Genomic DNA, 57,671 nt, shown 5'->3' with positions numbered 1-57,671 from the left:
TTGATAGTTGTGTCCACCAAGCAGTGATTTGATCAGTGTCGATTTCCCTGCGCCATTATGGCCCAGCAGTCCAAGCACTTGCCCCGGTTTTAACTCAAAGCTGATGTTCTCGACACCCACTTGATTTGAATAGGTTTTGGTTACGTTTTTCACGGAAAGTAAAGTACTCATGACTTGTCCTTTATATGTTGTGCTAGCTGTTTCACGAGTTCTTCGACACTCATATCAATGATGCCTAGCGTCTCAGCGATGGCTGGGATCTGTGTGTTGATGAATGATTGGTGTGCAGACTCTTTCAATTTTTGAAGTGCCCCTTCGGCCACATACATGCCTTGGCCGCGTTTTTTCTCTACCAAGTCTTCATCCACCAGTAACTGATAGCTTTTCATGACAGTAAGGTGGTTGATCTTGAGATCGGCAGCAACCGCACGCACAGAGGGTAATGCTTGTTGCTCTAACCAAACACCTTGAAGAATTTGGTCACTGATCTTTGAGGCAAGCTGCCTAAAAATCGGTTGGTCGTCTTTCCATTCGGTCATAATTAAAACTGCATGGTGATATACATGTGTATAACACTAACCTATTTATTCGAGTTGGCAAGGATTTTATGAAAGTGCATCGGGTATTTTTATGTTTAGATAAAGCACGTTTGGTGGGGAGGGCACTTGAAGCCTACATCCTTGTGGGCTCTCAAGCAGCTGTATAAGCGATGATTATTTGAATAGGGAATGGTTGCTGATCAAGATTTCTATTAGGCTGGGCCTATTGCTCCTTTGAGTCATTAGGCCGGCTATATAGGTAACCTTGATGTAAGTTGTAGCCTAACTGACACAAGATATATTGCTGCCTACGCGTCTCGACACCTTCATAAATCATTGTGATATTTGATAGGCGTCCAATCTCCGAGATATTGAGCAATACACCCTGATGATGCTCTCCTGACTCGATATCCTTAACAAAGCAACGATCCAGTTTTAGATAGGCCGGAGAGATAACATTGATGATTTCGATGTTGTTATTGCCCGTACCAAAGTCATCCAGAGCGATAGTGATACCAAGCTTTTTGATATCCTTAATGTTATCGATAACCTCACACCCATAGCCAATGTTCGAATATTCAGTAATCTCTACGACAAACTCATTCGCTTCCATCGCGGCTAAATGCTCTCTGAGCCTTGCGAAGTTCGACCCTACCAAAGCACTCGGACACACGTTGACACCATAGATCTCATGGCTGTTGTTTAACTTCGCTTTTCTGACTGTCTCGATGAGTAAAATAGTATGAAAGGTGAGTAAATTGGTGCGTCTCATGGTGTTGATGAAGCTTAAAACGCCAACGTTACGCACACGAGATAACAACTCGTAGTAGAGAACGCAGTTGTCTTCGGTGTTGATGATCGGCTCTTCTTCAAAGGAGATGTGTTTCCAACGAAACAGGTAGATCACGAAACCCAGAATATAGGAGCGATAAAGCAGGGTGGCGAGTATCAGAGAAAGCGCAATCCATAGTGCAACAATGTCGTCACTGTAGAAGGTGATGGTTGCACCCGTTGGTAGGGAGGTTTGATAGATAGATTTACTCTCTTCGCCAAGGTTTAAGATGTGGTAACCATTCTTCTGGATGGAAATCGAATCGACTAATAGAGGCAATAGTGAGTTCTTGTATCGAGCTTCGATAGATCGTTTAGATATTCGAGCAACCATCTCAATGTCGTGCTCGGTATCCATGAAGCGTGAATAGGCAAAGTCAGCACTATCGTAGAAGTCGTCTAATTGATTGAGCTCTATCATCTTAGAACGTGTTTTAGAGATATAGCAGGAGTCATAAGGTGTGGTCATGACGACAGAATCAAGGTTGAGCGAGTGCCTTAGCGAGTGCACAGCCCCGTGGCTATCGCAACCGTAGTCCATGACTTCTGCGGCAATGTGTTTGGTGTTCTCACTGTATTCATTCGCAATCTTCGTCGTATAAAGGATTTGGGAAAAGTAGACAACGAATAGGAAAAAGGAAGAGATGGTGAACACGGCTATCAGAGCCTTAATCAGCTCTCGATGATAGGTGTTGAACATCAGTTTCAACATCTCGAACTGGCTGGGCTTGAACTGGTTGATGTCGTACTTAGGTGCGATACGGTTGGTTGAGCTTTTATCGAGATCGATAAAGTAACCTACCTTATAAAGGTTAGAGATAAGTTCGCTATTATTATCTACCTTCGCTTTCTTACATAAGCTTCGATATTTCTTTCTTATAGAAGCAATAATATTTTTTAACGCGTATAAGCTAAACTCTTCGTCAAAGTGTAATTTAAAAGATTCTTCAACATCTCGTGCAGATTGAGGGTTTGATATTGACGAGTGTTCAATAAGGTATTTGAAAACAAAACTCTCTTTACTATTAAGAGTTTCCTCTGATATCTTATTACTGTCTCTTTTTATGTATATTTTTTCTTCATTGTAGATTAGTTGCAAGCTCTCATTATTGTTATTTATATTGAAAGAACAGTGCATAGCTTAACTCCTAAGCGATAGTTATTATATTTGTGTGATGGATATGTGATGGCTGGGATTTTCATTCAACACAAGAGTTCGATCTAAATAATATCACCAAAATGTCACCATTTTATCTCAAGATGTTGATACTAATCGCAGAATTTGGGCTTTAATGAAAGGTTATGGAGATGTTCACCCAAAAGTTGAATTTATAAATGAAAGCCAATGATTTACAAGGGGTAAGGGGGATTTATCCATTTGTTTTGGTATTTATCCATTTCACAGCTTCTACGCGGTAGGTTTAGCGACTGGATTTAGAGGTTTCTAATGTAGCTTCTGATGGTATTCATTCGGTTTATCGATGTGTGAGATTTATCAGAATTTTTCATGATAAAATTAAATTATGTCATTTTATGTGATATTAATATAATTTATGTGGCGTATTGTTTTGGTGATTTAATTAAAGTAATCAATGATAGAATTAATTATATTTGTTGAATGATTGACTTTAATTTATTCTGTTACGAAATTTAAATAATTAAACTTTAAGGTGGGATATTTAAAATAGGGAAAGGATGATTTTTATCATGATGTGTTGATTAAAGAATTTTAATGGAATTATTATTGACATATGTATCAAATATGTGTCTATGTAAATATTAATCGGCTAGTGATGAAAATAAGATATGAATGAGGTTGCTGTTATACCGTGAGCACTGCCTAAAAGTATAAGCAGCAACAAGTTAGATCAATTAGTGTTATTTTTGAGCAAATGTTAGCGTAACCACATGATATTCAAAGATCTGTTGCGGTGGCTTTGTGTTAACTATGGAAGCGTGCAATCGTTGAGTATTTAACATGCACCATCAAGCACCACGATCTGTGGTTCTTTTTCTGGCTGATAAAGCACCTGACAAAAGTCTCCTTCTGGCGAATAGGTGTAGTTTTCGGTGTCGAAAGAGATGGCGGCTACTCTTTCTGCATTGCTGCCAGAGTCTACTTCTTTGTTGATGACATGAAGCTCTGTTGCGTCGATATTGAGCAGTCTTCTTAGTGAGTCAACATAGGCGATTGGGTAACCATGACAAACGTAGTAGGTCTCAATCTCCGTCTTTTCAACATAGTTGCACTCATCCTCAACGCCAGCAATCGCTGACTTCGCGTAGATCATATCGATACCCGTGCGAAGGTTACCAGCCACATCATGTATTTTACTCGCCCGAGCACTTCCTTGAACGTCTAAGAACTTGACCATAGCTGTCGCCGAAACGATCGCTAAAATTAATACAGAGATGATGAGTTCTAAAAGAGTGAAGCCGTTTTGTCTGTTCATGGTTACCGATTATTTGCTCTGCTAAAGGGACGGAATGAGGGTAATCTAAATACCAAAGTCATTACAGTTAGTGGGTATAATGGTTTGGTGTTTTATTGTGTGAATTTCTAAGTAATTTTCTTTATAAACAATAGCTTAATTATTTCCTCTTACTGTTAAACGCTATGTAAGCATACGTAAGCGTACACACCCACAGCAGCCGATTGTTTAGGAAGCATTCAAACGACTTAATTTATTGATAAATAAGTCTTTAATTGTAGGATTGTCGACCATTCAAAAACTGACTTTCGACTTCATTTGAGGGAATTGGTTTACTAAATAAAAATCCCTGAAGATACTGGTATCCACAATCGATTAAGAACGCTTTTTGCGTTTCGGTTTCGACACCTTCAGCAACCACTTTTAGCCCCAATTTTTCACAGATAGCATGGGTGGCTTGGACAATCGCTTTGCTCCCTTTGTGTGAACCGTGGACGAAGCTTTTATCGAGTTTCACGGTGCTAATCGGTAAGTCATGCAACATCGACAGTGACGAGTAGCCTGTGCCAAAGTCATCAAGGTGAAGCTCTACGCCCAATTTAGAAATATCGCTTAACGCTTGCCTGACTTCACCATGCTTGAAGATCATGGAAGATTCGGTGATCTCAAGGGCGATGCTTTGAGGTTGGATATTGTAGAAGTTCAACATTGCTAATAGCTGCTCGGCAAAGGTCGCGTGCATCTGAATACTCGAAATATTGATACTCGTCATCAACTCACTATCAAACTCACGTTGCCATATCGATAGCTGTTTGAGTGCAGAGTTCAGAACCCATTTCCCGAGCGGTACAATCTGCCCCGTCTCCTCCGCTAAGCTAATAAAGTCATCAGGGCCTATGTTACCTAGCTCTTTGTCTGACCATCGAAGCAAGGCTTCAAACCCTTTCACCTTGTCGCTGTTGGTGTTCATGATCGGTTGATAGTGAAGGTTGAGATCGTCGTTTTCTATGGCGCGTGCCAGTCGATGGCGGATCTCTACTTTGCGATGCAGGGTTTGTGCTAAGTCTGGGGTAAACGTTTGGAAGCGGTTTCGACCATTCGCTTTTGCAAGATGCATCGCCATACCCGCTTGCTTTAGCAATGTTTCTTGGTCAACCGCGTTATCAGGGAAATGCGCGGTACCTATGCTGCAACCGACAGATAAACTGCCGATGCCTCTGATATGGAAACTTCGGTTTAAGGCATCAATGATGCGAGAGCAAAGTAGTGGGATATTTTGATTTCGGCAGGTGTGGGCAATCACAATGAATTCGTCGCCACCAAATCGCCCTATCATGCACTTCTCATCAACCAACTGTTTAAGGCGTTCACCAACCTGTTTGAGTCGTTGGTCTCCGACAGTGTGCCCATAAGTGTCATTAACTAATTTGAAGCCATCAAGGTCGACAAACATCAATTCAAACGGTGAGCGATAGGCAATGCTGGTTTCTAGAAGGTTGCTGATCCCACGGCGATTATAAAGCTCCGTTAAACAGTCGTGTTCTGCGTTGTATCTGGCTTTTATCAGCTTCTCTTTTTGCTTTGTTGTACAGGTTAGGTTTAGCAGCAGTTCGCTTTTATCAAAGAGCCACTTTCCTTGCACATCAAAATGGTGTGCTCTGAAGGAGGAAACCTTGATAAACCAAGGCGCACCGGTTGTTGGTTCTCTATTCTGTAAACGTGTATGTACAAAAGTGATTACTATGTTTTGCGTACGGTAAATGTAGGGCTCTGATTCCAATATTGATGATCTATGGCCAGTATATATACTGCCTTCGCTTTTAATAAATACTGGTGATAGGAATGTCGAAAACCAAAGTGCTCATTGTTGAAGATGACCAAGAGATAGCTCGTCTAACGACGCTTTACCTCGAAGCTGAAGGTTACAATGTTAGCGTTGTTCATGAAGGGAACTTGGCACTTGAAGCGATCCGTAGTATTGAACCTGATTTAGTGCTGTTGGACTTGATGCTTCCAGGGATGAGCGGCGCGCAAATTTGCCGTCAAGCCCGTGAGTTTTACAATGGAATGATTTTAGTGCTAACGGCTTCCGCCGATGAAATGAGCGAGGTCAGCTTGTTTAAATTTGGTGCGGACGATTACGTTGCCAAACCGATTCGTGGCCATGCCTTGTTAGCGCGAATTGAAGCGTTATTGCGTCGAGCGACTCCCGTAAAAACTGCGCAAGAAACTACGGCTGAAAAACAGTGCGATATTGTAATCAACAGCTCTGCTCAAAGTGCCACGCTCTACGGCCAAAACCTCAAGCTTACTTCTGCTGAATTTGAAATCTTAAACCTTCTCGTTAATAACATCTGTCAGGTCGTGACTCGAGACCAGTGCTGTCAGTTATTTAGAGGGATAGATTACGCGTTCAACGACCGCTCGATTGATATGCGCGTGTCTGGGTTACGCCGAAAGCTGCGCATTCACGCAAAAGACAAACAGTTGATTCGTACGGTTCGCAACAAGGGGTACATGCTGGTTGCGTAAGTTCATTGCTACGAAGCTTCGCTCGGTTTCGATGTTTGCTCGCTTATACCTTGGGATTGTGACTGGGATGTCGGCAACGATATTTTTGTTCTTGAACCTTGGTGAGGGGTACATGCGACGCACCGAGATCGAAACCTTCCTCAATGATGGCATCTACTTTGCGGAGCAGTATGTTCGTCAACACAATCAAGAAAACTCACTCTATAAAGAGCTCGATAGAACAGGCTACCAACAATTTTATATCTTCAATTTACGCCTGTTGGAGAATTGGTCGGGCGAGGCGCCTTGCCAACAATGTGAGTTATACACAACCTTAAACGGTGTGCCGATATATCTAAGTGATGACAACCTCTATTCGACCGTGTTTCAGCTACCAAACTCTAAATTCAGTTTTGGGTTCAGTGAGGTAGGGGACTTTTTCTCTCCTGACATTGAATGGTACGAAGACTCAGAACGACACTTTTTGTTAGGGCTGTTGTTGGCTGTGATTGTGGCGATTGGAGCAAGTGTTTACTTACCTGTGAGGCGTTTTCAAGAAAGAATAGAGTTGCTCGTCGAGAAGCAGAAACAGTTTGGTAAGGGCAAGCTTAGTACTCGATCTGACATGGACGACATCCATCCTGTTTCTGATTTGGCCAGCAGTTTTAACTTCATGGCTGAAGAGATCGAAAGCAAAGTAAAACAAAGTCATATTTTCGCTCAAGCTATCCCACACGAAGTACGAACTCCGCTAAGTCGTATTCAACTGGCGACCGATATCCTAAGAAGGGGAGCCCCCGATAATCATCAGGTTCTTTTCGATGACATTGATACCTACATTGAGGATATCAACGAGCTCACGTCAGAAATTATCATGCTGTCGAAGTTGAATGTCATGGATAACTCTTTCTTTGAGCTCGTTAAAGTGACCTCCGATCTTCGTGAGTATTGCCTAGACCGAATTCGTTACTCGAAACTAGACAATGCCACCTTTGAATCTAAGGTACAGCTAGAGTGCAAGATTAAGTGTGATTGCTCAATGGCACGCTTGGTGTTCGATAACGTTCTCAAGAATGCGGGTAATTACACACAAGACAAAGTGTGGATGACGCTGGATGAGAACTCAGAAAACTGGCTGGTGGTGATTGAAGACAATGGTTCTGGAATACCAGAGAATAGGCGTGATGAGGTATTCCTTCCGTTCTCTCGACTAGACTCAAGCAGAACGTCGACCAACGGTGGATTGGGGTTGGGCCTCGCGATTGCTCTATCGGCGGCTAAAAAGCTTTCTTGGGATATCAAAATCGACGACAGCAACTATGGTGGCGCCAAGTTCAGTATCGTGATTCCTAAGATCGCATAAGCTGCAGCTTTAAGAACTCTTCAGGCTCGTCAAATAACAAAGCCACCGACTAATACCGTGGCTTTGTTATATTCCGATTTACAAGCGAGTGACTTCTTAGTTACTACTGCCTAGAGCCTAGAGCCTAGAGCCTAGAGCCTAGAGCCTAGAGCTTAGAGCTTAGAGCGATGAAGTCCATAAATAGCGTGGTCTACGATGCGGCCATTCAAGTTCTCGTTACGAGTTATAATACCTTCTAACGTGAAATGTAAGCGCTCACAAACTTTACGGCTGCTCATGTTCTCAGTGGCAGCTGATATTTCAATCTTTTCCATATCTAACTCATTGAAAGCAATATCAATCAGTTTTTCGACCACACGGGTGACTATCCCTTTACCTTGGTATGATTCAGACAGCCAGTAGCCTATCGTGACTTTCTGTTTGTTGTGGTCAATGGTGTTGAAGCTACAGTTACCGACGATATTACCTTTATACACAATCGCACATGTCATGCTTTGGCCTTCCGCATAATCGTGTAGCGAGCGCTGGATGAAGATCCTAAAGTCTTGCTCGGTTTTACAATGTGGTGGCCACACAAGCCATTGGCTTAGATACTCATTCTGACTTTGTGAGATTTCCGCATAGTGAGAAGCGAAACTCTCTTCAACCAATGCGATGGATAGTTCGTTATCGATAATCGTTTTAAACATGTCTTTCCTTTTCTTTTGGCTGATGATTTAGTGATTTTTGGTCGGCAGACTATAATGTCGCATGATTTTCAATATGCAACCACTTGTAGCACGGATTTTTCGTGATACGTTAGTTCTATCACGAAACTCATTAAACCTTACAATAGTTGTGTATATAATCATTAGCTATGCATTAGTATTAGCAGCCTAAATATATAAAAACTATAAAAATGCTAGGCTTAAATAATGATTCAACATTGCCAAGAGGTAACCGTAGACCTGAGAAAGGCTCTATTTGGTATTGCTAAGGCGCTTGATAACGTCGGTTTCGAAAGCAAAAACCATGGACAGAGGGTCGGTTATATCGCGTATCGATGTGCACTGAGTGTCGGATGGGAAGAAGAGCAGGCGCAACTTGCGTTTTCATTGGGGTTAATTCACGACTGTGGCGTATCGCAAATTGATGAGCAGCTCAGCTTAACTTCTGGGTTTGTACCTGACTCAAGCTATCACCATTGTCAAAAGGGCTACCAAATCTTAAAAGAGTGCCCAGTTCTTTCTATATTTGCTAAGCCGGTTCTTTATCACCATACTCCGTGGTCTGAGCTAAGGGCTATTCATATCAGCGAGTTAGAAAGAGAACTAGCTGCCATCGTGATGCTTGCCGATAGAGTCGATTATCTATACGGCATAACCTCTTCTGATCGTTATGGAAACCTAACACCAGATGGCAAAGCGAGCATCATTGAACGTTTGACTGAACAAGCGGATGAGATGTTCGAAACCAACCTTGTGCAACACATGTGCGAGTTGGTTGATTTGGATGACTTCTGGTTTTCTATGGAGATTCCATACATCGAGAACATGAGGGATAACTTTGAACCTGTGCCATTTTTCTCCCAGCAAATGTCGCTGGATGAGACGGTGGCCTTTGCCGAGTTTATCGCCAATGTTGTTGATACCAAAAGTTCGTTTACCTTTAAGCACTCTTTAAAGGTTGGGCAGCTTTCAGAATACCTCGCCAAACAGCTGGGTTATTCCTACACCACTCAGCGCAAACTCTATCTGGCTGGGTTAGTCCATGATATCGGTAAACTGCAAACCCCTAATGACATTCTGCATAAGCCGGATTTACTCACTGAAGAAGAGTATTGCTGTATTAAACGCCATGCAACGGACACTCGATTCGCATTGCAGGAGTTGTTCAGTTCACCTCAGGTTTGTCAGTGGGCATCTAATCACCATGAAAGGTTAGATGGTTCGGGTTACCCAATGGGAAAAACGGCGGAAGAGTTGGATCAACCCAGTCGAATTGTTGCTGTGGTGGATGTGTTTCAAGCGCTAACTCAGTCTCGACCTTATCGTGGAGGCATGACGTTAGAAGAGACTCTCGCTATTTTGAGGGACCACGTTGATAACTTTAAGTTGGATCGAGAAGTGTTTGAGTGCCTTAATAAACACGCGCAATATTGCTTTGAATTATCGACAGACAAACGAATGTACGCGTTTTAACGCCACTGAATGCTTTCGAGGTGTGACGCCTAAACTCATACTCGGTCGAAATGACTAAACACCAGAAACAGAAAAGCGATAGCCGAGGCTATCGCTTTTTTTAATGGGGGCTTATCAGGATTTTTAGATCGAGATTAGTATCGCTTTAAGATCTCGATGATCGCTTGCTCAGTTTCCGCTGCGATGATGGCATCAATGTCATTATCATTTTGGAACAACTCTGATAGCGCCATAATCGTATGGATGTGGCTATCTGAGTCCATCGCCGCCAGAGTAATCGAAAGGTAAACGTCACCGTTGTCTTCTGACTCTAAATCAACACCCTTTTTGAATACCGTTACTTGCAGTGATGCTTCGTTCACACCATCTTCAGGGCGAGCATGAGGCATCGCAATTTTTGGTGCCAGAACATAGTACGCGCCGATGTCCTTGTGCTTTTGCTTGATAGCTTCAACATAGCTTGCTTCGATTTTGTTGCTTGCTAGCAGTGTTGAACAGGTCACATCAATCGCTGCATCAACCGTTAGGTTTTCTTCAGAGTTGATGATAACGCCTTGGTTACCAATTAAATCGAATAAGCTCATGAAACAATCCACCCTAGGATAAGACCAACAACACCGAAGTCGAAGTCAGCAAACGTTGTCGCTTCAAGACCAAGGCCACCCAGTACTGGAAGCAGTAGCATTGGTAGGAAAGAGATACACAGACCTTGCGAGAACGAACCTAGAATTGCACCGCGTAGACCGCCTGTCGCATTACCGTAAACGCCTGCTGCACCACCTACGAAGAAGTGTGGAACGACGCCAGCTACAATGATTGTCCAGCCAAGCGCGCCTTGAACTGCCATTGCTAGTAGGCCAGCAGCGAAAGAACAAAGGAAACCGATAAGTACCGCGTTTGGTGCTACAGGGAATACCATAGGGCAGTCTAGAGCAGGTTTTGCGCCCGGTACTAGTTTGTCAGAGATACCTTTGAATGCAGGAACGATTTCAGCAATCAGCATCTTCACACCTTGCAGTACGATGTAAACACCACCGGCAAACACAAGAGATTGCATGAAGGTGAATACTACCCAGTTTTGACCGCCTGATACTGTTTCAACAAAGTCACCGCCAGCAACAATTGAGGCAAACATAAAGAAGATAGCCATTGTTGTTGCTACAGCAACTGGCGTATCACGCAGGAACATTAGGCTTTTAGGTACGTTGATGTCTTCTGTTGATTTTGAAGTGTCGCCAAACTTGCTACCAATGTAACCCGATACTAAGTATGAGAACGTTGAGAAGTGACCCATCGCCAACTGATCAGTACCCATCACTTTCTCTGTGTATTTTTGAGCAAGTGCAGGCATGATAACCATCAGTGAACCCACAATGATCGAGCCGATTGCAACGAGAGCAGTGCCTTCGATGTTAGCTGTAGACAGGATTACCGCTACCAGCATAGACATGAACATTGTGTGGTGACCCGTTAAGAAAATATATTTTAAAGGTGTTAAACGAGCCAATAAAATATTCACAACGAATGCGAAGAACATAATTAGAGCCATTTCATAACCGAATGCTTCTTGTGCTAATGCAACAATTGCTTCGTTATTTGGAATAACACCACTTACGCCGAATGCTTCAGTAAATACAACAGAGAAGTTATTTAGTGCGCCAACAAGAGCGCCAGCACCAAAACCTAAAATTAGGAAACCCATTACGGTTTTAATTGTGCCTTTTAGAATGGTAGAAACATCTGCTTTTTGTGCAACCAGGCCAATAAAAGCAATTAAACCTACCATGATCGCCGGCTCTTTTAATAAGCCGAGCATGAACTCGAAAAAGTTTTGCATAATTTTGACCTTACATGAAAGTTTTTAGTTGTTCTTCAATAGATGCTTTGTCAAAAATATTTTTAAGGCTGATGATGTTCTCTTTACCAGCGTCTTTTAGTTGGTTTGCAACGTCTGTTGCGGCAACCCAAATATCCGCGTTGCTTGATGCTGCAGATGATAGATCTTCGTGATCAACTTCTGCTTCGAAACCGATTTTTTTAGCGACTTCTTTTACTGCCATTTCCATCATTAGAGAAGTACCAAGGCCGTTACCGCAAACTACAAGAATCTTTTTCATAATATTTGTCTCAATTGGATTTTAGGGGTTGAGAAACTTCGTTCTCTTATTGTGTGAGAGCATAGTAATGGAAGTATTCAGATTTCAATAAGATCCCCATCACAAAACTAAAATGAGATTGTGATGGGGATCTCGTTAATTTGTAGTGAAGATCCAGAGTGAGACTTTGATCAAATTTAACTTTTCACTCGAATATGCAACGTATTTTATTGAGAAAGGCAGGCTTAACTAGTTTTTATATTAGAATATAAATCTATAGAGGCTTTATTGTTGAAAACAGAGAATTAATCGTATCGGCCGTAATCGGTAAGCATTTTCTTAAGCATGCTATTAACGTCTTTAGTCTTTTTACTTCTTTTAGTTAGCTGGCTTAGAGAGGTTGGTTTTGATGCTTCAAGTTTATCTTCATCAATATCTTCAACTTTGTCTTTCATTTTTTGTACTGCTGGCAATAGCATTCTAATTTCTTCATTATCAGCATTTGTTAACACGACAATATTTTCAGACTCAACTTGAGTAATGGTTAATATTCCGTGTTTAACCGATTCAACCTGTTCGCCAATCATAATTGACTCAGGAGCAACCGAACGATCGGTGAGTTGACCTGTACGTAATTTAGCCGCACTGATAGCTCGAATATTTCCGGTGTTTTCAAACGCGACGATAACAGTATGAGTATTATAATATTCAACTACTGTCACATAACCGTGTCTATTTGTTTTGAATTTAGCTCCAATGTTCATATCGTGCGGAGCTTCCATTTTCTTCACGTGTTTCCTCTCTTAGTCTCAAAGGCTGTTATATCTGATCAGCTCTATTGGTATTTTATAGATAATTATTTGGTGAGGTCATACAAAGTATATACGCATCTAAACTTAAGATGAATCTTGAAGTCTCGGGAAATGAGGCAGAGCACAGAAAAGTAGTAAGAATCACACAGAATTAACCGAGTGATTACGCTCACACACTTAAAGACTTAACATTACAAATTCAACTCCCTACAGATTGTTTACAGTTTTGAAGCTCGAAAACGACGACAAACAATACATTTTGCTTAATCCTTGATCGCGCGATCGTTTGCGTTAAAAAATGTGATGAAAGTCTCACTTAACTGTTTATACTTCTCTTCCGGTTTTAAGCCGGTGCTTAGCCAATACAAGCCGTCACATGGATATGTGAATGACCCCACGGACCGGACCAGCTACGTTCCACTGCTTGTATAAGGTGATTTTTTACATGAACAACTCGTTGTTACATTCGCTAACCCTGTTAGCTCCTTCATCGCGTAGCGTTTTGCTTGCGGTTCTTTGTCCTGTTCCTTTGATGTCATTTGCTTGGCTCATGTTCACTCTTTAAGGATTACTAGGACACATTATGAATATTCTATTTGGTTTTGTCGGTGTTCTTGCACTGATTGCTTGCGCGTACCTGTTATCTGAAAGTCGTTCTTCAATTAACTGGAAAACGGTCTCTCGTGCACTATTACTTCAAATCGGTTTTGCAGCCTTAGTATTGTATTTCCCTTGGGGACAACTGGCGTTAACAAGCCTAAGCAATGGCGTTTCGAGTTTGCTTGGTTTTGCAGACGTTGGTATCGCTTTCCTATTTGGTGATCTGGCTACTGAAGGTTTCATTTTCGCGATTCGCGTACTTCCAATCATTATCTTCTTCAGTGCTTTGATCTCTGCGCTCTATTATTTAGGCGTTATGCAGAAAGTGATTCAAATCTTGGGCGGAGCGGTGCAAAAACTGCTGGGTACAAGTAAAGCTGAATCTCTGGTTGCTACAGGTAATATCTTCCTTTCTCAGGGTGAGTCTCCTCTTCTTATTCGTCCCTTTTTAAAGTCTATGACTCGTTCGGAACTGTTTGCTGTAATGGCAGGTGGTATGGCGTCGGTAGCGGGTAGTGTACTTGGTGGTTATGCTGGCCTTGGTGTTGAGCTTAAATACCTTATCGCTGCAAGCTTTATGGCGGCTCCGGGCAGTCTGTTAATGGCGAAGATCATTGTTCCTGAGCGCAGCACACCAAGTGATTACGACGATATCGAACTAGATAAAGCTGACCAAAGCAACGTGATTGATGCATTGGCAAGCGGTGCGATGAACGGTATGAAGGTTGCGGTAGCGGTTGGTACTATGTTGGTTGCCTTCGTGAGTGTGATTGCGATGGTCAATACTGGCCTAGAAAGCCTAGGTGAAACGTTTGGTTTTGCGGGCATTACGCTGCAAGCTATCTTTGGTTACCTGTTCTCGCCTCTTGCATGGCTGATCGGTATCCCAAGTGACGAAGTATTGATGGCGGGTTCTTACATCGGTCAGAAGATCGTTATGAACGAGTTTGTTGCTTTCATCGACTTCGTTGAGAACAAAGCTCTGTTATCTGAACACAGCCAAGTGATCGTGACTTTTGCTCTATGTGGCTTTGCTAACATTGGTTCTATCGCGATTCAGTTAGGTTCAATCGGTGTTATGGCACCAGAGCGCCGTGCTGAAGTTGCAAACTTAGGTTTGAAAGCTGTAGCTGCTGGTACGCTAGCAAACCTAATGAGTGCATGCTTAGCGGGTATTTTCATCCTGCTTTAAGCTATATTCAGTTAAAGCGGACACTTTACTTACGGAGTTAACGTAAGGAGGGTGTCCGCTTTTTTGTGCCTGTTAATCAGGCGAAATCAGGTTTTGGCCGTCGACTGTGATTTGTCTATCGTGAGTAAAAGCTCACTCGGAAGAGTAATAGAGCCAGTTCCTTTTATCCGATATACTTGAATATCATCAGGTTGCGATTAATAACATTCGGCTTCGATTAAGAACATTCGATTTCGATTGAGAATATTCGGTTCCGACTAAGCATATCCGCTTTCGATTAGGAACAATGGCAACCAAGCTAAATTAATCAAGGGTCTCTCCATGAACATTCGCGTTCTCATCGGTCTTATTGTTACCTTCATTGGCTTGTTTGCGATGGTTTACCTAATTGCTGGCGGCGCTCAGTTTCCTATCTACCAGTGGCCAAAAGAGGCTTATCTCGGTTTGGTGTTCAGCGTGGTGTGGGGGGCTGGTGTCGCAGCGTCTGTAGCGTATTTCTTCTCGGCATTGGTGTTTGTTACTGTCGCCGTGGTTTGCTATGCGATCGGTTATAAAATCGGTGGGCTCTTTTCTTCAAGTTCTAAAGCTTAATCTTATCAAGGTGTGCTGATGTTCATTGAAGTAGGGCTGATTTGAATGCACTGGCTCGATCGTTGGAAGGTGTATCGCTATCATCGGAAACAAACTAACCGCTCGAATGGCGACAAGGCTAAAGCTTTAGGTTGGACTAGCGAAGAGAGTCAATTGTGTCGCTTTGAAGTAATCGCTCGTGCGGCGGACTTCGAAAAGAAGAGTGTTTTAGATTTGGGTTGCGGCTATGGCGAGCTGTTTGAACTGCTCGACAGCATCTATCGTATTCAATCTTATACCGGCGTTGACCAACACGCAGGCTTTCTTAAGAAGGCGAAGCAAAACTACACAGAAGATCGTTGTCAGTTTTTGGCGGGTGATATGAGCAAAATGAACCTTGAGACGCACGACATTGTCATCGCTAGTGGTTCACTGAACTACATCTCTCGTGATTCTGATTATCTGACAAACATGATTACTCGCATGTATGAACTGGCGAATCAGACGGTGATTTTTAATCTTCTCAACTCAAGCCAGTATCCTTCGCGTAATACCTTGATGAGTTATCACCCTCAAGGTGTCTATCGTTTCTGTAAAACGCTCTGCGATGATGTCTCTTTAACGGAGGGCTACGCAGAAGGGGATTTTACGATAGTGATGAACAAAGCCGTGTCAGGAGCTTGATGTCGTCTTTGTTTTTATCTTTACGCAGGTTTTGATATTAACAACTTTTGATACGAGTACTGACGTAGTAAACAGCAAAAAGCCGCAGCCTTGAAAGGTATGAGGCTTTTTGGGTTCTATGATGAACCTAGGCTAGGTATGTTGCTAGTTCTTCGGTGGTTGGTTTTTAATGAGTCCGTAAGGGATGTTAGTAAACACCTTAGGGTTGCCTTCATAAGTCGGCGCTTCATTCACTTGCTGCCAATCGAGTAGCATGATTGCTAATACGTTGCGGTGTTCACCGTACTCAAGGTCAAAATCGCCAGTAATTGAAGGGATCATGCCTTGTTTCTCATCGATTGAAGCTTGAATCGCGAGTCGAGTTTTCTCTAGAACTGGGTCATCTTCTAAACCTGCCAATAAGAAGGTTAATCCAACCTCAGCAATCACATCTTCTTTCGCACGCAGCAGAATCGTATCGATGTTTTCTCTAAAGTAATCGTAGATCCATTGATGGTCTTGTTCGCTTACTTGATGTTGGTAATATTCTGAGTCGCCGAAGATGACGTGTGTCATACCATAGATCTTATTGCCGAATTGCTGGCTTGAGAGTTTTTTGTCTTTATCGTCTGGATACGCTTTTTTGAAGGTATCGACAAACTCATCAACGATATCCTGCTCACCCAGTTGGCGCAACCAGTAAACCTGATTCGCTAATTGAGCGGCCCACGCTTTCACCATGTCTTCATTGGTCACGTATCGTGAGAAGTCATAGCGACGAATGATTTCGCGTAGCTTGGCATCGTTCTTGTGTTCTAAACCGTATTCGTTAGCACGAGCCATAGAGCCTAGAAGGTCAACACCAAGGTAAAGGTATTCAGGCATGTGCTTGGTGATGTTGTAGCGTCGAATACTGCGCTCATCGTTATCACCAATATAAGATGCAACTCGCTTCTCTGAGTAGAGTACGATTTGTTCCATGGTTTGAACGTCATTCGACAGGGTGCTGAGCTTGCTTGCCACTCGAGCCATGTCGCTCCACACCGCCGCTGAATACTTATCGTCTAATGTTTGACGATACATGCGCAGCCCGTAGTGACCTTCTTTGAATGCAGGCAGGGTGTAAAGCTGGCTTTCGTAGGTGGTGCGAATTAGGTCTGCAGATTGCTTGAAAGATTGTTCTTGAGAATTGAGCGAATCTGCTTGGGATTGAACGTTCACTGCGGTTGGCGCTTGAACGTTTTCTTGTGCGTGAACGGCAACCGAGGCTGATAGCAATGTACACAGTGTGATAGTTTTTAACTTCATGTCGTGAGGTACCAAGCTGATTATTAGTCTATGTAAAATAACATTGATGAATCCTTCAATGTAAGCGTTGAGTCAATACAATGTAAGCTTTATAAGGTTCACTAACCCTTTTTGATTAAACCATTCGTTTAGTAAAGAAGTTTGAAGTGATGGATCACTCAATATTTGATAGATAGTCGACGTCAGTATGGATTTTTAATGACTTAGCGGCATACTGGGGCAATAAGTCAGAAATGAGCCGTTATAAGGCAGTATATAGAACAATAGTGTTAGAGGTTCGTAAATGCCAAGTGGTTCTAGCAAGCAGTGGTCTGCCAGAGTAGTATCTTTTCTTTTTTTCCTTGCGATAGTAAGCGCAATTGAGTTCTTTCATGTCAAGCAATTAACTTTTCTTAAAAACGAATCGTATTCAGAGGCAAAAAAGCAACTATCCATTATTCGTTCTCGGATTGAAGCCGCGATCGTGTCAGATATGTATATCCTCAATAATTTCTCGACCTTAGTGACCATCAACCCCGATGGAGAGGTAAAAAATTGGGATAAGATTGCAGAGAATATCATTCAAGATGGCTTCCATATTCGACTTATCGGACTCGCCAAAGACGACATTCTAAATTTTGTTTACCCGATGGAAGGTAATGAGCAGATTCTCGGTATTAATTATCGTGATCACCCAAATCAATGGGAGTCTGTTGAGATAGCCCGTAATTTTGGCAACACCTTTATTGCTGGTCCTTTTGAGCTGTTTCAAGGTGGGCAAGCCCTTATTACACGTACTCCGATCTTCCGAGATCCGCCTTTTAATCAAGATTATTGGGGTGTCTCCAGTGCTGTTATCGGTTTAGATGAGCTGTTTGAAGATGTTGGAATCGGCAAGATAGAGAACAAGTATGAATTAGCAATTCGTGGTGCAAACAGTTCAGGGAAAGATGGCGCTGTCTTTTATGGTACTCAGGATGTGTTCGATAATGCGTTTGCCACTGAACAGGTGAGTTTTCCATACGGGGGTTGGTACCTTGCTCTCTCCGGTAACGAACATGTATTGATGGATGAGCCTTGGTATCGCATCCAAGCGGTAAGGCTGGTGGGCTACTCCATAATATTAGTGCTGGCGTTTGCTTTCTTTACTATTTATCGCCTTTACCGCATTGCAGATAGCCGCTCTATGCATGATGAGTTAACGATGTTGCCGAATCGTCGATACTTCATGTATAGCCTCAAGCAGGCCTTCAAAACCACTCAAAAACAGAGAGCGAGAACCTTTGCTGTTGTAAATATCGACCTCGATGGGTTTAAAGCAATCAACGACACTTATGGTCACGCGGCAGGCGATCAGGTATTGATCGAGTGTGCTAACCGCATAAGAAGTGAGCTGCGTGTTTCAGATATCGTTGCAAGGATTGGCGGTGATGAGTTCTTGGTCTTGTTGCCACGCATCATCGATGATCAACACGTATCTTCAATCGTGACTAAACTACGAAAGGCGATATGCTCGGCGCCAGTTGTGTACGAAGCGCACTCTATTTATCTCAGAATCAGTGTGGGTTGGGTTATTCACAATAGTAACTACAATGATGTCGATGCGCTCTTGAAAGCCGCTGATGAAAAAATGTACGAACAGAAGCGACAAGTTATCTAGGTTGAATTTTAGCTGCGATTAGAATTTAGTTGCTGAATGGGGGGAAAAGCCTCAGAATACCGCGCTTTGCTCCGTATCAATGTATTTGATGAGCAAAAGCTGAAGCAACGCACTTTTTAACGTGTTGCTCATACTAAATGTTATTCAACTGAGAAAATAATCTATGAGTTTTACCTCCCTTGGCCTTTCTGAACCGATCCTTAAAGCTATTGAAGCACAAGGTTACGATAAGCCATCACCAATACAAGAGAAAGCCGTGCCAGCTGTCCTAACGGGCAAAGATGTTATGGCCGCTGCTCAAACAGGTACAGGTAAAACTGCAGGCTTCACGCTACCTATTCTTGAAATGTTATCGAAAGGTACTCGCGTACGTCAGAACCAAGTTCGTGCGCTCGTGCTAACGCCAACTCGTGAGCTTGCTGCGCAAGTGAATGGCAGCGTAGTGAAGTACGGTATTAACTTACCGCTGACTTCGACGGTAGTGTTTGGTGGTGTGAAGATTAACCCTCAGATGCAAAAACTGCGTAAAGGTAGTGACGTGTTGGTGGCAACACCTGGTCGTCTACTTGACCTATACAACCAAAATGCAGTGCGTTTTGACCAACTAGAAATCCTAGTGCTAGATGAAGCGGACCGCATGCTAGACATGGGTTTCATCCGCGATATTCGTAAGATCTTAGCTTTCTTGCCTAAGAAGCGTCAGAACCTACTGTTCTCAGCGACGTTCTCTGATGATATCCGCAGCTTAGCGAAAGGCTTAGTGAACAATCCTGTTGAGATTTCAGTAAGCCCTGCAAACTCGACGGCAAAAACGGTTGAGCAAAGCATCTACCCAGTAGACAAAAAGAAAAAGAGCGCAATGCTAGCGAAGCTAATCAAAGATAACGATTGGCAACAAGTGTTGGTGTTCAGCAAGACGAAACACGGTGCGAACAAGCTTGCTCGCTTCCTTGAAGAGCAAGACATCACTGCTGCACCTATCCATGGTAACAAGAGCCAAGGTGCACGTACTAAAGCCTTAGAGAACTTCAAAACAGGTAAGGTACGAGTACTTGTTGCAACTGATATCGCCGCTCGTGGTATCGATATCCCGCAACTGCCTCAAGTAGTTAACTTCGATCTTCCTCATGTATCAGAAGACTATGTACACCGTATCGGTCGTACTGGCCGTGCAGGTGAAGTAGGTAAAGCGATTTCATTGGTTTGTGCTGATGAAGTGGGTGAGCTGTTCGGTATTGAACGCCTGATTCAACAAGTGCTAGAGCGTCGTGAACTGGAAGGTTTCTCTCCAGTAAATAAGTTACCTGAGTCTCGGTTGGATTCACGTCCAATCAAGCCTAAGAAACCGAAGAAAGCAAAACAGCCACGTGAACATGCTGATGGTCAACGCTCTGGTGATAACGCTCGCGGGCACAAGCCAGCAGGTAAGAACAAGCGTCATGTAGCTGGTAATGGTTCGGCTCCAAAGCGTAAGCCGACATCTGGTAAGAAACCTGCTGAAAACAACTCAGCTGCGACAACTGAAGATAAATCAGTAAGAAACAACGGCAGCAACTTTAAACGCGGTAGTGCGGGCAATAAACCTGCTGCAAATAACGCAGGTGCTCAGAACACTCTGAGCAAACCAAGCGGTGCGGGTAAATCTAACGGTACTGGTAAGCCAAACAACGCGGGTAAACCTGCAGGCAAACCTAAGAAGTCTGGTTACGGCGGCAGCTACGGCCCAAGCAAGTCGTCAAATAAGCCGACAAGCAACAAACCTTCGACAAACAAACCGTCTCGAAGCCGTTCTAAGCCAGCTCCTCAGAAGTAATCTTTTCTGAGATATTGAAAGAGCAATGAACAGGAGTCGCTTTATAAAAAGGCGTCTGGTGGGTTAAGTTCTTTCTGTCATAGAAATCGAATAAGCGCGAATATTGAATCTCAATGTTCGCGTTTTTTTATGGGCGTTGTTTAGGGTGTTGTTTATGTTGAGTAACCGTATAGCTTGAGTAAGCTAGGGGAGGTTTATTGCTGTTTAAAGTGATTGAATCTAAGGGAAATATGACATTTTTGGGAAGGGTAATGAATCTTTAATTATTCATTAATAATAACATAATCACTAGCGTTTTTGTTGGATTTTGCAATTTGCAATTCCAGTTTGCAAAACAAACAAGGATATACGGCCAATACGTGTCCAGATGCGTAGTAAATACGTGTTTTAAAAGTTGGCACGCATGCTGCATTAGTAATAGTGACCCTTCTTAAGCCGAGGGTCACCTAGCCAACTGACGTTGTTAGTGAACCTTTCTTGTTCACACAAAATATATGACCAATCACCCTTATTGTGATTGGTTTTTTTTTGCCTGAATTTTAGGTTCTATTTTTTGTTATTACTTTTTTACTCACCACACTTCGAGTAACAGCTTGGTTGGCGTGGGCATTCTCCACCTCTGGAGCAGATAAGCCTCGCCTCTGTCTCAATCCCACGTTCAATCCAATTTATATTTAGAATCTTGGCTATTGTCGTGAGATCTTTTTTGATGTTACGCGGAATTGCCACAGAGCCACCATTGTTAACGCATGACGCTTTAAGCTGCTCTGCTATGTCTCTTGAATTACCGCCTTGAGCATCAATTGCAGGGTTGAGATCTATACCAGCACACAACACACGATTGTTACCCGCAGGATCCGTCATATTGATGGATTCACAGCAGTAGATCCTTGGCTCATCACCCACGTTCAAAATGGATATTTGAGCCGAGCTTCCCGCTCGAGGTTCTGATAATCGACGGAACACAGCCCAATGTTGACATGGGTCAGCGACCGTTCTCATATTTCCCCAAGGCAGTGGAATCCCGTTTCCGCGATATACCGCCTTGAGTTTCCCCGGCCCATAAGCATCAAAGTAGTGCCAGTGAGGGTAGGGCGATACTACAGTCATTCGACGCATCGCAACAGAGGGGGAAACCCCTGCTCTTTTGTGAACGTCGATTTCGTAACCAGTGCGGTCGAGTAGCTGTCTAAACGGAACTTTCGGACACAGAAGTGCACCAGCAAAGAAGCTAGATTCAAAGTCTCGCCATGCTTGAAGAATATCTTGGGAGTTGAGCTGTGAAGATCCCGATATCTGGTTGTCGTCCCACGTGTTGTTGTTACCGACCGACAACACACTCTTTAGGCCCTCTTTGCTGTGCAGAATGCAATGACCGATATAAACCGAAAGGTCGTATTTCAGACGGGTTGGGTACTCTTTAAGGATCTCGTTTAAGAAGATAGTACCGGGAGGCTCAAAGAAGGAGGTCACCAACTGCTTAGCGTTAATTCCGAGCTCATCGACTACGTCTTGCGGCGTTCGCGTTACCCAGCGGATGTTGATTCCTAGGCTTCTAGCGATGTCTATCAGGTCTTCTACGCTGAGGTTAAGACGTTTTAAGCCTACTTCTTCCGCAGCGCGCTCAAGGTCAGGGAAGTGGTTCTGGTTGCTCTCTTGGTGTGCTCGAATCAAGAGGTGCGCAAACTGGCGGCCTGAAATGCCCGTTTGTGACAGCATCTCAGGAATCGCAATTTGCAGGATGTCGTTTGAGAATAGGAAGCTCGGCTCGAGCGCCATGCCACTTATCCCACCACGATTCCCCTTATCAGGAGCAATGGCTTGTTGTTCAGATTCGTCGTCGAGGAACCACGCCGGATTCTTCTGAAAGACCTGTGCAATCACTTCCAGCATATCGATGCTCGGAACCCGCTTTCCACGTTCAATCATTGAAAGGTAAGAAACGGAAGGAGCACATTCTGGGTCGATTCTAATACAACGCGCAGACAGGTCTTCCATCGTTAAATGGTTACGTTTTCTTAGGTTACGTATTTTCGTACCTAGGAAATGTGACTGACGAACTAAACTTTTTGACAAGGCCATATTTGTAAAATTCACATTGTAAAATTTTTGTTGTGAAATTGTATGTAAAAAAGCGCTAATCTACAAACTAAGCAATTCACAAAATGACAAATAAATTAAACGTTAGTTTGGAATAATTGCTCTAGGACACATTTTTGCTGTAGAAATCGGTGGTTATCACCGGACTGGTCAAGAGGGAAAGACTATGAATATGCTTACATTCGATAAAACAGAAATCCAAAAACAATCAAAGCCATTTATCGCTGAAGCTGTCTTTGCCGTGGAGACAATCAATGCTAATCAGCAAACTGAAAAGCAAGTGAAAGCAAAGCAGCTGCTTGATCGACTATTCCCACTAGAGAATGGCTCACATCAAGACGTAACCAGCTACGTAGTCGATTACCGCCATATTATGGCTTACTTTAAAGACGGTCAGCACAGCGGTCTGAAGCACCCTAAGCAGTTTGTAGCGTACATGGGTGAGAAGAACGACCCAGACTCTATCTTGTTTCGAGATGGCAGTGGCAGCCACCTAGAGGTGATGTTTGGTTGCCACAAAGGGACAGGTTGTATTGAGCTAGTAGAAATTGATGATATTCAGTTGGAATCATGCACCACGTTTGGCCAATCACCAATGGAAGCAACAACCACAATGCGTGAAGAGACCATTGCAGCGATGCGCCACTGGATCAGTTTGATTCAAGGTGACGCAAAGGGTAAACCAAAGGCATGCAGTGAAGATAAAGAGTTCAGAGCAAAGAGTGGTGAAGACTACTGCTTGAATTATTGCTTCCAGATCTAACGGTGAATCCTAGTTAGCTAAAGTAATTTATACAACTAAAGAAAAAGCCCCGAAGATAATGTCTTTGGGGCTTTCTAGTCTCAATACGAGCCGACTAATATGTCGATAAGAGCATTGTTGGTGTGTTTTACAAAGGCATGACTCGGTTACGGCCAAGTGATTTCGCTTCATAAAGTAGCTTATCAGCACGTTCAATCAGCGATTGAGCTGATTCGCCGGGTTCAAGTTCAGCGACACCAAACGATGCAGTGATACTGCCGACTTGTTGACCACTGCGGCGATCTTTAATCGACAGCTTTTCTAGAGAGCGACGATTGGTATCAGCGAGTTGACGAGCAATACGCAAAGACTTGTTAGGCACAATCAGCGCGAACTCTTCACCACCAAATCGATAGGCAGAAATACCTTCACGGCAACTTAACTTCAGCTTGCGAGCGATCGCTTTAAGCACCATATCGCCAAACAAGTGGCCATAGGTGTCGTTGAAATTTTTAAAGTGGTCGATATCGAGAAGAATCAGACACAAAGATTGTTGTGCTTCACACAGGGTTTCTATGTCACGGTCGAAAGAGCGACGGTTATAGAGTGTGGTTGTACTATCGAAAAGCGCATCTTTCTGAACTTCTACTAACTGGGTTTTTAGCTTGGTGATCTCTGAGGTTGCAGAGTTTAGCTGAGAGTTTAAAAACTGAGTAGAGTGACGAATATGACGGGATTCAGACACCAGCTGTCGAACTAAGGACATGACTTCATCAATAGATAGGCTTTCATTATCAACACGAGCCAAGTCCTCGAAGCTTTTATCGATCATGTCAGAAAAAGCGGAGGTGTCGGTCAGGGTGTCATTCATTGAATTGGAAACTTCAGAAACTAACAGTTCCAAATTAGCGCGAAGGTCATTGATATTGGTTTCGGATTTGCTGGCAACATAATTGTTGTATAGCTGCTCACCAACGGCAGGAGGACAAATACCGTAGTGTTCTAAAACACCATCCATGTCTTGAGTCAGCTGGGGAATAGCGTTATCGACATAGGTGTACCAAAGTGCGTAATTTGCAGGTGTCGTTGACACCCTGTTCTTCATCATAAGAGGCACCGCTTTTTTTAGATTTGCGGTGGATTTCTGAAATTCGTCTTTGTTCATTATTTTTACTGCAGATACCAAAACAACTAAGCCACTTGCGAACAAGGTTAGCGGATTTCGAAGGTCTTTGCTTTAAAAATTATATGATTAGTGGATGAGGGTTGGATAAATAACTCATTTTTATTATGAATATCGATTGCGTATTCATAAGTACAATCTAATGGATTGTTCTTTAACCATATTTGGGCTTATCAAACTTTCGGCGTAGCGTGAGTTAGTATCAAAAGATTGCTGAGAAATGAGTGTTGTTGTCTCTGGAAGTGCATACAAAAAGTGAAGTTATTTGGGCGTCGAGCTTTAACTGAGAGTGGTTAGATTGGGAGGCTTGGCTGGTGATTTGCATTTGTTCAGAGTTTACGGGGGAAAGCCTGTATCGAGAGGGGAAATGTTTATAAGCAGGCATAAAAAAGCGCCGATAAAAATCAGCGCTTTAAAATTCTTTTTAGCTATAAGAGCTAATTATTGAGCAACAACGTTTGCTGCTTGTAGGCCTTTTTGACCATTTTCAACTTCGAAAGAAACCTTTTGGCCTTCTTTCAGAGTTTTGAAGCCTTCAGAAACGATTGCACGGAAGTGTACGAATACGTCAGCGCCGCCGTTGTCTTGAGAAATGAAACCGAAACCTTTCTCTTCGTTAAACCATTTTACAGTGCCAGTATTTGTGTTAGACATAATTTGTCCCTTATTCATAAATTTTCTAAGTTGTTGATTGCATTTAATGCAATGCGCTGATAATTGAATTATTTAATATTGCTAAGAAATAAGGAAAAACTACTTACAAAAACGGGTAACGATTTTACATGTCAATTTTTTACTATTCATCTAACTTAAATAACTCCGGCTAACAGAGCGAGAGCATGTTAACACAGTCTTTTGAGATGTACACGCATTGCTTAAGAAATTTGTGCTTTTTTTGTCATACCGTGCGAATGTACAAGATTTACACTGATTTAGTGATAGTTTTGTCGCTTCGTCCAACACAACAAAAGGAAGCATCTCAGCTTCCTTTTGATCATTAGTATAGACGATATTAACGCTTAAAGTTGATATCTTCAGTTTGATCTAAATTTATTTTTGTTTTCGCTGGTTGAGTCTCTGCAATCACCTTACCGTGTCGTATTGAGTACTGCACTGGTACTTGGCGGCGCACTGCATCAAAGCCATTGTCAGCAGGAAGAATCAGTAAGCTACCTGGCTTACCTTCTTCGATGCCGAAGTTGTCTTGTATGTTCAATGTGCGAGCAGAGTTCTTGCTGATCAAATCAAGTGAGTTGTTGATTTGATCGTAGCCCATAACCTGTGTCACATGCAGTCCCATGTGCAGAACTTGAAGCATGTTCGCTGTGCCCAGTGGGTACCATGGGTCAAACACATCATCGTGGCCAAAACAAACGTTGATGTTTGCTGCTAGCATCTCTTTAACGCGCGTTACACCGCGGCGTTTCGGGTAATCGTCGAAACGGCCCTGTAAGTGAATGTTCACTAACGGGTTTGCCACGAAGTTGATACCAGACATCTTCAATAGACGGAATAGGCGAGATGCGTAAGCACCGTTGTAAGAGCCCATTGCAGTCGTGTGGCTAGCGGTTACTTTCTCGCCCATTTCAAACTTATGAGCAAGAGCTGCTAATGTTTCCACAAAGCGAGACTGTTCGTCGTCGATTTCATCACAGTGAACGTCGATCAGACAGTCGTACTTGCGTGCAAGCTCGAACACATAATGCAAAGATTCAACCCCGTATTCACGAGTGAATTCGAAGTGAGGGATAGCACCGATAACGTCAGCGCCGATCTTCACTGCTTCTTCAAGCAACTCTTTGCCGTTAGGGTATGAAAGAATACCTTCTTGAGGGAATGCAACGATCTGGATGTCGACCCACTCTTTCATCTCTTCACGAACTTCAACCATCGCTCTTAACGCAACGAGTGTTGGGTCAGACACATCAACGTGTGTACGAACGTGTTGAACACCGTTAGCTATCTGCCATTTCAGTGTTTGCTTGGCACGAGACTTTACGTCTTCGATTGATAGCAGTTCTTTGCGCTCAGCCCAACGCTCAATACCTTCAAACAAAGTGCCAGAGATGTTCCAGTTAGGCTCACCAGCAGTTTGAGTAGTATCTAGGTGGATGTGCGGTTCACAGAAAGGAGTAACTGCAATGCCACCTTCAGCATCAAGGATGTCGCCTTGATGATTGATTTGCGCGCCATTATCGAGAATGCGAGAAAATTGACCATTTTCAATGAGAATCTGTTTCAAGCCTTCTTGGTCTTGAAGTTTCGCGTTCTTGATTAATAAGGTTGTCATAGTGTGTCCTTAAGCGGCCTGAGATTTCAGAGCTTTTTTGTTCAATAGAGGATTAAGCACGAGGTAACTGATTGCACCACCTAACACTGCGTTCAAAGGAACAACGCCAGGTAGGAAGTGACCAGCGGCTACGCCTGTTGCTACCGCGATAATGCCAGCCCAGTTAACGGTTTGGAACTCTGCATTTGCAAAATCTTTGTAACGTTTACGGTTCGCGAAGAAGTCGGCGATGATTACGCCACCAATTGGTGGAATCGCCAGCGAAAGGAAGGTTAACCAACCAACGAAGTTGTTGTATAACCAAAGTGCGAAAATCGTACCGATAATGCCGTTAATGATTGACATTGTAGTACTTGAGCGACCAGTGATGTTAGATAAACCCAAACCGGATGCATAAAGTGCATTTTCATTGGTTGTCCAGATATTCAAGCCAAGCACGATGATGGCTGGAAGCAGCAGACCTTGCGCGATCATCACATCTGAAATATCAGCCTGACCGGTTGCTGCTGCTCCTGCTGCGCCGAAGATAAACATCAGCGAGTTACCGATGAAGAACGCAACCATAGTAATTAATACTGCGCTTGCTGGCTTTTTACCGAAGCGAACGAAATCGGCCGTTAACGTACCCGCACTTACGAACGAACCTACAACCATTGCAAGAGCCATTGAAAAGTCCATTGGCGTCTCTGGTTTAATAAGTTGCAGTTGCTCTAGTCCACCAACACTGTCTACCGCAGTCAGTACTGAGTAACCACCCAGAATCGCAATCGCAGGCACTGCAATCGCTGAAAGCACCATTAGCGCTTTAATGCCGAAGTACACTGTACCCGTCATCAATAAGCCAGATACGATAATCAAGGTGTTGGTATCAATGCCCGTTGCTTTTTGTACTGGAATAGCAAACATCGCAACACCCACACCAAACCAACCGACTTGTGTACCACCAAGTAAAGCAGAAGGAAGCCATGAGCCTTTAGTACCGAAAGAGAAACGAGCAAGGAGGTGGGTAGAGAGGCCAGTAGATGAGCCGATGTAGCCAAGAAAAGAAGTGTAAATACCGAGGATTAGGTTACCGATGAGAACGGCGAGGAAGAAATCGTTGAATGAAAGACCTGTCCCGAGTGAACCACCTGTCCACATACTTGCAGAGAAGAAAGTGAGTCCAAGCATTACCATGGTGAGTGAAGCGACTCCTTTCCTAGCCGATGTAGGAACCGGCCCTAGACTGTAGTTATTATCAGCAGCCATTTTTTACCTCCGCAAATGATCAAAATTAAAATTAACGGTCGCCGTATTGCAGGCAAACTTGCGCATTGTGGTGATATAAATCACATAGTCAATGCTAATTTTGTCAATAATTGCCCATAAAAACCAGTTATTGCAGTAATTATCTTGTAAAACATAGGGTTATTTTCTGTCTTTATTTAAAAAAAAACAAATAGAAAACGTTTTCTATAATGCGTTGGTTATCTGCTGTTCTTGGTTGGCTATGAATGCTTATTATTATACGTCTGAATGGGTGTCTGTATCGAAAAAGAGGGCGGTTGGCCAAACTGCAGGCAAAAAAATAGCCAATCGCAATAATCGCAATTGGCCTATATATTTTGTGAACAAGAATAGGTTCACTAACAACGTCAGTTGGCTAGGTGACCCTCGGCTTAAGAAGGGTCAATATATACATTGCAGTTAGTGTGCCAACTTTTAAAACCACGTAAAACGGCAGTTTTATAGCAATCTGGTGCGTATTTGAGCGTTTAATTTGCGTTTTTGAATACCCAATTGCAAAATGCAATTGCGATTTGCAACTTTAGAGTGTTTATTCGTTTTTCGGGTTTGTGTTCTTTCTGGCGACGAATGGTGAAATAAACAAAAAGCCCGTGCGATCTAAGAGCGCACGGGCTTGGGTATTGTTTCACCAATAGGAAGTATTAGATGGAGTAGAAGAAGTACAGTTGAGACTTCATTCTAATGATGATCCCGCGTATTACGTCTAGGAACGCCATAAAGCTGATAGGCTTCTCACCGCTTACCCACGCTAATCCGACAGAGCCAACAGGAATATCGTAACCCTCTGCCTCATCAATTTTTAAACGAACAAAGTGGTGCTTGTTCTGAAGGTTTTTGCCTGTGGTAACACGAACCTGCTCATCGATACCCAGCAAACTTGCTTGCGCTTCACCAGTGGCTTCTACAATGCCTTCTACGGTTGCAGAGAACACTTTTCCTGGGTATACCGCTGTCGCAAATTCCGCAGGTTGTCCGACCTTAATATTACGAATCGCTTGGTGGTTAACTCGCATCAGCACGTACTTCTCTTCGGTATACATCTGGATACGAGGCATCATTGAAACACGCTGACCTTCACGAAGAATAAAGTTCGTTACAAAGCCGTCAGTCGGTGCCGTGACTTTGGTGCTGTTCAAGTCCCATTGTGCTTGTGCCAGTGTTGCCTTTGCTGAATCGACCTCAGTTTGCTTCTTGCTCACATTGGTTTCAGCTTTGTTGATGTTCAACTTCGCATTCTCGGCATCGACTTCTTTCTTGCTAAGCTGAGATTCCAATGTCGTAACGTTATACGTCGCTAAGTCTACCTTTGCTGTTTGTTGGTCGATGTCAGTTTCAGTGATCGTATGTTCTACCACTTTGTTTTGCTTCTGGTAACGATCAAGCGTCTTTGACTGCAGTACTAAGTCTGTTTTAGCCGAATCTATTTGTGCGACTGAAGCTTTGATGTCTTCAAGCGCCGATTGATAGCTGACTTTTGCAATGCTCACTTCTTGACGAGCTGTGTCTAAAGCGACCTCTGCAGACTCAAGTTGAACGCTGGCTTTGTCTCTTGCGATGACATATTTAGTGTCATCAATTTCGTAAATTAGCTGTCCTTCAGTCACATCCTGGTTTGGGTCGATGTGGACTTTGGAAGTTTTTCCCGACACATTAGTTGAATCGGGACGCAGCTGAATATGTGGAGACTGAACCACTGAGCCTCCCGATATTATCTTGAAGCTGGCTGATAGAGTGGATATTGAAAGGCTAGGTCCTCTCTCTAACTGGTTTTTCTCGGGGCACGATCTGGCGTCGTCTATACGCCGAGTTAACATCGGGTTGCACTGTTTGCAGTCCGGGGCTTTTCTATATGGCGCTCAAGTCGGTAATTTCATCAAATGGTGCTACGACAATCCTGCTTATACTGAGGTGGGTAAAGTTCATGACTCAATTCGAGTTGCCATCTTTATGATGAAGATATTAAGGCGTTACTTGGGAGACGACTTTACTCCCGCAGCCGTCTCTATCGCAGGTTATCGCGAGAACACTCAACTCTATCAAGAGTATTTTGGGTGCAATATTCAGTGGGGCCAGCCACGAACTGAAATCTGGATACCAAGCCAGTCGAGGTTATCGAGCAATCAAGCCCCTTCTAGCGGCAAGATGAGCTTGGCAATGAACTTTCATGACTTAGATAATTACCTCAACATGCCTGATGCCGCGGATGAGCATAAGGTGACCTATGAGATGATCAATTACAGTCGCCATTTCGGCCTGCCAACACTGCATAAAGTGTCGAGTTTGCTTGGGTTATCTGAACAGCAATTTCAACGTCGATTGCATAACTTAGGCATCAACTTTTCTACCATTATGGGCTATGCGTTAAGTAATGTGGCGGTGGAGTTGTTGATGTATTCAGTGCCAATAGATAAAGTCGCGATGAGGCTCGGCTATACCAATGTCGCGAGCTTTAATCGGATGTTTAAGAAACATCGAGGTTTGACACCCAAGCAATATGTTGAGCGCCTAAAAACTGGCCTGTAACTATTCAGAGCTAACTTATGGTTCGTTTATGGATCAGGCTGGACAAGTAAACCATCCCCCAAGTACTCAAAATGAAAGGGGCGGTGAGTGGTAACAGTGACAGTTCATGAAAACCAAGTGTGATGAGACAGCTTAACAGCATGCCTAATAGGATTAACGGCCAACGGATTCGCGGATAGGGCACAAGTGCTAAAGTGGCAAGAATGGCGTTGTACCCGTAAAGACCTTGGGCTACCAGTTCGTTAGAAGCGCCAATCAACCCGCTAAATACGGTGCTAATTATTACTGCGAGCATAACCCAAATGGCATGCTTGATATTGTTGAGTGCGATGGCGACTAAGATAACGAGCCCCGACAACGCATTTTCGATGAAGCTGACTTGGCTTATCCCTTTTAACAACGGGATCACCACTGTCGGCAGGTTGAACCACGAGTTAGCCTCAATACTGATGAGTGGCATCAGTGCGGAATCAGGTGCAGAAAACGCTGACAGCTCAAAGGTTGATTGGATAATATAAATCAGCCAAGTGGTGAGGATAAAGGCGCTAGTGTAACCGCGATATTTCTCAAAACTGAATACGATGTGGGCAATCGGCACCGTGAGTAATGCACCTAACGCAGTCACTAAAGCCAATAATGGTGTCACACCAAAAAAGTTACCGATAAATAAACCAATCAAAGCGCCATTTAGCGCGTACATTCCACTATCAATGTCGTCAACTGACTTGTTGGTGTTGGTGTTGGTGTTGGTGTTGGTGTTGGTGTACATATAGCCATAGAAAGCTAATGCATAGCTGCAACTGGCGCCAAGTAAGGTAAGAAAAGCCAGCGCCAGTGACTCAATAGAAATGGCAAGCAACAGCAAAGTCGACGTCATGATAGACGGTGTGAAATAGACTTGCCCAATGCCATTGAGCAAGCCTTGAAACGGCAGAATATCCTTGTTCGTTTTCATCGTCTGATTACATTATTGAGTCATGTTAAATTTTTGTAATTCAGATTGTATACAATTTTATCAAGTTCACCATCTTCGAGTGTTAATTCTGATACCAGCGTTCACCATAAGCTTGTTGGTAATCTGGTGTTTCAATGATGCCTTCTTGTTCTGGAACGGTTTCTAACGGCCCAACAACAGTTCTATAGGGTAATACGCCAGCCCAAACTGGAATGTCCATATCGGCTTTATCATCATTCACTCCATGTTTACTAATCTTCACGGAAGCTTCTGTTAAAGGTATCGCCAACAACTCGGTCGCAGTGAGTTCTTTTTCATTACTGAGCCTCACTTCATCGGTTCTGCCCGGTGCGATTTGCTCAATAAAGATATTCAACAAGCGATCCTTTTCTTGATTGTCATCGATGACTGAAAATGACCCCAATACCACAGCAGAACGATAATGCGCACTATGATGAAATGCCGAACGAGCCAGCACCCAACCATCGAACAAGGTGAACGTTAAACAGGTTGGTTCTCCCTTTTTTAGTCCTTTTAGTAGGCGACTGTTTTTAGCTCCATGAATGTAGACTATATCACCCACTCGCCACGCGAGCATCGGGATGACCATTGGTCCTTGTTCGCCCTGCAATGCAATGTGTGCGATTAAGCTCTCATCAATAATTTGGTGCAGTTTCTCTTGTTCAAATACGGCTTTGTGAGCCCCTTTTTTAATCGTGGTTCTTTTCGTGTTAGATAACATAATCGCTCCTTAATCATTGCCTTTTGATTAATGTAGCGATTAACTGGTCTATTAAATAGAGCCACTTTTAAACACTATTTGGATCCAGTTATGCAGCCTATCGATGTCGGTGATCTACAGTTAGACGAACAACACGGCACGCGTCAAACCGCCTTGTTCCACGCGATAAGAGAGAAGATCGTTCAAGATTTATGGAGCAAGGGCAGTAAGTTACCTTCAACACGTAAGTTGGCTGTCGAGTTATCGGTGAGTCGAAATACGGTGATTTATGCGTACGAACAACTGGTTACTGAAGGCTATATCGAGAGTAAGCAAGGCTCAGGGTTTTATGTCTCGGTTGAACAACCAGAACACTTTCTAAGTTTGTCTAAGCCAAACAGTGTTCAGGATCTGAAGGTCAAACAAACAGTCAGTAAACCGAGTACAAACATAGCGACACCTAACGACATTAACCGCAGCTTTGCCCCAGGAGTTCCTGACTTAGATGCGTTCCCTTTTGCGAAATGGCAGAGGTTGCTGCAACGTCACTCTACACGTCAGAACATTGCGGGCAATCAAGAGGTTCAGGGAAGCTCAGCCTTGAGGGAAGCGTTGAGTGGGTATCTTGCAAGCAGTCGTTCCGTTCATTGTAATGCCGACAGAGTCATCATCACCGCAGGTGCGCAGCAAGCCATCTCAATCGGATTAATGGCAACGTTAGCGATGGGCGACAAAATCCTCGTGGAGGAACCCGGTTATCGACAAGTACATAAAATTATCGATCTGTTGAGACTAGAGTTAGAAGGTGTAAGTGTGCGTGAAAAGGTGGGGTTGGATATTGAGAAAGTGTTGGCCAGTAATGCTAAGGCTCTGTATGTCACACCGAGTAACCAATACCCAATGGGCACGACTTTAAATACTGAGCAACGCCTTAAACTGATCGATTGGGCCAATCAACATCAGTCATGGATCATTGAAGATGACTATGACAGTGAGTTCCAGTTTGCTCATCGCCCTTATACCTGCATGCAAGGGTTGGCGGGAAAGTTGGGGTTCGATGATCGCATCATCTATGTCGGCTCTCTGAGTAAGGTTATGTTCAATGGCCTTCGATTAGGGTACTTAGTGGTACCAGAAAGTCTGGTGGCGAAGTGTCTTGAGATCAAAGACGCGCTTACTGGAGACACGGCGTCCCACACACAGGAAGCTTTGGCGGATTTTGTTCGAGAAGGCGACTTGCTGCGTCATATTAGAAAGATGCGTCGGTCATACAAACTCAAGTATGAAGCCATGATAGAAGCGATTGAAAGCGAGTTTAACGGTGATCTTGAAGTGATCAGTCAGGCAGCAGGGCTACATGTGACCGTGAAGTGGTATCAAGGTATATCTGAGACTGAATGGAGTCATAGAGCTGAGCTTGAAAATATCATCATTCGTCCGTTTGATTTTTATGAATATGGATCAAGTGATGCTCGTGATTGGAGTGGGGTGGTGTTGGGGTTTGGAAATATCCGATTGACTGACATAAAGCCGAAGATCAAACAGATCGCTCGGCTTTTTTATCAGTAATATTGGTAGGGCTTGTTTACCATTTTCTGATTCATCACGAATCGAGTTACAACTTGTCGATAGAGACGGTGGGTTTACCTTTACCTAGCCACTTCCGCCAAGGGAGTGACAATGTCACAAAAACAGTCACAGCATAGAGCATCGACCAACTTAAACAGATAAACACCAAGGTACAGATGACCAATGAAAGCATGGCAGTGTATCTAGATGCGCCTGTTAGTAATCGGCAAGCGGCTAACATTGCGAGCAGATAAACCAGAACAAAAATACCGTTGGCGAGCTTGAGAAAGAACTCAAGGTCTAAATTAGACAGCTCACCAATCACACACGAAATAAGCACGACAAAGCCAATTGCTAACGTTGGGTAGAGCGGTACGCCGCGGCTGTTCAGTTGAGCCATTCGACTTGCAGGGCTGTGTTGGCGGGCCTGAGCCCAGATCATCCGAGACAGGCTTTGTGTGTAAAGGTTTAGGCTGGCAAAGCAAGCAAAGAACCCCAGCACGCTGATGACGGTTTTGAAGCCATTACCAAACAGTTGTTCTGTTACCCAAGGGATGGATGCGGCATCGAATTCAGATGAACCGAAAGCACCCAGCTTAAGAATCACTACTGAACAAGCCCAGTACACTAGCCCCGCAACAAAACAGCCTGCAATGATGGCGATTGGGAAGTCACGTTGTGGATTTTTGAATTCCTCTCCCATGTGAGCAAAAGCTTCTATTCCGACAAAGCACCAAAACATGACAGCTAAAGCAGCGCCGATAGACCACATTGAATTGGATGAGATGGCAGGAAGAGCAACATCGGTTGCCGTGATGTCGGCTTTCCAAACAAAAGCGCTGACTAAGGCAAAAATCGACAATGCGATCACGGTTTGCAGTCGGCCAGAAGATTTACTGCCCATCAAATTGACGGCAATAAGCAGGGCGACGGTAAAGGATTGAGCACCAAGTGGTGTATCGAGAGGTGCGGGTAACAATTGTTGAGCAAAACCACCAGCCAGTGCAATGGCCGCTGGAATACCGACAGGAATAACACTCACAAACAACCACGCCACGCTTGTTTCTAATCGCTCGCTAAACGCCTGGCGCACAAAATAGGCAGTACCACCTGCATTCGGGTAGCGTTTTCCTAATGATGCGAAGGTCAGTGCAATCGGGCAAATAGCGATAAACAGGATTAACCAAGCGAGAAGAGACAACTGTCCTGCAATGCCTGCTGCGATCGCAGGGATCATAAATAATCCAGTGCCTAGCAAGGTCGTTGAGAGTTGTCCGATTCCTGAAATAAGCGTGATTTCTTGTTTGAGTTGTGTCATTCGCTCTCCTAGCTATTTGATTCTGGTCACGGTCTTCCAGTAACTTTCTTCTGGTGTGTGAGAAGTTATGATTGAGAGCATACATTGTTGACATCAATAATACAGCTAGCGAAACGTCGTAAGACACCGTCATTTTAACGGTATTAATCCGATTCAGAGTGAAAGTGTCGGCTGTCAGAATGGCTGTTATAAGTAGGAAAGTTGTGTCAAATTAGGCGTTATAAATAGAACAATAAATGAAAAGAATCAGAAGCATGGATAAATTTGATCGCCAGATTTTGGATATTCTCAAAACCAATGCACGATGCTCAGTGAGCGATATCGCCCGAGATGTCAGCCTCTCGCGCTCAGCGGTGAACGCCAGAATCAAGAAACTGGAAAGCGACAAAGTGATTACGGGCTACTGCGCTCAAGTGGCAGAACCCAACCAAACGAAGAATGTGTGCGCTTATATCTTGTTGAAGTTCGACATGTCGAGTAGTGACCATAGTTGTGAGTCTTACGCGAAACAAATCCAGAGTATTGATGAGGTGCAATGGTGCCACTCTATTAGCGGTGAGACAGATATGATGTTGTACGTGGAAGTGGAAAGCATGGAGAGCTTGAACCGAGTTCGCGATCAGCTGCAAAGTTACCCGGATCTTCGCCACTTAATGACTCATACGGTTTTGACCGAGTTTTTCAACAAACAGAATGCGACGGTGCACTCATGTTAGGCAATATCAACTTAAACCTACTGCGTTCACTGCATGTACTTCTTGAAGAGTGTCATGTGAGCCGTGCCGCCCAACGTTTGCATATCACACAATCCGCGGTGAGCCGTCAGCTCAGCCAGTTACGTGATTTGTGTGGCGACCCTTTGCTGGTCCGTGACGGCAACAAACTGGTGCCGACCAACCGTGCATTGCTACTCAAAGGTAAACTCGACGACCTGCTTGGCGAGTTTGACCACCTGTTAGATGATAAACCCTTCGAGCCGCAAGACTGGCAGGGTGAATTGGTGTTGTCTTCGAGTGATTATGTCGCTCAGTATATTCTTCCTGTTATTGTTGCAGAGGTGTCCGCCGAAGCGCCGAACATTAATTTGGCTTATCGATTGTGGCAGCCAAACTACCTTGAAGCACTGAACGAGTCTGGGATTCATTTGGCTTCCAGTATGTTTCCCACAAAGCCAGAACATGTCTCAAGTATCAAACTTGGTGAAGATAAGTCGGTGTGTTTGATGCGAAAGTCGCACCCGCTGGCTCAACAAGCGGTTTTGAGTGCAGAAGATATTGTTCACTACTCTCACATCAAAGTGACGGGTGGTGGAGATAAAGACAGTTACGCGGACATAGCATTGAAGAAGCAAGGGCTGAAGCGAAGAGTGGCTTTACAGGTTCCGTTCTTTTCATCTGCTGGTACTGTGTTATTGCAAGACGACTATCTGATGATCGTGCCAGAACATATCGCCTATAACCTAGGTCGACACCTCGATACTACCTACTTTTCGTTGCCATTTGATACGGAAATGCATACCTATTGGTTAATGTGGCATCCTAAATATGACAACGACTCTGCCCACAAATGGGCGCGAGAAAAAGCATTCCAAGCCATGCAAAAGTCGAGTTACAATATCAGTATGACTTGAAATCATAGGTGTGATGATAATCTTTGATTTCAAATAATACCTCCTGCGAATTATGGTAAGTGCCAAGTATTGAGTATTAAGCGTAGAGCGTTCAGCTGGAACGCTTTATTTTATTAGGAATGGAATGATGACAGTAACAATTTGGTTTTCTTTATTAGCGATTTGCTTGTTGGGTGCAATGTCTCCGGGCCCAAGCTTGGCGATGATCGCTAAACACAGTTTGGCTGGTGGCCGTATGAACGGGCTTATCGCAGCTTGGTCACACGCTGCTGGTATCGGTATTTATGCGTTCGCAACCATTGTTGGTTTAGCCGTTGTGCTTGAGCAATCCCCAATGTTATTTAAAGGTATTAGCTTAGCGGGGGCTGCTTATCTGCTTTATCTTGGCGTTAATGCGTTACGTTCGAAAGGTGGTGTTGCCGCGAAATTAGAAGCGGGTGAAAAGATGAGTTACATGCAGTCTGCTCGTGAGGCTTTCTTGATCTCTATCTTGAGCCCAAAGATCGCATTGTTCTTCATCGCTCTGTTTAGCCAATTTGTAGCGCTAGGTAATGAACTGACCAATCAAGTGATTATTGTCTCAACGCCGCTGATTGTCGACGGCCTTTGGTACACCTTTATCACCTTGGTACTGTCTAGCCCGTTGATTGTTGAACGTATTCGCTCGAAAGCTCAGTTGATTGATCGACTATCTGGCGTGGTGCTGATCCTGCTTGCTGTTCGCGTGGTGTGGACGATATAGCAGTAAACGATAAGAATAAGTAACTCATTAAAAAAGGCTCACTAGACGTTATCTAGTGAGCCTTTTTGATTTCTCTGGATTAGCTTTTGGAAGACTTGAGCTTATTAGCCTTCAGAGTTCAGTACGGCATCTAGCTTCGCCATCGAGTCTGAGAAGTAGGGGTTATAGGTCAAACGCGCATGGTTCTTCCCTTCTTCACGATAGCCCCAAGCTGAGTACCAAACCTCACTGGTTGCATTGCATTGTTCTTCAAACCCTTCTGCCTGACCATTGGAGCAAATCTTCTCGCTACCATTGATTCCGTAATAAGGGTTGTTTGGTGAGAACAGTAAGCCCATGTGAGAGCCGTTCGAGATGCGTTGCTCTGGGATCTTCATGCTGTACTGAACAGCGCGAGGATCCTCGAGAGTCGTCTCTCCTTGCCAAACCAACACATTGTTTGGATTCGGCATAGATTCAGTAAAGGCTTGCTGAACGTAGTTGGTGTCAATCACGCTGTCGCCTTCACTCATCATAATAAAAACTGGTTTATCGAAGTGTTTATCTTGTAAGTCACCACGTACGACTTCTGATGTCTCGTAGTAAACCGATGCACCATTCATTGGCAACGAGTTGTAACGCAACACATTGTCTTCAGGATCTTGATCCGCCCAAGTGACAAAGTAGCTTGCTAGTCCCGCGTATTGAACGGCAGACGAGCTCGGTTGAAACGCAGGTGAGAACAGCAGTAACCCAGAGATCTTTGGATCGTTCATCGCCTGTGAAGTCACGAGGTTCGCGCCGGTTGAATAGCCGCCTAGCCAAACAGAATCATACTCTTGCTCAAGTAACTTCGTATGATGAGCCACCACACCTTGCCAATCTTCTAGGCTCGGCTGCATTAAATCACCCACGCGACTGCCGTGACCCGGAAGTAATACGGTTCTCACTAAGTAACCTTGCTCTGCCAAATGGGTAGCGATGTCTTTAAATGAGTAAGGTGAGTCGCCTAATCCATGAACCAATAATACCGCCTTGCCGTTTGGCGAGGTTGGTTGATACTCGGTTGGTGAATTGAGTTGGATCTCGAGTTGCTTGTCTTCCGTCATGAACACGCGGTTTTTCAATAACCAATCTTGTGTGTCATTGACGTAGGCATCAAAGCTGTCTTGCTGATAGCTAGGCAAGTCTGGAGATGTTTCGTAAGCGGGTATCGGTGTCTCGTTGGAACAACCAACGAGACTTAAAGTCGTTAAGGCCAGCAGTGCTAGGAGGGGCTTTCTTTGCATTATGTAATCTTGTCTCTGTTGTGCTTTCACTATGTCTGAAACTAAAGTTTAGGTTACTTTTTGCTTGAAAGGTCTTCGTATTCACCTTCAATAACACCGGCATCATTGGTTGATGACTGACGAGTGTTCATATGAGCTGCGAAACCTTGTTTCTTCATTTGATTCTGAATGCGCTTGCCAGTAATTAAAGCTGCAATAGCTAAAGGAATAGCAAGGATCAAGCTTGTGAATAACGCCAAAAGGCCAGTAAACAATGCAACAATCGTAACTAATATATTTTTCATATTCATTCCTCTTTTTCTATGTTGTTACTTTATCGCTTCTATTCTGAACGAAACATGAACGCCGTTAATAAATCTCTGAGAGTCACTATGACACGGATGTGTGCTGTTAGGGAGTTTATATGTAGTCATAATCACGCACTAAAAACATGGAATAAAACTAAGTTTAATAAAATCAATATGTTAAAAGTTGGCACGCTTGATGCTCTATAGGGGTTGGAATAAGTCACTGTAAGCAAAGTACTTACAGTTAATAAAAATTACTGGAGCCCTTATATGTTCTGTATTCAATGTGAACAAACAATTCAAACCCCAACCGTAAAAGGCTGTTCTTTCGCACAAGGTATGTGTGGTAAAACTTCGGAAGTATCCGACCTTCAAGACGTGTTGGTGCATTCTCTTCAAGGTGTTTCTTTTTGGGCCAATTTGGGCCGTGCGTGTGATGTTATTGATACTGAAATCGACGAGTGGGCGCCAAAAGCGTTTTTCGCAACACTAACCAACGTTAACTTCGACCCTGCTCGTATCATCGAATTCGCACAACAGTCCCATGAATTCAAGCAGCGTTTAGAGCAACAGGTTCGCGCGGCAGCGACATTGATTGGTTTTGAGATCCCAGCGCTTTCTGCTGCTGCTCAATTCGACCTTCCAACAGACTCTTCAGAGCTATTGGCGCTTGCCCCTCAAGCGGCGGTAAACCGTGGTCACGACTCTCAACACGAAGATGTGATTGGTCTTCGCCTTCTTTGCCTATACGGTCTAAAAGGTGCAGCAGCTTACATGGAACACGCACGTGTTCTTGGTCAAACTGATAATGCTATTTTCGCTGAATACCATGAAATCATGGCGTTCCTAGGTACAGATCCATCAGACCTAAAACAACTGTTAGATACGTCTATGCAGATCGGCTTAATGAACTACAAGGTCATGGAAATGTTGGATAAAGGCGAGACAGATACCTTCGGTCACCCTCAACCAACAACCGTGAATGTGAAGACGAAGCGAGGTCACTGTATCCTTGTTTCTGGTCATGACCTGCATGATCTAGAAAAGATCCTTCAACAAACGGAAGGCAAGGGCATTAACGTTTACACCAACGGTGAGATGCTACCTGCACACGGCTACCCTGAACTAAACAAGTACCCACACCTTGCGGGTAACTACGGCAGCGCTTGGCAGAACCAGCAAAAAGAATTTGCGAACTTCCCAGGTGCGATCGTAATGACATCTAACTGTTTGCTTAACCCTGATGTAGGCTCATACGCTGACCGTCTATTTACGCGTAGCATCGTTGGCTGGCCGGGTGTTGCTCACCTTGAAGGTGACGATTTCAGCGCTGTGATCGATTGTGCTCTTGCACAAGAAGGCTTCAAGCATGACGAGATCGAGCAAATGATCACTGTTGGCTTTGGTCGTAACGCACTGATGGAAGCAGCGCCTGCGGTTGTTGAGCAAGTGAAAGAAGGCAACATTAAGCACTTCTTCTTAGTTGGTGGTTGTGACGGCGACAAATCTGAGCGTAGTTACTACACAGATTTCACAGCTCAAGCACCAGAAGATTCAGTAATCCTGACCTTGGCATGTGGTAAGTTCCGTTTTAATAAGAACCAATTTGGCGATATTAACGGTATCCCACGTCTGTTAGATGTTGGTCAATGTAACGATGCTTACTCTGCTATTCAGCTTGCTTTAGCACTGTCTAAAGAGTTTGACTGTGGCATCAACGAACTGCCTCTAACACTTGTTCTTTCTTGGTTCGAGCAAAAAGCGATCGTTATCCTGCTTACTCTGTTTGCTCTTGGTGTGAAAGGCATCTACACAGGCCCAACAGCGCCAGCGTTCCTAACAGAAAACCTACTAAAGATTATTCAAGACGAGTTCGATATGCGTTCTATCTCAACGCCAGAGGAAGATCTTAAAACAATCTTAGCGGCTTAATCTAAGCCAACTCCTAAGCCCCGTTGTTGTGACGTTTTTCAAAAACAGACAACGGCGGGGCTTTTCGATTTAAATCCTTAGTCATTTAATCATCTAGTCATTAGCAAGGTACACGAACTATGTATGCATGGTCGGATAGCGATTCAATCAATTTAGTGTGTTTAAAGAAATGGCATGAGACGCCAGATACGGTCAGCTTTGAGCTTGGCAGCCTTCCACAAGACTTACATTTTAATTTTAAGCCAGGGCAATTTATTACTCTGGGTTTAGATATGCCGACAAAAACGGATTACCGTGCTTATTCAGTGGCTTCTTGCCCGGAAGATAACCGTCTGAAGTTGACGGTCAAGCGTGTGGAAGGTGGCTTGGTTTCGAACTTTATTGTTGATGAGCTTGATGAAGGTGATGAGGTTTCAGTGTTGAAGCCGGCAGGCGCGTTTAACTGTATTGATTGTATACCAACGGCGACAAAGAAAGTAACGCTAGTGAGTGCAGGCTGTGGTATCACACCAGTAATGGCGATGGTCAAGTATTGGCTGTCTCAAGACAGTGACATCGAGATTGATTTCGTCCACATGGCACGCAACAAGCTTGAGACTATCTACTTTCAAGAACTTCATCAGCTCGATGAATTACATGCGAATTTCAACTTAAAACTGCTGCTAAAAGACAACGAAGGAACAACGGCTCCTCAAGGTCGTTTAGATAAAAACTGGTTAGTGAAACTGAGCCCAGATATCTTAGATAGAACGGTTTACCTGTGTGGGCCTGTAGGCTTCATGCAAGACATTGAAAGTTATCTGAAAGAACTTGAGTTCAACATGGATAACTTCTATCAAGAAAGCTTCACTCCTGCTACTCAGAATGCTCAATCAGAAGCGTCAAAAGCCGAAGTTGCTGACGATACGAATAGTGCTGTTAAGGTATTTGTGCCAGCGTTCGGAGCTGAAGTTGAAGCGGAAACTGGTACACCATTGGCGGATTCATTAGAAAAAGCAGGCGTTCCAATTATCATCGCTTGTCGCAGCGGGATTTGTGGCTCGTGTAAATGCAAAGTGACCAAAGGGTCAGTGGAATCAAGCAGCCAAGAGACATTGACGCCAGAACAGATTGAGCAGGGGTACGTGCTTGCATGTTCAAGCTCGATTCAGTCAGATGTTGAGGTTGAGTTATAACAGACGTGAAGCTGTGCAAGGGTGATGAAGACAAGGTCTTGTCATAGCGATAAAAGTTAGGGCGCTAGATGTAAAAAGGCCACCTAGATCAGTTAGAGAGAGCAGATCTAAGTGGCAACCCTCTTGTTTATACGGGGGAGTAAAACAAAAGGGGTTGCGAAGCCCATACAGACTTCGCAGATATAGTTATTATGTTGTGGAGCTTGTTGCGCTGGACGTATCTACAAGAGCGAAGTTGATTAAACTTCAGGGTATGTCTTGTAGCGTACACCCATCATCTGTTCCATACAGTGAACAACTTGGCAGCTGTAGCCAAACTCGTTATCGTACCAAATGTACAGCACGGCACGGTTGTCTTGTGCGATAGTCGCCACACCGTCAACCACACCTGGGTGACGAGAGCCAACCAAGTCGGTAGATACAATCTCAGTCGAGTCTGTGTAATCAATTTGTGCAGACAAAGCAGAAGACAGCGCCATTTCACGCAGGTACTCGTTCAACTCTTCTTTGTTTGTGCCTTTCTCAAGGTTTAGGTTCGCAACTGCCATTGAAACGTTTGGCGTAGGAACGCGAATCGCATTACCTGTTAGCTTACCTTCCATTTCCGGCATCGCTTTTGATACTGCTTTAGCAGCGCCAGTCGATGTCAGTACCATGTTCAATGATGCAGCACGACCACGACGATCACCCGAGTGGAAGTTATCGATTAGGTTTTGATCATTGGTAAATGAGTGCACCGTTTCGATGTGACCAGACAGCACGCCAAACTTGTCGTGAACCGCTTTCAATACTGGCGTGATTGCGTTAGTAGTACAGCTTGCTGCAGAGATGATGGTGTCTTCTGGCTGAATAACATTTTCATTCACACCAAATACCACGTTCTTGATGTCGCCTTTACCAGGTGCAGTCAGTAGCACTTTCTTCGCACCGTTACACGCAACGTGTTGGCTCAGGCCTTCCGCGTCACGCCATACGCCTGTGTTATCAACCACAAGTGCATTTTCAACACCGTAAGCCGTGTAATCCACTTCTTCTGGTTTGTTTGCGTAGATAACTTGGATGAAGTTACCGTTAACGATGATCGCTTTGCGTTCTTGGTCTACAACAATGCTGCCGTTGAATTGGCCGTGTACAGAGTCACGACGAAGCAGGCTTGCACGTTTTTCTAGGTCGCCATCTTTGCCGCCGCGTACAACGATTGCACGTAAACGCAGTGGGTACCCCGGGCCACTTTTCTCGATCAACAGACGAGTTAGCAGTCGGCCAATACGACCAAAACCGTACAATACAACGTCACGAGGTTCTGTCATTGCATCGCCTTCAAGCGATTCGATAAGTGCAGTTTGTAGGAAATCATCCAACCCATGTGTGTGTTCGCGATCTTGCCAGAATGAATGCGCAAGGCGACCAACATCAATACGACATGGAGATAAGTCCATAGAGAGAAGGTGTTGAATGATAGGTTGAGTCTGTTCTGCTGTAAGAGGAGAACCAGTGTAACGTTTTGCGATGCGGTGAGCTTTGATGATGTCGATAGTTGTCGCGTTAACTAAGGTCTTACCAAAGAGGATAACTTCTACGCCTTTTTGACGGTATAACTGACCTAAAGTTGGAGCGATGGATTCAGCAATGGTTTGACTAGTTTGCCAATCTAGGAGGTGCTTTTCGGGACTCATCTTTACTCGGGACCTTTCACGTTAAGTTTCTGCATTCATGGCGGTTGTAGGGAAGCCAATCAGCATAGGGGATTTGAGGCATCAGTCTGTGGTCTCTATTGCCACTTAAATGTGCTGATATACCTTGTGTGTAACTTGTAATTTTTATGTGGCAGGATTGTAAGGTGCGACGGGTTATTCTGCTAGGAAAAATAAATGCAGACAAAATATCTGTAAATTGGCTTTATATTAGCCATAAATCAAGATTTGAACGTAGATAAAGACTATTGACTTTAACAATCTGTAGCACTTATTTTTCGTCAAAAAATACTCAATTCAAAGGATAATATGTAATACAGGTTATATTGAACATTAAAGGTGTGATCGTTAACTCAAGTTACACGTAAACAGTAAACGATAAATAAGGGAATTAACGAGTATTGATGTTCGACCTTTGAATAAGCCTAGCTTGAGTGTGAAAAGTGCATCACGCAAACGATTGGATGTCACAATTTTAACCTAACTATCCACTTTGTTAGCACGCAGAGTCATTATTCACAGTCTAGTTGAGCCGCAGAATGTGGATGTGTACTTGTTATGCCGGTGATAATAACTGGAGAAAACGTCTTTTGTTTACCTTTTGCTCACTGAAACCTCGCTTGTTTAAACCAGTCTTAATAAAAGCACGCCTTTCCGCTTTAAAGCACTTTTCTGGATACCAGTTGGCTTTAATTTTTCGTTCTGGGCTCAGAGTATCATTTGTTCATATCCAATTTGATCAATAACCCCCTGTTAATGTCCTATTCTTAATTTGGGCTAGGTAAATTACTTTCGGGAAGGGAGTCGTTATAAAAATGATAAATATGTCAATTAGATGGCGTCTTATTTTTCTTTCCACGGTTTCTGTACTCATTATGTTCGGGTTTACAGTGAATGAAGTGCTTAAGAACGATGAGAAGATGAATCACCTTGAAACAACGCGTATTAAGGTCGAAGCGCTTCAATTTTTTAATACGGTTTCAAGTGATGCTTATCGATGGTTGGTGCTGTCTAATGATTCCCCTGAGAAAGGTCAGTTGCTTTTAACACTGCAATCAGAACTGGATAGACTGACTCAGTATGGAATGCGACTTCAACGGTTCGACAGCAATTGGAGTATTGACCCTCAGTTAGCTGAATTGAAAAAGTTGTTGATGATCCTAGCTAGTACACCTGAAACGACAGACAGCAGAAAATTGACAGAGCGCGCTTTCGACTTGTTAAAAGACGTGCTGATGGAGCTGTCCGAATATCGCATGGCTTTAGTCGATGGCAATATTGGTCAAGCGGAAGCGATGTTTATCAATCTTACGCATTATGTGTTTTGGACTCAGAGAGAAGCGTGGTTAAGCTTCAGTTTGTATCGCTCGCCCGAGCTAAGAAATCAATATTTATTGAGCTATGTAGGTGCGCTAGAGAGGCAGCAACAGTTGCTTGATACATTTTTCCGCTCTGATACTCGTTCACCTGAAATTAGGCAACTGCTAAACGCGGTCGCCAAAGATGATTTTCAAGACAAATTTATATCTCGAATCCTCAAAGGGGACTTTTCATCACCCGAAATATATCAACACTTGAAAAGCTTAGAGGTTAAAAAACGGGCTATTTCAAACGCGATTGGCGCTTACACCAATCAAATACAGTTTGAACTGACCAAGAATATCGCGTTGCAGAAAAGCCAAACCTTGGTCATGACGTTGCTTATACTCATCGCTTCTGGTGTTTTGATGTGGCTTGGGGTTGCGACATCTCTGCGCTTAAACAGAAACCTGTCGATTATCTTGAAAGGTGTGTCGGAATGCGCTGATAGCTACGGCCAGCCAAAGGTGATTCGTATCCAAGGGAACGATGAGCTTGCCGAGTTCACTGAAACCCTAAATCGAGTGATGGAACGCAACTATCTGCACAACAAAGAGTTGATAACAGCAAAAGAAGACGCGATTTCGGCTAACAAAGCCAAAAGCGCATTCTTAGCAAATATGTCACATGAAATACGCACACCACTTAACGGGATCATTGGCATGGCTGAGATCTTATCTCAAAGCCAACTGAGCCCAAATCAACAAGAAGTACTGGGGGATATCGAATCGTCCTCTCACTCTTTACTGGTGCTGCTGAATGACATACTCGACCTGTCTAAAATCGAGTCGGGTAACTTGATGTTGTCACGACACAATGCTGATTTGCGAGAAGCGGTTTATGACTCTGTGAGTGTGATTCAGTCTAAAGCGATAAGTAAGGATATTGAGCTCGACATCAATATCGATTATCAAACGCCGTCACAACTGTTTTTCGATGAGTACCGCGTGAGACAGGTGCTGACCAATCTGCTTTCTAATGCCATCAAATTTACGTCTAAGGGCACAATTACAACTGACATTGCTTATACACCTATGTCTATGGGCAGGGGCAAGCTTGAATGCAGCGTGTCTGATACCGGGATTGGGATTGAGCCCGAGAAGTTAGAGTCCATATTTGAACCTTTCACTCAAGAAGATGGCAGCATTACCCGTCAATTTGGCGGTACGGGGTTAGGGCTTGCGATTTGTCGACAGCTTGTTGATTTGATGGGTGGTTACATTACCGCGCGTTCAGTGAAAGGAGAGGGCTCGACATTCACTTTTTGTTTGTATGTCGATGTTGTAGAAGCGCCTGTTCAAACTTTCGATAACCTGAGCCGAGCGACCATCATCTCGAACTCTTTCAATTACCTCGATCAGCTCGTTAAAGAGTGTGAGCGTTTGAATGTTCGAGCCAATGTGGTGTCATCCATTGCTGCCCTTAGTGAAAGTGTAAAAGAAAGTGACTTCATACTTTATTGTCATACCTTGCACCACTCTATGGAAAAAGATCTTGCGACGTTGAAGGTGATATATCCTCTTGCTCGCGTCATCGTTTGTCAGCATCACCTATTTAAAACCAACCTAATCAGAGAAACGGTCCACTCGACTCATACCTTGCCATTCTTGGGCCGACGTTTCTTAACCAGCTTACAATCTCTCGATGTGGGCGAAGAGCAAACGCCTCAAGTGGAAGCAAAAGATGAAGAAGTTCGCTCTCTGAATCGACGCATTTTGATCGTTGAAGACAATCTGATGAATCAAAAAATAGCGAGCTTCTTCCTTGAGCAAGCGGGTTATGAATATTTGATTGCCAGTAATGGCCAAGAAGCGGTGGATGTCATCACCCAGGGTGCTCAGTTTGATGCAGTCTTAATGGACTGCATGATGCCTGTTATGGATGGCATAACGGCGACTCGTGCGATACGTCAGTGGGAAGCCGATCAACAAGTCACACCATTACCCATCATAGCTTTAACCGCCAGTGTTCTAGAAGAAGACATCAAAGATTGTTTTGAAGCCGGTATGAACGCCTACTTACCTAAACCCTATAAATCTCACCAGCTGTACGATCTTTTCAGTAGCCTTGATATTGTCTAGGGCTCCCGTATCAAGGCTAGCGCGGCGCTACTTAACGAACTTCCAATCCAAGGTTGTATTGTGCAAGGCAACGACCGACATAGCTGATGTTCAGCAAGGCTGCGACTAAGATGGTGCTGATGTGGGCGACGATTTGAATTGGCAGTGAGAAGTGATCGGCCATTGGATAAGCAACAATAATACTGAGAAGCATAAGCAAGGTTGTGATAGCTAGACTGAAGTTTGAAACAGAAAGCAGAGTTTGAAAGCGTTGAGTCATCGTCTTCATATTGAATTCCTAATTGCTATTAATAATTATGATACTTGTTATTAATATCAGTTAGCGTTCCAGTTTTAATTTACATTTAAAATCATAATCTTATGTAATTTCGCTTGTTTTTAGAGTCTAAGTGACACGTGCGAATTGCAGGTCTTTATGACTTGATCGTGTTTCTTTACCATTGTCTAAACCCACAAGTATCGATGTGGAATCGAACACCTGAATATAAACCAAGCCCAACATTATTTTTTTGCCCGAATTCCGAATGAATCTTTTTAAGTTTCACGTGTAGATCTTCGCGAGTAATGTCATTTGCAGGCACTAGGTCTAAGGCACAAAACTCTAAGTGCTTACTTCGCAGTGCACCACCAGCTTGTTGATTGTAGATATCGGTTCGCTCTCCAGATACTGGTATAACAACACCGATTTCAGGCTCAATATATTGTTGTATGTACTTCAGGGTATTGATCATGTTTGGCACATGTTTCTTATTTGGGAGGGTAAACAAGGTTGTATTACTCATTGCCCAATCCGTCCCTTGCAATAGAACGAGATGCAGAGGCATGCTCTGAGTAACGCCATTGTCCTTGAGTTGTTGTCCGATTGCTCTCACTTGGTCTTGAGCGTGATTGAGGAGCATCCAACCTCGAAATGCTGATCGGGTCGGAACCTTGTAGCCATGAACATCGACCACGAGATCGTCATAAGTGATTTCGGTTTCTTCGGTATAAAGTTTCTCAAATTTGTCAGGGTAAGGTTGTGTCGTTGATAACGCCAAGGTAATCAGAATACTTCCGTACATAAAGTCTCTCCATCGCTAGTGTACACTCGTTATTTAGTTTGATACTGTTGTTGAGTTTCATTCATTTTGTTTAGGTACGCTTAAGCCTAGACGGTTAGGTTTAGATGCTTAAGTATAGACGCTGGAGTTTAGGTAAAAAAAAACCCACTACTAAGAGTGGGTTACTAACATTGTTACAAGTAAATTAGCGAGGTTAGATTACTTCTTACCTTGGATTTGCTTGTCTTCTTCTGTCAGTTCACGAATGCGACGGCTGATGTCACGGCGAGCTTTAGAAATCTCAGCGCTCTTGATGATGTGGTCATCAACACGGTCTTCGTAGTCAGCTTTCATATTTTTGATAATGCCTAGGATCTCGTCGTGGGTCATCTCTGGCTTGATGTAATCAAGTAGGTTATCAAGAAGGTCGACACGCTTACGGTTGTCACGAACTTTCTTTTCGTTGTCTAAAAGTTCACGCTTAAGTTTGTTCTTACGTCGTGCTTGGTTAACAATTTCAAATACGCTGCTCATAGATTCCTTTTCCTATTCGTCAAATACGTTGTCTGCTTCTGATTAAAGCACATCAATTGATGATGTAACAGTCTTTAGATCAAAGCAAAAGTAAGGTTGTTTAATTATTCGTCACTCTCGCTGATGTGTGATTGTTTTTATCTTACCGTTCAAGTTAGTATCCCATGTAGATACTGCATTGATACGAAATGTGAAATGAATCAACAACAATTGGAAAACGAAGAATTGGACGAGAATGTCACTGAATCTTCAGCAGAACAAAACAAGCTTCGTGATGCGTATGTACAAGAGCGTACTTATTTGGAAGTCGTGGAAATAGAGCTAAACCGTTCTAAGATCATAATGATTGATGAACAGGGCAGAAAGAAACGAGTACCAATTTTGTCTGAACACTAGTTACTGCATTGTTAGGTGTTGAGATGGAATTATCAAAATAATAAAAAGGAAAAACGATGAACACAGTACTTTCCCCAATTGAAGCGAGAATTATCGGTTGTTTGATCGAGAAAGAAGTCACTACTCCCGATCATTACCCACTGACACTGAACAGTTTAACCACGGCATGCAATCAAAAGAGTAACCGTGAACCTGTTCTCTCTCTTTCTGAGTCAGATGTTTTAGATGCAGTTGATGGTTTAATCGGACGTCGCATGGTGAGTGATGAGAGCAGCTTCAATAGCCGTGTTAATAAGTATCAGCATCGTTTCTGCAACACTGAGTTCGGCGATCTGCAATTTACAGAGCAAGAGCGTGCAATCATCTGCTGTATGTTACTGCGCGGTGCGCAAACACCCGGTGAACTTCGTACTCGAACGGGTCGCCTTGCAAACTTTAGTGATGTGAAAGAAGTAGAAGCAACATTAGACAAACTCGCTGCAAGAGAAGCAGGTGCCTTGGTTGTGAAGCTACCACGTGAAGCGGGTAAACGTGAATCACGCTACCAGCACTTATTGAGTGGTGAAGTGGATGTTGAAGCGTTTGCGACGGCATCGGTAAGTACGGCTGCACCCTCTGCAACGAGCGAAAAGTTTGAAGAGCTTGAATCAGAAGTCGCAAGCCTACGTGAAGAAGTGGCAGAGCTTAAGGCTCTGGTTGAATCACTGCTTTAGATGTCTGAGTCTGATAAAAATGCGGATTGGGTCGTGTACTTAATCCGCAATCGTCACAATGCCCTTTATTGTGGCGTGACGAGTAATTTAGAACGTCGATTTGAACAACATCAAACGGGTAAAGGTGCCAAAGCGTTAAAAGGTAAAGGCCCACTTAAGCTAGTTTGGAGTTTTGGTGTTGGATCAAAAAGTGAGGCGTTGAAAACCGAATACGCGATCAAACAACTACCAAAATCTCGCAAAGAAAAATTGGTATCACTCAAACTAATTATTGAGTGGCAACAAGACAGAATTCAATATATCGAAGTCTCATAATTCATAGCTAAAATGTTTGTTATTGATTAAATCTTAATAATGTAAGGGACTATAATAAATCAATATAAGTCTATGAATTTTAACGGTAATCACTCTTGCTGTGAATGGGCTTAAATCATCATTGAACTCGTTGTTCTTAATCTCCATTCCAAATTAACATATTGCTCATTTAGAATGTCGTTCTAATTAGTGTTCGGCGCTATCATTTATCATCGTTGTCCTACATAATATCCACTAGCCATACAAAGAGATGGTGTCATGCTAGGTTAAAAAATGAGCCAAAGTAGCTCATATAAAACGAGAAAAATATGAAACGTTTACTGATGTTGTTTGGACTTGCCGTATTTTCTGCGTCCGCTCTCTCCCATGGTACTCATGTCCTCAATGGGTACTGGGAATACCAAGATTATCTTTCCAAGTTTCCAGAACAAAAAATATTGACCGATAAAATGGTCGAAGCAGTGCAAAACCATCCTGTGCCATTGAGGCGACCTCAAGATCGACCTATCACGATCTCGGTTGTGTATCCGGGCCAACAGATCTCGGATTACTGGGTTCGTAATATTCAAGCTTTTGAGAAGCGTCTCGATAGGCTGAAGATCCGCTACCAAATAAATCAAGTATTTACCCGTATTAATGCCGATCTCGCGCAGCAGAGTATTTCGTTGCAAGAAGCGATTGAAAACAAGACGGATTATTTGATTTTCACGCTAGATACCACGCGCCACCGCAAGTTTATCGAGCACGTGTTGACCTCTACAGACACCAAACTGATTCTTCAAAATATCACGACGCCAGTGCGAGCTTGGGCAGATAGACAGCCATTTATGTATGTGGGTTTTGACCATGCGACAGGCAGTTTAAAACTGGCGGACTATTTTAAACAAGTAAGTCCGCCAGACAGTAAGTATTCTGTTTTGTATTACTCACAAGGCTATATCAGTGATGCGCGTGGAGATACTTTTATCCATGAAGTGAATACGGATACCAACTTTACCCTTAAGTCTTCGTTTTACACAAAATCAAACAAAGACAGTGGCTACCAAGCGGCTAAAATCAGCATAGAGAACGATAAGGATCTAGACTTTATCTATGCATGTTCAACGGATGTCGCTCTCGGTGCAATGGAAGCGATTCGTGAATCGGGCCAAGACATCTTAGTGAATGGTTGGGGAGGCGGCTCTGCTGAACTTGAAGCCATTGCAAGGGGCGACCTAGATGTTACTGTCATGCGTATGAACGACGATACAGGCATTGCAATGGCAGAGGCGATCAAGTGGGATCTAGCCGGTTTGGAAGTGCCTACCGTTTACTCTGGTGAATTTGAAATTGTCACCAAGGAAGATTCCCCAGAACGTATTTCAGAACTTAAACAGCGAGCATTTAGGTACTCAGGTCACTAATGAAGAAAAGTTACGCCAGTACACCTAGAAACACTTTAGCTAGACTCATTACGCGTATCGTTATTTTGGTGATAGGCGTGATGGCACTTGGCGTGCTTATTCATAATTATGAAACCAGCAGTAATATCGTACAGCAAGAGACGAATCGAACGGTACAGCAAACCTCAAGCCTGATCCAAAACATGTTTGATTATCGTTTGTCGGTGCTGCAAATCCATCAAGACAGTAGCTCACACAGTGAAACTCTCAGAGAGTACTTTGATACGGGTAATGACGAGACTCTGAGCTACTTTTTCTTTGGTGTTGACCAACGTGAACCGGATCATGCACCAGATTTACGCTTTGTCTCAACCCACGATGGTTTGGCTTGGGAAGACGGCAACAGTCAATTTTATGGTTTGGATGAGTCCAACTTAAAGCATATTTCTGATGAGGTTTCGTTCAGCAGTAATTGGCATTTTATTAAACTGAGGACAGATATAGGTAAGCGTCACTTGTTGGCTCGCCGTACCCCTATTGTTGATAACGCTACTGGGGAAGTCCTTGGTCAACTCTATATCGCCATTGTGCTTGACAACAACTTCTCTTTGGCTGAGTCAATCCAACAGGGCAGTAATAGCGAAAATATCGTGATTGAAGCGCACGGTACACCGGTGACATCGACATTCAGTGGTGATGAAAGCTACACCATTACTGACATCCTCAATTACCAAATGTACGAACAGTTGCCGCGTCATTTCGTTACCATCGCAACCATTAAGATTAATGCTGTTGAAACTCCTTTAATCATTCGAGTTGTTCAAAAAAATAATAATTTCATTGCGTTAGAAGAGAATTATCAGCGTGCGATCATCGTGGTGATTGTGGTGATCATATTGATGTCTTTTTTTGCTCGAACTTGGATTCAAAAGAGAGTCTCAGCCGAGCTTGATAAGCTAATGGACTTTACTCGTTCGGCAAGTGCTAGCGAAGAGTACAACAAGTTCGATGGCTCTAACATTTTCGAATTTCATCATATTGGTTGTACTCTTGAAGACACCTTTGAGCGCTTATCTGAACAGAATCAAAAATTCCAAGATCTCTTTAACTTTGCTCATTCGCCTATCTTAGTTTGGTCTGAAAAAGGCGATTTGATTCAGATGAACCCCGCCGCTCGCATGGCGTTGTTCGATGCTGATGACAATTATGGTCCAATTGCCCAAGAGTTTGAGCAGCGAATGCTGCCTAATATTCAAATGGTGGTTCGGGGTTCTAAACTGACGGGTATTAACGTACCCATTGGTGAAAAGGTGTTTCGTTGGAACATGTCTGCTATTCGCGTGGAACACGGCATCACAGGAGTGGTGGTACAAGGGCAAGATATTACTAAGCTAATCGAGGCGGAAAGACAGGCTGATCGAGCAAGAGAAGAAGCTGAGCATCTTGCGAATGTGCGAGCAGACTTCTTAGCTAAGATGAGTCATGAGATTCGCACGCCGCTCAACGGTATTCTCGGTGTGTCTCAGCTGCTCAAGCGCTCTATGCACAATGAAGATAATCGCGAGCAGGTGGATGTACTGTGTAATAGTGCGGAACATTTACTGGCGGTACTTAACGATATCTTGGACTTCTCAAAGATTGAGCAAGGGCAGTTTAATATTCAAAAGAAAGACTTCCGTTTAGGGGAGTTAGTTAATACCTTAGACAGCATCTATCGACCGCTGTGTGAAGATAAATCCGTCGAATTTACCATTGTGAATCACTTGGTTGATGACATTGAAATCAATACCGACCAAGTACGCCTCAATCAGATCATGTTTAATCTGTTGAGTAATGCTTTTAAATTCACTCATCAAGGCGGTATCTCCGTCAGCTTTGAGCTCGAGAGTATCTTTAACTCCGATCACGCCAGCTTGATCGTTCGAGTGAAAGATTCTGGCATTGGTATTGATGAAAGCAAAATTGATGCTGTTTTTGAACCCTTTGTTCAAGCCGAAGAGACCACCACTCGTGAATATGGTGGCACTGGTTTAGGACTTACAATTGTAAAAAATCTGGTCGATATGCTGGAAGGGGACATTCAAGTCCGCAGCGTGATAGGTCAAGGCTCAGAGCTCACGATAGAAATTCCTGTAGTCGTACACGCCAAGCCGCTATTAGTCGATGCTAAGCAACAAGCTGAGGTTGAGCCAGAGGCGTTGTTTAGTCGACCTTTGAATGTGTTGCTGGTGGAAGACAATCACACCAACGCCTTTATTGCTCAGGCTTTCTGTAAGAAATATGGCATGGTCGTCACCTGGGCAAAAGATGGCTTAGAAGCGATTGAGATGGCTAAGACGATTACCTATGACTTGATCTTGATGGATAACCAACTCCCTAATCTCGGTGGTGTTGAAACCACTCAGCAGCTAAGAGGTGAGATTGGTGTGTCAGCCCCTATTTATGCGTGTACCGCTGATGCTCAAGAGTCAACTAGAGACAGCTTTATGGCCGCAGGGGCGAATTACGTGATTGTAAAGCCGATTAAAGAAGAGTCGCTCCACCAAGCGTTTGTTCATTTCAAAAACTCATACTGGAATGACACAGAGCACTAGGCTTTAACTTAGTGCTCTTTAATGGAGTCTGTTGAAGAGAAGTAACTAATTTTCTGCCTTTATATCGAGCCAGCGACAAAGGCTTGTTCCAATAGCAGCGTTTTCAACTCATCACTCATATCTAGGTGTTCAGGGAATTGGATACCTAGCAACCGGCCTTGTCTTTGCCTTTTCTTACTTACCACCTTGTAGACAAGATCGTCATCTAAGTACTCATTTAAGTCAGAATTGACTTTTATCTTCCAGCCGACATCAATATCTGATTGCTGGGTAAGATAGATACCGCACCCTGACGCTGAAAAGTCGACTAGTGTGGCATCCAGCGACAAGGTATCAAAAGTGACTTCACAGCTGAGACGTACTTTATACCTTTCGTGTTCACGAATAGGCTTGGTTGCAAAGTTTGAGGGTGGGCGAAGGAAGATTAGATGTGCTGGAGAGGTGATATGAGCCAGTACATTGGTTTTGAACGCGACAATGTGTCCAAGTTCGGTGTCGGTAATCGCACGAACAATAATATCAACGTTTGTGAGCTTTCTCAGCGTCAGTGCTTCTGTCGCTTTTTGCGTAAGCTCTAGGATGAGGTACTGATCTTCTTTGTGTCCGATATAAAGTGTACTGATCTGGATTGAGTCGTCTGGGCCAAATTCCAATACACCTGCTGTTTTTGTACCTGGCTTTAGGTATCTGAACAGTTCTAAGTTTTTATCTTTATGCATATTCGTTACTGAACAATGTTAATCGTTTGATAAAATAATATAACGCCCTGATAAAACTATGTCATTAGTTTCATTGAAGTAATTAGCAGCGTACAACAAAAAAGTGAATCGCTATCTCAAGTAAACAACGGCTTACTCTTGTCGTAAAACAAGATACACTGCTGACAGATATATACTTGATGGAGAAATAGTAAATGGAACTGGAAACCTTATTGAATACTCTGGCTGAAACCCCAGAGGCCGTGCAATTTGAAGATACAATGCAAGTGATCGAAGCTTACTATGATTTTTCTGAGCGCGAATTTCGCAATGGTGAGGTAGTGAACGCTGCAGGGCAGAATAATGGTTCGTGTAAGATTTTTGCTTTTGGTTTAGAACAAAGCCTATCAGCAGAGCAAACACTTGCTTGTTTTGGTCAATTTTATCGTAACGACGTGCTAGGTTTTCCTGAGAACAGCGACCATCAAAATATTCGTAACTTTATGGTTCATGGCTGGAATGGTATCCAGTTTTCTCAGCCTGCGCTGGTTGCAAAAGTGAAGTAGACACTAACCAGGTAACGATTAGGTCGAAATTTAATCTCAGTATTTTGAAGCGAGAAAACAACCTCTCGCTTTTTTTGTCTATGTTGAACTGGCTAGTAACTTGCTATCCAGTAACTTACTAAATGGGCTCTAAACTACTGAACGGGCAGGGCAGACAAGCACTTACGACACATACAAACTCCAGCCTTTGGAATATCGCTAGTATCTCGTTTTTCTAACTCAAAACACCAACACGTCTCTTTGCCCGCACTGATATCGCATTGAGCTGGCTCATTACACTGTGGACATTGGTGAGTCGAACTCGCGCCACTAAGATTATCCATAACCGACGTTTGCTCTTCTTCAGATAAGCCTTTCCAACCTATAATTTCATCCATTGTTCGAAAGCAGCCACTACACATTCCGCCATTATTTTTACAAGCCGCTCGGCAAGGTGTTTTCATTTCTCTAACCTGTGATTCATTTGGGCTGAAATGTAGCATATTTGTTTCTTCTTGAAGAGCCGTTAAGCTAAGAAATTACTCAGTTAAATTTAGAAATGACCTCGTAATTTTTAGGCTTTTCATGTAGCATCTCGCCCCTTTTGTTGAGTGGGGGATATTATGTTTATTGGATTTGATTATGGAACAGCGAACTGTTCTGTCGCGGCGATGGTTAATGGAGAGCCAAGCCTGTTACCGCTCGAAGGTAACAACCACTATATTCCCTCAACCGTGTTTGCGCCTACTCGTGAGAGTGTTTCTGAACATCTATTCCGCCACTTGAATATCAAGCCGAGTGATGCGATCGGTGAGCAAGTGTTACGACGTGCGATCGCTCTGAACAGAGAAGAGAGTATCGACTTAGTGCCAGAAGACATGGCATTTGGTCAGGCTGCGTTGGACTTATATTTAGAAGACCCTCGCGATGTTTATTATGTTAAGTCCCCTAAATCTTTCCTTGGCGCGAGTGGACTGCATGATGTGCAGGTGAGCTTTTTCGAAGATTTAGTGTGCGCCATGATGGCAAATATCAAGAATCAAGCCGAACTCACGACTCAAGAGCAGATCAAGCAAGCTGTTATCGGCCGACCAATTAACTTCCACGGTCGAGGTGGTGAAGAGGCGAACAGACAAGCTGAAGACATACTGTCTCGCGCAGCTAAGCGTGCCGGTTTCCTTGATATCGCTTTTCAATTTGAGCCCGTAGCCGCAGGCCTTGATTACGAAAGCACATTAACTGAAAACCAAACAGTATTGGTTGTTGATATTGGCGGTGGTACCACCGATTGCTCATTATTAGAAATGGGACCAACGTGGTCTGGTAAAGCGGATCGTACCCAGAGCTTGTTGGCACACAGTGGGCAAAGGGTAGGGGGGAATGACCTCGATATCTATCTTGCATTCAAACAACTGATGTCACCTTTTGGTATGGGCAGCAAAGGCATTTCGGGTATTGATATGCCACTGACTCAATTCTGGAACCCAATTGCGATTAATAATGTTGAAGCTCAAAAGAACTTCTATTCAAGAGAAAACCTAGCGGCATTAAAATTACTTCGTAAAGAAGCGTCAGAGCCTCAAAAGCTAGAACGTTTGATGAAGGTTTATCACGACACTTTGGGTTACGGTATTGTGCGTAGAGCGGAAGAGGCCAAGATTGCGCTGGCAGAATCCCCTCAATATCGTGCTGCGATTAATGTTGCCTCTGAACTGGTCGAGGTAGATATCTCAGTCGAACAGATGGTTGAAGCGATTGAAACACCAAAGTCTAAGATGATTGAGTTGGTTAAAGAAGCGATTCAACAAGGCCAGAAAAAGCCAGACGTAATCTACATGACGGGTGGTTCCGCTCGTTCACCGATACTTCGTGAAGCCGTACAACAAGCTGTGCCGAATGTACCGATTGTGAGTGGTAATTACTTCGGTTCAGTAACTGCAGGTTTAGCTCGTTGGGCTGAGGTTTGCTTCAAATAAGAGTTCAATGATGAGTTATGAAGGGCAACCAGTCGCTGATTGGTTGCCCTTTTTTTGGTGCGCCGAGCATGGC

At 43.6% G+C, this 57,671-nt stretch carries 50 protein-coding genes and 2 pseudogenes (1 of these 52 running past the window's edge); 24 read left to right on the top strand and 28 right to left on the bottom strand.

Annotated elements, in window-relative coordinates:
* From AB4167_RS08835 to AB4167_RS08815, 5 genes and pseudogenes are all read right to left on the bottom strand, one after another.
* Nucleotides 1-171, bottom strand: partial view of an ABC transporter ATP-binding protein gene (locus AB4167_RS08835; RefSeq protein ID WP_017079596.1) — the start only. Its footprint begins 684 nt before the window's first position; 171 of the gene's 855 nt are visible here — the first part of the coding sequence; it begins with the start codon at nucleotides 169-171; the stop codon falls past the left edge of the window.
* Nucleotides 168-539 (bottom strand): GntR family transcriptional regulator, encoded by a 372-nt coding sequence (locus AB4167_RS08830; protein ID WP_017079597.1) that lies wholly within the window; start codon nucleotides 537-539, stop codon nucleotides 168-170. Before AB4167_RS08830 ends, AB4167_RS08835 begins: the two co-directional genes overlap by 4 nt.
* A gap of 223 nt (nucleotides 540-762) precedes the next feature.
* Complete coding sequence (locus AB4167_RS08825; protein WP_017066680.1) at nucleotides 763-2,508, bottom strand: EAL domain-containing protein; 1,746 nt, start codon at nucleotides 2,506-2,508, stop codon at nucleotides 763-765.
* An 835-nt stretch (nucleotides 2,509-3,343) separates the two neighbouring features.
* Nucleotides 3,344-3,823: a type II secretion system protein gene (locus AB4167_RS08820; RefSeq protein WP_017060589.1), complete on the bottom strand. Its 480-nt coding sequence runs from the start codon at nucleotides 3,821-3,823 to the stop codon at nucleotides 3,344-3,346.
* Between the two features lie 250 nt (nucleotides 3,824-4,073).
* Nucleotides 4,074-5,462, bottom strand: a pseudogene (locus AB4167_RS08815) (putative bifunctional diguanylate cyclase/phosphodiesterase); the annotation flags it as partial.
* 182 nt (nucleotides 5,463-5,644) lie between these two features.
* On the opposite strand from AB4167_RS08815, the gene AB4167_RS08810 reads away from it, so the two are divergent.
* Together AB4167_RS08810 and AB4167_RS08805 are read left to right on the top strand one after the other, a co-directional pair.
* The gene (locus AB4167_RS08810; protein WP_017060591.1) at nucleotides 5,645-6,334 is read left to right on the top strand and encodes a response regulator transcription factor; all 690 of its coding nucleotides are present in this window, start codon (nucleotides 5,645-5,647) and stop codon (nucleotides 6,332-6,334) included.
* Nucleotides 6,327-7,676 carry a sensor histidine kinase KdpD gene (locus AB4167_RS08805; RefSeq protein ID WP_065584997.1) on the top strand — a complete coding sequence of 450 codons (1,350 nt, stop codon included), beginning with the start codon at nucleotides 6,327-6,329 and terminating at the stop codon, nucleotides 7,674-7,676. Before AB4167_RS08810 ends, AB4167_RS08805 begins: the two co-directional genes overlap by 8 nt.
* 152 nt (nucleotides 7,677-7,828) lie before the next feature.
* On the opposite strand, the gene AB4167_RS08800 is transcribed toward AB4167_RS08805, so the two are convergent.
* The gene (locus AB4167_RS08800; protein WP_102571144.1) at nucleotides 7,829-8,365 is read right to left on the bottom strand and encodes a GNAT family N-acetyltransferase; all 537 of its coding nucleotides are present in this window, start codon (nucleotides 8,363-8,365) and stop codon (nucleotides 7,829-7,831) included.
* 225 nt (nucleotides 8,366-8,590) lie between these two features.
* Here AB4167_RS08800 and AB4167_RS08795 point away from each other — a divergent pair, with 225 nt between their 5' ends.
* On the top strand, nucleotides 8,591-9,856 hold the full coding sequence (locus tag AB4167_RS08795) for an HD-GYP domain-containing protein (RefSeq protein ID WP_372136411.1): 1,266 nt from the start codon (nucleotides 8,591-8,593) through the stop codon (nucleotides 9,854-9,856).
* Nucleotides 9,857-9,990: 134 nt separating this feature from the next.
* Here the strand turns inward: AB4167_RS08795 and AB4167_RS08790 are convergent, their stop codons facing one another.
* The 4 genes from AB4167_RS08790 to AB4167_RS08775 all read right to left on the bottom strand — a co-directional run bounded on the left by AB4167_RS08790 (nucleotide 9,991) and on the right by AB4167_RS08775 (nucleotide 12,734).
* Complete coding sequence (locus AB4167_RS08790) at nucleotides 9,991-10,440, bottom strand: PTS sugar transporter subunit IIA (RefSeq protein WP_017069228.1); 450 nt, start codon at nucleotides 10,438-10,440, stop codon at nucleotides 9,991-9,993.
* Complete coding sequence (locus tag AB4167_RS08785; protein WP_017069229.1) at nucleotides 10,437-11,693, bottom strand: PTS ascorbate transporter subunit IIC; 1,257 nt, start codon at nucleotides 11,691-11,693, stop codon at nucleotides 10,437-10,439. The genes AB4167_RS08790 and AB4167_RS08785 overlap by 4 nt, the downstream gene beginning before the upstream one ends.
* Nucleotides 11,694-11,703: 10 nt before the next feature.
* A complete protein-coding gene (locus AB4167_RS08780; RefSeq protein ID WP_017064872.1) occupies nucleotides 11,704-11,973 on the bottom strand; it encodes a PTS sugar transporter subunit IIB in 270 nt (89 codons plus the stop codon).
* A gap of 284 nt (nucleotides 11,974-12,257) precedes the next feature.
* On the bottom strand, nucleotides 12,258-12,734 hold the full coding sequence (locus AB4167_RS08775) for a hypothetical protein (protein WP_008217326.1): 477 nt from the start codon (nucleotides 12,732-12,734) through the stop codon (nucleotides 12,258-12,260).
* Nucleotides 12,735-13,347: 613 nt separating this feature from the next.
* Here AB4167_RS08775 and AB4167_RS08770 point away from each other — a divergent pair.
* The 3 genes from AB4167_RS08770 to AB4167_RS08760 all read left to right on the top strand — a co-directional run bounded on the left by AB4167_RS08770 (nucleotide 13,348) and on the right by AB4167_RS08760 (nucleotide 15,810).
* Nucleotides 13,348-14,556, top strand: a complete 1,209-nt coding sequence (locus tag AB4167_RS08770) for a NupC/NupG family nucleoside CNT transporter (RefSeq protein WP_372136410.1) — start codon at nucleotides 13,348-13,350, stop codon at nucleotides 14,554-14,556.
* 321 nt (nucleotides 14,557-14,877) lie between these two features.
* Nucleotides 14,878-15,147 (top strand): hypothetical protein, encoded by a 270-nt coding sequence (locus tag AB4167_RS08765; protein WP_017064869.1) that lies wholly within the window; start codon nucleotides 14,878-14,880, stop codon nucleotides 15,145-15,147.
* A gap of 45 nt (nucleotides 15,148-15,192) precedes the next feature.
* Entirely contained in the window at nucleotides 15,193-15,810 is a 618-nt protein-coding gene (locus tag AB4167_RS08760) for a class I SAM-dependent methyltransferase (RefSeq protein ID WP_372136409.1), read from the top strand.
* 144 nt (nucleotides 15,811-15,954) lie between these two features.
* Here the strand turns inward: AB4167_RS08760 and AB4167_RS08755 are convergent, their stop codons facing one another.
* Nucleotides 15,955-17,097: a DUF3541 domain-containing protein gene (locus AB4167_RS08755; RefSeq protein ID WP_372132907.1), complete on the bottom strand. Its 1,143-nt coding sequence runs from the start codon at nucleotides 17,095-17,097 to the stop codon at nucleotides 15,955-15,957.
* 283 nt (nucleotides 17,098-17,380) lie between these two features.
* Here AB4167_RS08755 and AB4167_RS08750 point away from each other — a divergent pair, with 283 nt between their 5' ends.
* Together AB4167_RS08750 and AB4167_RS08745 are read left to right on the top strand one after the other, a co-directional pair.
* On the top strand, nucleotides 17,381-18,736 hold the full coding sequence (locus AB4167_RS08750) for a diguanylate cyclase (RefSeq protein ID WP_372136408.1): 1,356 nt from the start codon (nucleotides 17,381-17,383) through the stop codon (nucleotides 18,734-18,736).
* Between the two features lie 163 nt (nucleotides 18,737-18,899).
* On the top strand, nucleotides 18,900-20,549 hold the full coding sequence (locus AB4167_RS08745; protein ID WP_017060608.1) for a DEAD/DEAH box helicase: 1,650 nt from the start codon (nucleotides 18,900-18,902) through the stop codon (nucleotides 20,547-20,549).
* A gap of 567 nt (nucleotides 20,550-21,116) precedes the next feature.
* Here AB4167_RS08745 and AB4167_RS08740 read toward each other — a convergent pair.
* The gene (locus AB4167_RS08740) at nucleotides 21,117-22,646 is read right to left on the bottom strand and encodes a DUF3612 domain-containing protein (RefSeq protein ID WP_372136407.1); all 1,530 of its coding nucleotides are present in this window, start codon (nucleotides 22,644-22,646) and stop codon (nucleotides 21,117-21,119) included.
* Between the two features lie 169 nt (nucleotides 22,647-22,815).
* On the opposite strand from AB4167_RS08740, the gene AB4167_RS08735 reads away from it, so the two are divergent.
* On the top strand, nucleotides 22,816-23,412 hold the full coding sequence (locus AB4167_RS08735; protein ID WP_017060610.1) for a malate synthase: 597 nt from the start codon (nucleotides 22,816-22,818) through the stop codon (nucleotides 23,410-23,412).
* Between the two features lie 127 nt (nucleotides 23,413-23,539).
* Here the strand turns inward: AB4167_RS08735 and AB4167_RS08730 are convergent, their stop codons facing one another.
* The 5 genes from AB4167_RS08730 to AB4167_RS08710 form a co-directional block, all read right to left on the bottom strand.
* Nucleotides 23,540-24,556 carry a GGDEF domain-containing protein gene (locus AB4167_RS08730; RefSeq protein ID WP_017060611.1) on the bottom strand — a complete coding sequence of 339 codons (1,017 nt, stop codon included), beginning with the start codon at nucleotides 24,554-24,556 and terminating at the stop codon, nucleotides 23,540-23,542.
* Between the two features lie 459 nt (nucleotides 24,557-25,015).
* Nucleotides 25,016-25,228, bottom strand: a complete 213-nt coding sequence (locus tag AB4167_RS08725; protein ID WP_004740083.1) for a cold-shock protein — start codon at nucleotides 25,226-25,228, stop codon at nucleotides 25,016-25,018.
* 358 nt (nucleotides 25,229-25,586) lie between these two features.
* Nucleotides 25,587-26,864: a cytosine deaminase gene (locus AB4167_RS08720; RefSeq protein WP_136982714.1), complete on the bottom strand. Its 1,278-nt coding sequence runs from the start codon at nucleotides 26,862-26,864 to the stop codon at nucleotides 25,587-25,589.
* A gap of 9 nt (nucleotides 26,865-26,873) precedes the next feature.
* Nucleotides 26,874-28,112, bottom strand: coding sequence for a cytosine permease (gene codB / locus AB4167_RS08715; RefSeq protein WP_032546874.1), 1,239 nt, complete (start codon nucleotides 28,110-28,112; stop codon nucleotides 26,874-26,876).
* A gap of 680 nt (nucleotides 28,113-28,792) precedes the next feature.
* Nucleotides 28,793-29,845, bottom strand: coding sequence for an HlyD family secretion protein (locus tag AB4167_RS08710; protein WP_136982713.1), 1,053 nt, complete (start codon nucleotides 29,843-29,845; stop codon nucleotides 28,793-28,795).
* On the opposite strand from AB4167_RS08710, the pseudogene AB4167_RS08705 reads away from it, so the two are divergent.
* Nucleotides 29,844-30,674: pseudogene (locus AB4167_RS08705) on the top strand (helix-turn-helix domain-containing protein); the annotation flags it as partial. The gene AB4167_RS08710 and the pseudogene AB4167_RS08705 sit on opposite strands and share 2 nt — an antisense overlap.
* Before the next feature lie 10 nt (nucleotides 30,675-30,684).
* Here AB4167_RS08705 and AB4167_RS08700 read toward each other — a convergent pair.
* Together AB4167_RS08700 and AB4167_RS08695 are read right to left on the bottom strand one after the other, a co-directional pair.
* Nucleotides 30,685-31,629 carry an urea transporter gene (locus tag AB4167_RS08700; protein WP_372123021.1) on the bottom strand — a complete coding sequence of 315 codons (945 nt, stop codon included), beginning with the start codon at nucleotides 31,627-31,629 and terminating at the stop codon, nucleotides 30,685-30,687.
* Nucleotides 31,630-31,711: 82 nt separating this feature from the next.
* Nucleotides 31,712-32,371 carry a pyridoxamine 5'-phosphate oxidase family protein gene (locus tag AB4167_RS08695; RefSeq protein WP_136982712.1) on the bottom strand — a complete coding sequence of 220 codons (660 nt, stop codon included), beginning with the start codon at nucleotides 32,369-32,371 and terminating at the stop codon, nucleotides 31,712-31,714.
* Nucleotides 32,372-32,461: 90 nt separating this feature from the next.
* Between AB4167_RS08695 and AB4167_RS08690 the strand changes: the two genes are divergently transcribed.
* Nucleotides 32,462-33,919, top strand: coding sequence for a PLP-dependent aminotransferase family protein (locus tag AB4167_RS08690; protein ID WP_372136406.1), 1,458 nt, complete (start codon nucleotides 32,462-32,464; stop codon nucleotides 33,917-33,919).
* A 46-nt stretch (nucleotides 33,920-33,965) separates the two neighbouring features.
* Here the strand turns inward: AB4167_RS08690 and yjeH are convergent, their stop codons facing one another.
* Entirely contained in the window at nucleotides 33,966-35,237 is a 1,272-nt protein-coding gene (yjeH, locus tag AB4167_RS08685) for an L-methionine/branched-chain amino acid transporter (RefSeq protein ID WP_017066490.1), read from the bottom strand.
* A 254-nt stretch (nucleotides 35,238-35,491) separates the two neighbouring features.
* On the opposite strand from yjeH, the gene AB4167_RS08680 reads away from it, so the two are divergent.
* The 3 genes from AB4167_RS08680 (at nucleotide 35,492) to AB4167_RS08670 (ending at nucleotide 37,609) form a co-directional block, all read left to right on the top strand.
* Nucleotides 35,492-35,953 carry an Lrp/AsnC family transcriptional regulator gene (locus AB4167_RS08680; protein ID WP_017061781.1) on the top strand — a complete coding sequence of 154 codons (462 nt, stop codon included), beginning with the start codon at nucleotides 35,492-35,494 and terminating at the stop codon, nucleotides 35,951-35,953.
* The gene (locus AB4167_RS08675) at nucleotides 35,947-36,867 is read left to right on the top strand and encodes a LysR family transcriptional regulator (protein WP_017061780.1); all 921 of its coding nucleotides are present in this window, start codon (nucleotides 35,947-35,949) and stop codon (nucleotides 36,865-36,867) included. Before AB4167_RS08680 ends, AB4167_RS08675 begins: the two co-directional genes overlap by 7 nt.
* Before the next feature lie 127 nt (nucleotides 36,868-36,994).
* Nucleotides 36,995-37,609 (top strand): LysE family translocator, encoded by a 615-nt coding sequence (locus AB4167_RS08670; protein ID WP_017061779.1) that lies wholly within the window; start codon nucleotides 36,995-36,997, stop codon nucleotides 37,607-37,609.
* Nucleotides 37,610-37,713: 104 nt separating this feature from the next.
* Here the strand turns inward: AB4167_RS08670 and AB4167_RS08665 are convergent, their stop codons facing one another.
* Nucleotides 37,714-38,877, bottom strand: coding sequence for a carboxylesterase (locus AB4167_RS08665; protein WP_017061778.1), 1,164 nt, complete (start codon nucleotides 38,875-38,877; stop codon nucleotides 37,714-37,716).
* Between the two features lie 53 nt (nucleotides 38,878-38,930).
* A complete protein-coding gene (locus tag AB4167_RS08660; RefSeq protein ID WP_017061777.1) occupies nucleotides 38,931-39,161 on the bottom strand; it encodes a hypothetical protein in 231 nt (76 codons plus the stop codon).
* Between the two features lie 273 nt (nucleotides 39,162-39,434).
* Between AB4167_RS08660 and hcp the strand changes: the two genes are divergently transcribed.
* Together hcp and AB4167_RS08650 are read left to right on the top strand one after the other, a co-directional pair.
* Entirely contained in the window at nucleotides 39,435-41,096 is a 1,662-nt protein-coding gene (hcp, locus tag AB4167_RS08655; protein ID WP_102397948.1) for a hydroxylamine reductase, read from the top strand.
* A 119-nt stretch (nucleotides 41,097-41,215) separates the two neighbouring features.
* Nucleotides 41,216-42,271 (top strand): hybrid-cluster NAD(P)-dependent oxidoreductase, encoded by a 1,056-nt coding sequence (locus AB4167_RS08650; protein ID WP_102397947.1) that lies wholly within the window; start codon nucleotides 41,216-41,218, stop codon nucleotides 42,269-42,271.
* A gap of 239 nt (nucleotides 42,272-42,510) precedes the next feature.
* On the opposite strand, the gene AB4167_RS08645 is transcribed toward AB4167_RS08650, so the two are convergent.
* Nucleotides 42,511-43,947 (bottom strand): glyceraldehyde-3-phosphate dehydrogenase, encoded by a 1,437-nt coding sequence (locus AB4167_RS08645; protein ID WP_017061774.1) that lies wholly within the window; start codon nucleotides 43,945-43,947, stop codon nucleotides 42,511-42,513.
* Nucleotides 43,948-44,840: 893 nt separating this feature from the next.
* Between AB4167_RS08645 and AB4167_RS08640 the strand changes: the two genes are divergently transcribed.
* Nucleotides 44,841-47,405, top strand: a complete 2,565-nt coding sequence (locus tag AB4167_RS08640; RefSeq protein WP_017068648.1) for an ATP-binding protein — start codon at nucleotides 44,841-44,843, stop codon at nucleotides 47,403-47,405.
* A 31-nt stretch (nucleotides 47,406-47,436) separates the two neighbouring features.
* On the opposite strand, the gene AB4167_RS08635 is transcribed toward AB4167_RS08640, so the two are convergent.
* The 3 genes from AB4167_RS08635 to AB4167_RS08625 all read right to left on the bottom strand — a co-directional run bounded on the left by AB4167_RS08635 (nucleotide 47,437) and on the right by AB4167_RS08625 (nucleotide 48,979).
* Nucleotides 47,437-47,673, bottom strand: a complete 237-nt coding sequence (locus tag AB4167_RS08635) for a hypothetical protein (RefSeq protein WP_017061772.1) — start codon at nucleotides 47,671-47,673, stop codon at nucleotides 47,437-47,439.
* A 166-nt stretch (nucleotides 47,674-47,839) separates the two neighbouring features.
* Nucleotides 47,840-48,466 carry a D-Ala-D-Ala carboxypeptidase family metallohydrolase gene (locus AB4167_RS08630; protein WP_372136405.1) on the bottom strand — a complete coding sequence of 209 codons (627 nt, stop codon included), beginning with the start codon at nucleotides 48,464-48,466 and terminating at the stop codon, nucleotides 47,840-47,842.
* A gap of 198 nt (nucleotides 48,467-48,664) precedes the next feature.
* Complete coding sequence (locus tag AB4167_RS08625; RefSeq protein WP_004742367.1) at nucleotides 48,665-48,979, bottom strand: DUF496 family protein; 315 nt, start codon at nucleotides 48,977-48,979, stop codon at nucleotides 48,665-48,667.
* Between the two features lie 195 nt (nucleotides 48,980-49,174).
* Between AB4167_RS08625 and AB4167_RS08620 the strand changes: the two genes are divergently transcribed.
* The 5 genes from AB4167_RS08620 (at nucleotide 49,175) to luxQ (ending at nucleotide 54,379) form a co-directional block, all read left to right on the top strand.
* Nucleotides 49,175-49,375, top strand: a complete 201-nt coding sequence (locus AB4167_RS08620; protein WP_017061770.1) for a hypothetical protein — start codon at nucleotides 49,175-49,177, stop codon at nucleotides 49,373-49,375.
* 56 nt (nucleotides 49,376-49,431) lie between these two features.
* Nucleotides 49,432-50,088 (top strand): YceH family protein, encoded by a 657-nt coding sequence (locus AB4167_RS08615; protein WP_372136404.1) that lies wholly within the window; start codon nucleotides 49,432-49,434, stop codon nucleotides 50,086-50,088.
* Nucleotides 50,089-50,403, top strand: coding sequence for a GIY-YIG nuclease family protein (locus AB4167_RS08610; protein ID WP_372136403.1), 315 nt, complete (start codon nucleotides 50,089-50,091; stop codon nucleotides 50,401-50,403). It begins immediately after the preceding gene.
* A gap of 308 nt (nucleotides 50,404-50,711) precedes the next feature.
* Nucleotides 50,712-51,806 (top strand): autoinducer 2-binding periplasmic protein LuxP, encoded by a 1,095-nt coding sequence (locus AB4167_RS08605; protein ID WP_017064849.1) that lies wholly within the window; start codon nucleotides 50,712-50,714, stop codon nucleotides 51,804-51,806.
* Nucleotides 51,806-54,379 (top strand): quorum-sensing autoinducer 2 sensor kinase/phosphatase LuxQ, encoded by a 2,574-nt coding sequence (gene luxQ, locus AB4167_RS08600; protein WP_372136402.1) that lies wholly within the window; start codon nucleotides 51,806-51,808, stop codon nucleotides 54,377-54,379. The genes AB4167_RS08605 and luxQ overlap by 1 nt, the downstream gene beginning before the upstream one ends.
* Before the next feature lie 59 nt (nucleotides 54,380-54,438).
* On the opposite strand, the gene AB4167_RS08595 is transcribed toward luxQ, so the two are convergent.
* The gene (locus AB4167_RS08595; protein ID WP_102332012.1) at nucleotides 54,439-55,098 is read right to left on the bottom strand and encodes a PilZ domain-containing protein; all 660 of its coding nucleotides are present in this window, start codon (nucleotides 55,096-55,098) and stop codon (nucleotides 54,439-54,441) included.
* Nucleotides 55,099-55,292: 194 nt separating this feature from the next.
* Between AB4167_RS08595 and AB4167_RS08590 the strand changes: the two genes are divergently transcribed.
* The gene (locus tag AB4167_RS08590; RefSeq protein WP_136982707.1) at nucleotides 55,293-55,643 is read left to right on the top strand and encodes a HopJ type III effector protein; all 351 of its coding nucleotides are present in this window, start codon (nucleotides 55,293-55,295) and stop codon (nucleotides 55,641-55,643) included.
* Between the two features lie 134 nt (nucleotides 55,644-55,777).
* On the opposite strand, the gene AB4167_RS08585 is transcribed toward AB4167_RS08590, so the two are convergent.
* Nucleotides 55,778-56,086, bottom strand: coding sequence for a DUF1289 domain-containing protein (locus tag AB4167_RS08585; protein WP_080582242.1), 309 nt, complete (start codon nucleotides 56,084-56,086; stop codon nucleotides 55,778-55,780).
* Nucleotides 56,087-56,245: 159 nt separating this feature from the next.
* On the opposite strand from AB4167_RS08585, the gene yegD reads away from it, so the two are divergent.
* Nucleotides 56,246-57,598, top strand: a complete 1,353-nt coding sequence (yegD, locus tag AB4167_RS08580) for a molecular chaperone (RefSeq protein ID WP_017064846.1) — start codon at nucleotides 56,246-56,248, stop codon at nucleotides 57,596-57,598.
* Nucleotides 57,599-57,671: the final 73 nt, after the last annotated feature.

The organism is Vibrio sp. 10N.286.49.E11 (genome assembly GCF_041469505.1).
GTDB classification, from domain to species: Bacteria; Pseudomonadota; Gammaproteobacteria; order Enterobacterales; family Vibrionaceae; genus Vibrio; species Vibrio crassostreae_C.
The sequence above is the reverse complement of the archived record's forward strand: the minus strand, read 5'-3'. Positions and strand labels throughout refer to the sequence as shown.

Coding starts and splice junctions, on each gene's coding strand:
- AB4167_RS08830 (WP_017079597.1), bottom strand. CDS start 539: ATGACCGAATGGAAAGACGACCAACCGATTTTTAGGCAGCTTGCCTCA.
- AB4167_RS08825 (WP_017066680.1), bottom strand. CDS start 2,508: ATGCACTGTTCTTTCAATATAAATAACAATAATGAGAGCTTGCAACTA.
- AB4167_RS08820 (WP_017060589.1), bottom strand. CDS start 3,823: ATGAACAGACAAAACGGCTTCACTCTTTTAGAACTCATCATCTCTGTA.
- AB4167_RS08810 (WP_017060591.1), top strand. CDS start 5,645: ATGTCGAAAACCAAAGTGCTCATTGTTGAAGATGACCAAGAGATAGCT.
- AB4167_RS08800 (WP_102571144.1), bottom strand. CDS start 8,365: ATGTTTAAAACGATTATCGATAACGAACTATCCATCGCATTGGTTGAA.
- AB4167_RS08795 (WP_372136411.1), top strand. CDS start 8,591: ATGATTCAACATTGCCAAGAGGTAACCGTAGACCTGAGAAAGGCTCTA.
- AB4167_RS08790 (WP_017069228.1), bottom strand. CDS start 10,440: ATGAGCTTATTCGATTTAATTGGTAACCAAGGCGTTATCATCAACTCT.
- AB4167_RS08785 (WP_017069229.1), bottom strand. CDS start 11,693: ATGCAAAACTTTTTCGAGTTCATGCTCGGCTTATTAAAAGAGCCGGCG.
- AB4167_RS08780 (WP_017064872.1), bottom strand. CDS start 11,973: ATGAAAAAGATTCTTGTAGTTTGCGGTAACGGCCTTGGTACTTCTCTA.
- AB4167_RS08775 (WP_008217326.1), bottom strand. CDS start 12,734: ATGGAAGCTCCGCACGATATGAACATTGGAGCTAAATTCAAAACAAAT.
- AB4167_RS08770 (WP_372136410.1), top strand. CDS start 13,348: ATGAATATTCTATTTGGTTTTGTCGGTGTTCTTGCACTGATTGCTTGC.
- AB4167_RS08765 (WP_017064869.1), top strand. CDS start 14,878: ATGAACATTCGCGTTCTCATCGGTCTTATTGTTACCTTCATTGGCTTG.
- AB4167_RS08760 (WP_372136409.1), top strand. CDS start 15,193: ATGCACTGGCTCGATCGTTGGAAGGTGTATCGCTATCATCGGAAACAA.
- AB4167_RS08755 (WP_372132907.1), bottom strand. CDS start 17,097: ATGAAGTTAAAAACTATCACACTGTGTACATTGCTATCAGCCTCGGTT.
- AB4167_RS08750 (WP_372136408.1), top strand. CDS start 17,381: ATGCCAAGTGGTTCTAGCAAGCAGTGGTCTGCCAGAGTAGTATCTTTT.
- AB4167_RS08745 (WP_017060608.1), top strand. CDS start 18,900: ATGAGTTTTACCTCCCTTGGCCTTTCTGAACCGATCCTTAAAGCTATT.
- AB4167_RS08735 (WP_017060610.1), top strand. CDS start 22,816: ATGAATATGCTTACATTCGATAAAACAGAAATCCAAAAACAATCAAAG.
- AB4167_RS08730 (WP_017060611.1), bottom strand. CDS start 24,556: ATGAACAAAGACGAATTTCAGAAATCCACCGCAAATCTAAAAAAAGCG.
- AB4167_RS08725 (WP_004740083.1), bottom strand. CDS start 25,228: ATGTCTAACACAAATACTGGCACTGTAAAATGGTTTAACGAAGAGAAA.
- AB4167_RS08720 (WP_136982714.1), bottom strand. CDS start 26,864: ATGACAACCTTATTAATCAAGAACGCGAAACTTCAAGACCAAGAAGGC.
- codB (WP_032546874.1), bottom strand. CDS start 28,112: ATGGCTGCTGATAATAACTACAGTCTAGGGCCGGTTCCTACATCGGCT.
- AB4167_RS08700 (WP_372123021.1), bottom strand. CDS start 31,629: ATGAAAACGAACAAGGATATTCTGCCGTTTCAAGGCTTGCTCAATGGC.
- AB4167_RS08695 (WP_136982712.1), bottom strand. CDS start 32,371: ATGTTATCTAACACGAAAAGAACCACGATTAAAAAAGGGGCTCACAAA.
- AB4167_RS08690 (WP_372136406.1), top strand. CDS start 32,462: ATGCAGCCTATCGATGTCGGTGATCTACAGTTAGACGAACAACACGGC.
- yjeH (WP_017066490.1), bottom strand. CDS start 35,237: ATGACACAACTCAAACAAGAAATCACGCTTATTTCAGGAATCGGACAA.
- AB4167_RS08680 (WP_017061781.1), top strand. CDS start 35,492: ATGGATAAATTTGATCGCCAGATTTTGGATATTCTCAAAACCAATGCA.
- AB4167_RS08675 (WP_017061780.1), top strand. CDS start 35,947: ATGTTAGGCAATATCAACTTAAACCTACTGCGTTCACTGCATGTACTT.
- AB4167_RS08670 (WP_017061779.1), top strand. CDS start 36,995: ATGACAGTAACAATTTGGTTTTCTTTATTAGCGATTTGCTTGTTGGGT.
- AB4167_RS08665 (WP_017061778.1), bottom strand. CDS start 38,877: ATGCAAAGAAAGCCCCTCCTAGCACTGCTGGCCTTAACGACTTTAAGT.
- AB4167_RS08660 (WP_017061777.1), bottom strand. CDS start 39,161: ATGAAAAATATATTAGTTACGATTGTTGCATTGTTTACTGGCCTTTTG.
- hcp (WP_102397948.1), top strand. CDS start 39,435: ATGTTCTGTATTCAATGTGAACAAACAATTCAAACCCCAACCGTAAAA.
- AB4167_RS08650 (WP_102397947.1), top strand. CDS start 41,216: ATGTATGCATGGTCGGATAGCGATTCAATCAATTTAGTGTGTTTAAAG.
- AB4167_RS08645 (WP_017061774.1), bottom strand. CDS start 43,947: ATGAGTCCCGAAAAGCACCTCCTAGATTGGCAAACTAGTCAAACCATT.
- AB4167_RS08640 (WP_017068648.1), top strand. CDS start 44,841: ATGTTCGGGTTTACAGTGAATGAAGTGCTTAAGAACGATGAGAAGATG.
- AB4167_RS08635 (WP_017061772.1), bottom strand. CDS start 47,673: ATGAAGACGATGACTCAACGCTTTCAAACTCTGCTTTCTGTTTCAAAC.
- AB4167_RS08630 (WP_372136405.1), bottom strand. CDS start 48,466: ATGTACGGAAGTATTCTGATTACCTTGGCGTTATCAACGACACAACCT.
- AB4167_RS08625 (WP_004742367.1), bottom strand. CDS start 48,979: ATGAGCAGCGTATTTGAAATTGTTAACCAAGCACGACGTAAGAACAAA.
- AB4167_RS08620 (WP_017061770.1), top strand. CDS start 49,175: ATGAATCAACAACAATTGGAAAACGAAGAATTGGACGAGAATGTCACT.
- AB4167_RS08615 (WP_372136404.1), top strand. CDS start 49,432: ATGAACACAGTACTTTCCCCAATTGAAGCGAGAATTATCGGTTGTTTG.
- AB4167_RS08610 (WP_372136403.1), top strand. CDS start 50,089: ATGTCTGAGTCTGATAAAAATGCGGATTGGGTCGTGTACTTAATCCGC.
- AB4167_RS08605 (WP_017064849.1), top strand. CDS start 50,712: ATGAAACGTTTACTGATGTTGTTTGGACTTGCCGTATTTTCTGCGTCC.
- luxQ (WP_372136402.1), top strand. CDS start 51,806: ATGAAGAAAAGTTACGCCAGTACACCTAGAAACACTTTAGCTAGACTC.
- AB4167_RS08595 (WP_102332012.1), bottom strand. CDS start 55,098: ATGCATAAAGATAAAAACTTAGAACTGTTCAGATACCTAAAGCCAGGT.
- AB4167_RS08590 (WP_136982707.1), top strand. CDS start 55,293: ATGGAACTGGAAACCTTATTGAATACTCTGGCTGAAACCCCAGAGGCC.
- AB4167_RS08585 (WP_080582242.1), bottom strand. CDS start 56,086: ATGAAAACACCTTGCCGAGCGGCTTGTAAAAATAATGGCGGAATGTGT.
- yegD (WP_017064846.1), top strand. CDS start 56,246: ATGTTTATTGGATTTGATTATGGAACAGCGAACTGTTCTGTCGCGGCG.